The organism is Paenibacillus oleatilyticus (assembly GCF_018998565.1).
GTDB classification, from domain to species: Bacteria; Bacillota; Bacilli; order Paenibacillales; family NBRC-103111; genus Paenibacillus_G; species Paenibacillus_G oleatilyticus.
In genome coordinates this window covers 1-57,671 of the sequence record NZ_JAHNZO010000035.1, presented here as the reverse complement: position 1 = coordinate 57,671, position 57,671 = coordinate 1, and the positions used below count along the sequence as shown (strand labels likewise).

56 protein-coding genes and 1 pseudogene (1 of these 57 running past the window's edge) are annotated in these 57,671 nt (G+C 51.9%); 13 read left to right on the top strand and 44 right to left on the bottom strand.

The genetic code is table 11. From position 1 onward, the window contains the following. Together KQX66_RS31005 and KQX66_RS31000 are read right to left on the bottom strand one after the other, a co-directional pair. On the bottom strand, positions 1-338 hold the 5' end (the start) of the coding sequence (locus KQX66_RS31005; RefSeq protein WP_010496311.1) for a carbohydrate ABC transporter permease. 499 nt of this gene lie to the left of the window's left edge; the window shows 338 of its 837 coding nt (coding positions 1-338); the start codon lies at positions 336-338; the stop codon falls past the left edge of the window. Next, on the bottom strand, positions 338-1,222 hold the full coding sequence (locus tag KQX66_RS31000) for a carbohydrate ABC transporter permease (RefSeq protein WP_216797302.1): 885 nt from the start codon (positions 1,220-1,222) through the stop codon (positions 338-340). Before KQX66_RS31000 ends, KQX66_RS31005 begins: the two co-directional genes overlap by 1 nt. Positions 1,223-1,327: 105 nt before the next feature. Between KQX66_RS31000 and KQX66_RS38040 the strand changes: the two genes are divergently transcribed. Genes KQX66_RS38040 through KQX66_RS30980 form a run of 4 tightly spaced genes read left to right on the top strand, consistent with a single transcriptional unit; the run spans position 1,328 to position 6,350 of the window. After that, positions 1,328-3,178, top strand: coding sequence for a cache domain-containing sensor histidine kinase (locus KQX66_RS38040; RefSeq protein WP_216797299.1), 1,851 nt, complete (start codon positions 1,328-1,330; stop codon positions 3,176-3,178). After that, on the top strand, positions 3,175-4,806 hold the full coding sequence (locus KQX66_RS30990; protein ID WP_216797298.1) for a response regulator: 1,632 nt from the start codon (positions 3,175-3,177) through the stop codon (positions 4,804-4,806). Before KQX66_RS38040 ends, KQX66_RS30990 begins: the two co-directional genes overlap by 4 nt. Beyond that, positions 4,803-5,234 carry a PilN family protein gene (locus KQX66_RS30985; protein WP_216797297.1) on the top strand — a complete coding sequence of 144 codons (432 nt, stop codon included), beginning with the start codon at positions 4,803-4,805 and terminating at the stop codon, positions 5,232-5,234. The genes KQX66_RS30990 and KQX66_RS30985 overlap by 4 nt, the downstream gene beginning before the upstream one ends. Positions 5,235-5,270: 36 nt before the next feature. After that, positions 5,271-6,350 (top strand): phosphodiester glycosidase family protein, encoded by a 1,080-nt coding sequence (locus KQX66_RS30980; RefSeq protein WP_216797295.1) that lies wholly within the window; start codon positions 5,271-5,273, stop codon positions 6,348-6,350. 328 nt (positions 6,351-6,678) lie between these two features. On the opposite strand, the gene KQX66_RS30975 is transcribed toward KQX66_RS30980, so the two are convergent. After that, entirely contained in the window at positions 6,679-6,849 is a 171-nt protein-coding gene (locus KQX66_RS30975; RefSeq protein WP_216797293.1) for a hypothetical protein, read from the bottom strand. 248 nt (positions 6,850-7,097) lie between these two features. Between KQX66_RS30975 and KQX66_RS30970 the strand changes: the two genes are divergently transcribed. Further along, complete coding sequence (locus tag KQX66_RS30970; RefSeq protein ID WP_216797290.1) at positions 7,098-8,672, top strand: alpha/beta hydrolase; 1,575 nt, start codon at positions 7,098-7,100, stop codon at positions 8,670-8,672. Positions 8,673-8,771: 99 nt separating this feature from the next. Here KQX66_RS30970 and KQX66_RS30965 read toward each other — a convergent pair whose 3' ends face one another. Both KQX66_RS30965 and trmL read right to left on the bottom strand, forming a co-directional pair. After that, positions 8,772-9,020, bottom strand: coding sequence for an AbrB/MazE/SpoVT family DNA-binding domain-containing protein (locus KQX66_RS30965; protein ID WP_179223653.1), 249 nt, complete (start codon positions 9,018-9,020; stop codon positions 8,772-8,774). Between the two features lie 139 nt (positions 9,021-9,159). Beyond that, positions 9,160-9,624, bottom strand: coding sequence for a tRNA (uridine(34)/cytosine(34)/5-carboxymethylaminomethyluridine(34)-2'-O)-methyltransferase TrmL (trmL, locus tag KQX66_RS30960; protein ID WP_063181354.1), 465 nt, complete (start codon positions 9,622-9,624; stop codon positions 9,160-9,162). A 125-nt stretch (positions 9,625-9,749) separates the two neighbouring features. Between trmL and KQX66_RS30955 the strand changes: the two genes are divergently transcribed. After that, positions 9,750-10,466, top strand: coding sequence for a response regulator (locus KQX66_RS30955; RefSeq protein ID WP_025851217.1), 717 nt, complete (start codon positions 9,750-9,752; stop codon positions 10,464-10,466). A gap of 118 nt (positions 10,467-10,584) precedes the next feature. Here the strand turns inward: KQX66_RS30955 and serC are convergent, their stop codons facing one another. After that, entirely contained in the window at positions 10,585-11,673 is a 1,089-nt protein-coding gene (gene serC / locus KQX66_RS30950) for a 3-phosphoserine/phosphohydroxythreonine transaminase (RefSeq protein ID WP_216797289.1), read from the bottom strand. A gap of 105 nt (positions 11,674-11,778) precedes the next feature. Between serC and thpR the strand changes: the two genes are divergently transcribed. Continuing rightward, a complete protein-coding gene (gene thpR / locus KQX66_RS30945; protein ID WP_216797288.1) occupies positions 11,779-12,345 on the top strand; it encodes an RNA 2',3'-cyclic phosphodiesterase in 567 nt (188 codons plus the stop codon). A gap of 66 nt (positions 12,346-12,411) precedes the next feature. Here thpR and KQX66_RS30940 read toward each other — a convergent pair whose 3' ends face one another. Both KQX66_RS30940 and KQX66_RS30935 read right to left on the bottom strand, forming a co-directional pair. Further along, a complete protein-coding gene (locus tag KQX66_RS30940) occupies positions 12,412-12,567 on the bottom strand; it encodes a hypothetical protein (protein WP_216797287.1) in 156 nt (51 codons plus the stop codon). A gap of 171 nt (positions 12,568-12,738) precedes the next feature. Then, entirely contained in the window at positions 12,739-13,080 is a 342-nt protein-coding gene (locus tag KQX66_RS30935) for an XRE family transcriptional regulator (RefSeq protein WP_216797286.1), read from the bottom strand. A gap of 268 nt (positions 13,081-13,348) precedes the next feature. On the opposite strand from KQX66_RS30935, the gene KQX66_RS30930 reads away from it, so the two are divergent. Next, positions 13,349-13,720 (top strand): helix-turn-helix domain-containing protein, encoded by a 372-nt coding sequence (locus tag KQX66_RS30930; protein WP_010496289.1) that lies wholly within the window; start codon positions 13,349-13,351, stop codon positions 13,718-13,720. 134 nt (positions 13,721-13,854) lie between these two features. Here KQX66_RS30930 and KQX66_RS30925 read toward each other — a convergent pair whose 3' ends face one another. Further along, positions 13,855-14,028 (bottom strand): hypothetical protein, encoded by a 174-nt coding sequence (locus KQX66_RS30925; RefSeq protein ID WP_216797285.1) that lies wholly within the window; start codon positions 14,026-14,028, stop codon positions 13,855-13,857. Between the two features lie 491 nt (positions 14,029-14,519). Here KQX66_RS30925 and KQX66_RS30920 point away from each other — a divergent pair, with 491 nt between their 5' ends. After that, complete coding sequence (locus KQX66_RS30920; RefSeq protein WP_010496287.1) at positions 14,520-14,888, top strand: helix-turn-helix domain-containing protein; 369 nt, start codon at positions 14,520-14,522, stop codon at positions 14,886-14,888. Between the two features lie 58 nt (positions 14,889-14,946). Here the strand turns inward: KQX66_RS30920 and KQX66_RS30915 are convergent, their stop codons facing one another. Genes KQX66_RS30915 through galU form a run of 19 tightly spaced genes read right to left on the bottom strand, consistent with a single transcriptional unit; the run spans position 14,947 to position 34,891 of the window. After that, a complete protein-coding gene (locus tag KQX66_RS30915; protein WP_216797284.1) occupies positions 14,947-15,741 on the bottom strand; it encodes an SGNH/GDSL hydrolase family protein in 795 nt (264 codons plus the stop codon). Between the two features lie 34 nt (positions 15,742-15,775). After that, on the bottom strand, positions 15,776-16,516 hold the full coding sequence (locus tag KQX66_RS30910) for an L-type lectin family protein (RefSeq protein WP_216797282.1): 741 nt from the start codon (positions 16,514-16,516) through the stop codon (positions 15,776-15,778). Between the two features lie 36 nt (positions 16,517-16,552). Next, entirely contained in the window at positions 16,553-16,867 is a 315-nt protein-coding gene (locus KQX66_RS30905) for a hypothetical protein (RefSeq protein WP_216797280.1), read from the bottom strand. 43 nt (positions 16,868-16,910) lie between these two features. Further along, complete coding sequence (locus KQX66_RS30900) at positions 16,911-18,278, bottom strand: sugar phosphate nucleotidyltransferase (protein WP_216797278.1); 1,368 nt, start codon at positions 18,276-18,278, stop codon at positions 16,911-16,913. After that, the gene (locus KQX66_RS30895; protein ID WP_253957549.1) at positions 18,275-19,465 is read right to left on the bottom strand and encodes a glycosyltransferase family 4 protein; all 1,191 of its coding nucleotides are present in this window, start codon (positions 19,463-19,465) and stop codon (positions 18,275-18,277) included. The genes KQX66_RS30900 and KQX66_RS30895 overlap by 4 nt, the downstream gene beginning before the upstream one ends. Before the next feature lie 16 nt (positions 19,466-19,481). Further along, on the bottom strand, positions 19,482-20,261 hold the full coding sequence (locus KQX66_RS30890; protein ID WP_216797276.1) for a glycosyltransferase family 2 protein: 780 nt from the start codon (positions 20,259-20,261) through the stop codon (positions 19,482-19,484). Positions 20,262-20,283: 22 nt separating this feature from the next. Next, positions 20,284-21,660, bottom strand: coding sequence for an oligosaccharide flippase family protein (locus KQX66_RS30885; RefSeq protein ID WP_284439866.1), 1,377 nt, complete (start codon positions 21,658-21,660; stop codon positions 20,284-20,286). Positions 21,661-21,675: 15 nt separating this feature from the next. Then, entirely contained in the window at positions 21,676-23,109 is a 1,434-nt protein-coding gene (locus KQX66_RS30880) for an O-antigen ligase family protein (RefSeq protein WP_216797271.1), read from the bottom strand. A gap of 24 nt (positions 23,110-23,133) precedes the next feature. Further along, the gene (locus KQX66_RS30875) at positions 23,134-24,267 is read right to left on the bottom strand and encodes a glycosyltransferase (protein WP_216797269.1); all 1,134 of its coding nucleotides are present in this window, start codon (positions 24,265-24,267) and stop codon (positions 23,134-23,136) included. Positions 24,268-24,282: 15 nt separating this feature from the next. Continuing rightward, entirely contained in the window at positions 24,283-25,446 is a 1,164-nt protein-coding gene (locus KQX66_RS30870; protein ID WP_216797267.1) for a glycosyltransferase family 4 protein, read from the bottom strand. Positions 25,447-25,502: 56 nt separating this feature from the next. Then, complete coding sequence (locus KQX66_RS30865; RefSeq protein WP_216797265.1) at positions 25,503-26,657, bottom strand: glycosyltransferase family 4 protein; 1,155 nt, start codon at positions 26,655-26,657, stop codon at positions 25,503-25,505. Between the two features lie 48 nt (positions 26,658-26,705). Next, complete coding sequence (locus tag KQX66_RS30860) at positions 26,706-28,100, bottom strand: lipopolysaccharide biosynthesis protein (RefSeq protein ID WP_216797263.1); 1,395 nt, start codon at positions 28,098-28,100, stop codon at positions 26,706-26,708. After that, the gene (locus KQX66_RS30855) at positions 28,097-29,530 is read right to left on the bottom strand and encodes an O-antigen ligase family protein (protein WP_216797260.1); all 1,434 of its coding nucleotides are present in this window, start codon (positions 29,528-29,530) and stop codon (positions 28,097-28,099) included. The genes KQX66_RS30860 and KQX66_RS30855 overlap by 4 nt, the downstream gene beginning before the upstream one ends. Before the next feature lie 21 nt (positions 29,531-29,551). Further along, positions 29,552-30,199: a CpsD/CapB family tyrosine-protein kinase gene (locus KQX66_RS30850; protein ID WP_216797258.1), complete on the bottom strand. Its 648-nt coding sequence runs from the start codon at positions 30,197-30,199 to the stop codon at positions 29,552-29,554. Next, positions 30,183-30,911 carry a YveK family protein gene (locus KQX66_RS30845; RefSeq protein WP_216797256.1) on the bottom strand — a complete coding sequence of 243 codons (729 nt, stop codon included), beginning with the start codon at positions 30,909-30,911 and terminating at the stop codon, positions 30,183-30,185. The genes KQX66_RS30850 and KQX66_RS30845 overlap by 17 nt, the downstream gene beginning before the upstream one ends. A gap of 23 nt (positions 30,912-30,934) precedes the next feature. Beyond that, positions 30,935-32,350, bottom strand: a complete 1,416-nt coding sequence (locus KQX66_RS30840) for a UDP-glucose dehydrogenase family protein (RefSeq protein ID WP_216797255.1) — start codon at positions 32,348-32,350, stop codon at positions 30,935-30,937. Between the two features lie 11 nt (positions 32,351-32,361). Then, the gene (locus KQX66_RS30835; RefSeq protein ID WP_216797254.1) at positions 32,362-33,339 is read right to left on the bottom strand and encodes a UDP-glucuronic acid decarboxylase family protein; all 978 of its coding nucleotides are present in this window, start codon (positions 33,337-33,339) and stop codon (positions 32,362-32,364) included. 16 nt (positions 33,340-33,355) lie between these two features. Continuing rightward, positions 33,356-33,982: a sugar transferase gene (locus KQX66_RS30830; RefSeq protein WP_216797253.1), complete on the bottom strand. Its 627-nt coding sequence runs from the start codon at positions 33,980-33,982 to the stop codon at positions 33,356-33,358. Positions 33,983-34,000: 18 nt separating this feature from the next. Then, on the bottom strand, positions 34,001-34,891 hold the full coding sequence (gene galU / locus KQX66_RS30825; protein ID WP_216797252.1) for a UTP--glucose-1-phosphate uridylyltransferase GalU: 891 nt from the start codon (positions 34,889-34,891) through the stop codon (positions 34,001-34,003). Between the two features lie 283 nt (positions 34,892-35,174). Between galU and KQX66_RS30820 the strand changes: the two genes are divergently transcribed. After that, positions 35,175-35,540 carry a helix-turn-helix domain-containing protein gene (locus KQX66_RS30820; protein ID WP_216797251.1) on the top strand — a complete coding sequence of 122 codons (366 nt, stop codon included), beginning with the start codon at positions 35,175-35,177 and terminating at the stop codon, positions 35,538-35,540. Positions 35,541-35,602: 62 nt separating this feature from the next. Next, positions 35,603-36,961: a glycoside hydrolase family protein gene (locus KQX66_RS30815; protein WP_216797249.1), complete on the top strand. Its 1,359-nt coding sequence runs from the start codon at positions 35,603-35,605 to the stop codon at positions 36,959-36,961. A gap of 119 nt (positions 36,962-37,080) precedes the next feature. Here the strand turns inward: KQX66_RS30815 and KQX66_RS30810 are convergent, their stop codons facing one another. The 7 genes from KQX66_RS30810 to KQX66_RS30780 form a co-directional block, all read right to left on the bottom strand. Next, positions 37,081-38,943 carry a polysaccharide lyase family protein gene (locus KQX66_RS30810; RefSeq protein ID WP_216797247.1) on the bottom strand — a complete coding sequence of 621 codons (1,863 nt, stop codon included), beginning with the start codon at positions 38,941-38,943 and terminating at the stop codon, positions 37,081-37,083. Positions 38,944-38,972: 29 nt separating this feature from the next. Next, on the bottom strand, positions 38,973-39,407 hold the full coding sequence (locus KQX66_RS30805) for a hypothetical protein (RefSeq protein ID WP_216797245.1): 435 nt from the start codon (positions 39,405-39,407) through the stop codon (positions 38,973-38,975). Positions 39,408-39,561: 154 nt separating this feature from the next. After that, positions 39,562-40,764 (bottom strand): glycosyl hydrolase family 28-related protein, encoded by a 1,203-nt coding sequence (locus KQX66_RS30800; RefSeq protein WP_216797243.1) that lies wholly within the window; start codon positions 40,762-40,764, stop codon positions 39,562-39,564. 161 nt (positions 40,765-40,925) lie between these two features. Then, positions 40,926-44,222 (bottom strand): discoidin domain-containing protein, encoded by a 3,297-nt coding sequence (locus KQX66_RS30795; protein WP_216797241.1) that lies wholly within the window; start codon positions 44,220-44,222, stop codon positions 40,926-40,928. Between the two features lie 226 nt (positions 44,223-44,448). Then, on the bottom strand, positions 44,449-45,009 hold the full coding sequence (locus KQX66_RS30790) for an acyltransferase (protein WP_216797239.1): 561 nt from the start codon (positions 45,007-45,009) through the stop codon (positions 44,449-44,451). A 172-nt stretch (positions 45,010-45,181) separates the two neighbouring features. Beyond that, positions 45,182-46,423, bottom strand: a complete 1,242-nt coding sequence (locus tag KQX66_RS30785; RefSeq protein WP_216797237.1) for a DUF1501 domain-containing protein — start codon at positions 46,421-46,423, stop codon at positions 45,182-45,184. Between the two features lie 16 nt (positions 46,424-46,439). Next, complete coding sequence (locus KQX66_RS30780) at positions 46,440-47,756, bottom strand: DUF1800 domain-containing protein (protein WP_216797235.1); 1,317 nt, start codon at positions 47,754-47,756, stop codon at positions 46,440-46,442. A gap of 217 nt (positions 47,757-47,973) precedes the next feature. Between KQX66_RS30780 and KQX66_RS30775 the strand changes: the two genes are divergently transcribed. Then, positions 47,974-48,855, top strand: coding sequence for an AraC family transcriptional regulator (locus KQX66_RS30775; protein WP_216797233.1), 882 nt, complete (start codon positions 47,974-47,976; stop codon positions 48,853-48,855). Positions 48,856-48,880: 25 nt separating this feature from the next. Here the strand turns inward: KQX66_RS30775 and KQX66_RS30770 are convergent, their stop codons facing one another. From KQX66_RS30770 to KQX66_RS30755, 4 genes are all read right to left on the bottom strand, one after another. Beyond that, positions 48,881-49,954: a hypothetical protein gene (locus KQX66_RS30770; RefSeq protein ID WP_308647306.1), complete on the bottom strand. Its 1,074-nt coding sequence runs from the start codon at positions 49,952-49,954 to the stop codon at positions 48,881-48,883. Positions 49,955-49,965: 11 nt separating this feature from the next. Beyond that, positions 49,966-50,949 (bottom strand): Gfo/Idh/MocA family protein, encoded by a 984-nt coding sequence (locus tag KQX66_RS30765; RefSeq protein ID WP_216797231.1) that lies wholly within the window; start codon positions 50,947-50,949, stop codon positions 49,966-49,968. 24 nt (positions 50,950-50,973) lie between these two features. Then, positions 50,974-51,951, bottom strand: a complete 978-nt coding sequence (locus KQX66_RS30760) for a Gfo/Idh/MocA family protein (protein WP_216797229.1) — start codon at positions 51,949-51,951, stop codon at positions 50,974-50,976. A gap of 159 nt (positions 51,952-52,110) precedes the next feature. Then, positions 52,111-52,704 (bottom strand): TetR/AcrR family transcriptional regulator, encoded by a 594-nt coding sequence (locus tag KQX66_RS30755; RefSeq protein ID WP_216797227.1) that lies wholly within the window; start codon positions 52,702-52,704, stop codon positions 52,111-52,113. 133 nt (positions 52,705-52,837) lie between these two features. Here KQX66_RS30755 and KQX66_RS30750 point away from each other — a divergent pair, with 133 nt between their 5' ends. After that, positions 52,838-53,563: an MBL fold metallo-hydrolase gene (locus KQX66_RS30750; protein ID WP_216797224.1), complete on the top strand. Its 726-nt coding sequence runs from the start codon at positions 52,838-52,840 to the stop codon at positions 53,561-53,563. A gap of 319 nt (positions 53,564-53,882) precedes the next feature. On the opposite strand, the pseudogene KQX66_RS30745 reads toward KQX66_RS30750, so the two are convergent. From KQX66_RS30745 to KQX66_RS30725, 5 genes and pseudogenes are all read right to left on the bottom strand, one after another. Continuing rightward, positions 53,883-54,411, bottom strand: a pseudogene (locus KQX66_RS30745) (IS110 family transposase); the annotation flags it as partial. Positions 54,412-54,698: 287 nt separating this feature from the next. Further along, positions 54,699-55,601, bottom strand: a complete 903-nt coding sequence (locus KQX66_RS30740; protein WP_308647307.1) for an erythromycin esterase family protein — start codon at positions 55,599-55,601, stop codon at positions 54,699-54,701. A 114-nt stretch (positions 55,602-55,715) separates the two neighbouring features. Then, positions 55,716-56,825, bottom strand: coding sequence for an IS200/IS605 family element RNA-guided endonuclease TnpB (tnpB, locus tag KQX66_RS30735; RefSeq protein ID WP_216797218.1), 1,110 nt, complete (start codon positions 56,823-56,825; stop codon positions 55,716-55,718). Between the two features lie 88 nt (positions 56,826-56,913). Then, positions 56,914-57,123, bottom strand: a complete 210-nt coding sequence (locus KQX66_RS30730; RefSeq protein ID WP_216797217.1) for a hypothetical protein — start codon at positions 57,121-57,123, stop codon at positions 56,914-56,916. Next, complete coding sequence (locus KQX66_RS30725; protein WP_216797216.1) at positions 57,120-57,452, bottom strand: hypothetical protein; 333 nt, start codon at positions 57,450-57,452, stop codon at positions 57,120-57,122. Before KQX66_RS30725 ends, KQX66_RS30730 begins: the two co-directional genes overlap by 4 nt. Between the last annotated feature and the right edge of the window lie 219 nt (positions 57,453-57,671).

The window sequence follows — 57,671 nt, the reverse complement described above, 5'->3', positions numbered from 1 at the left end:
ACGAAGGCCAGGAACAGCAGATTGTTGAACTTCGAGGGAAACCGCACCAGCCGGTAAGCGGCCATGGAGCCGATCACCACAAGCCCCAGATTGCTGAAAACGGTAATAATCAGCGAGTTCGTAAATACTTTCGGAAATTTCATGATGCCCCATACTTTGACGTAGTTGTCGAAGTTGATCGATTTCGGCAAGTTCGCCGAATTGACCAGCAGATCCCCGAACGATTTCATCGAGTTGACGATAACGAAATAGAACGGCACCAAGAAAAGCAGGGCAAGCACAATGGCTAACAGCTCCAGGGCGAAGGTGCGCAGATTATAGCTTTTGGACGCTTCCATTAGACTTCAACCTCCTTTTTCTTCGTGAGGGACACTTGAACGAGCGTAATGAGTGCCACCACGATGAAGAAAATAAAGGCCTTCGCCGTTCCTAAGCCGTAGCGGTTGTTGCGGAACGCTTCTTCATAAATATTGAGCGCCACGGACTGCGTCGAGTTGAACGGTCCGCCCTGCGTCAACGATACGTTCAGATCGTACATTTTGAACGCCCAGGAGATCGTCAGGAACAAGCAGACGGTAACCGAAGGCATGATCATCGGGATCGTAATATGGCGCAGCGCCTGCCAGCGGGTGGCCCCGTCGATGGTCGCCGCTTCCGTCAGCTCCTTCGGCACGTTCGCCAAGCCGGCGATGTAAATGACCATCAAGTAACCGGCCGTTTGCCATACGCTTACAATAATGAGTCCCCAGAACGCCGTCGGGGCATCTCCGAGCCACGGGAGCTGGAAGAAGGCGATTTGGGTCAGCTCGCCGATGGTCGAGAACCCTTTAATGAAAATAAACTGCCAGATGAACCCGAGCAGCAGCCCGCCGATGACGTTCGGCAGGAAGAAGACCGTCCGCAGCACGTTCCGCGTTTTGAGCGCCTGGGACAGCAGCAGCGCCAGCCCGAAGCCGAGCAGGTTCGCGAGAATGACGTTCGTCACGGTGAACCGCGTCGTAAACCAGAACGCTTTATGGAAATCTTTATCCGTCGTCAGGATTTGTTTAAAGTTGTCGAGGCCGATCCATTTGACGTTCGACGTGACCCCGTTCCATTCCGTGAACGAATAATACATGCTCATGAGAAACGGAACAAGGACAATGAGGCTGAAGAACAGAAAGGCCGGGCCGACAAAGACGGTTTGCTGGAGCATGCCGGATAGCCGCTGTTTCGCTTTCATGGATTTTCCCCCTTTATTTCTTACAATTCGCAGGCCAAGCTGAAAGTATACCCCCAGTATATAAGCCTCCAAAAGTAAAGAACACGCATTCTGGTGACGTATCAGGTGGAATTTATTGACCTCAACTGGTACAATAATGGCGCCGACATTTGCGTGGAGGGAATCGCGATGATCCGTAACAGCATCCGGAATAAACTGATTATGTTTTTGCTTGCGGCCACCATACTGCCGATTTCCACTTCCATCGTCATGACGTACTATTTTACGAAGCAAAATATTACCCGGGAGACGCTCCAGACGAATTCCAACTTGATCTATCAAGGCAAGACGAACATTATCAATTATTTGAACGGCATTCATCAGGCCTCCCTCACGGTATATAACGACATTGATTTTTATGAAGCGATTGAAGCCGGGGCCGCCGACTACACGAGCCGCAACGAGATCGTCCGGGGGCTGCAGAGCATCGCCAACGCCGTGAAGGATATCCAGCAGGTATACCTGTACATCGCCGAAACGGATAAATCGTACCTGTGGACGCAAGGGAACATTTACCGCAACGAAACGACCGGGAAGAAATTCATTCCTCCCGTCAGCCGGACGTGGGATGTCACTTTGGAGCCGACGCACCCGAGCCATTTGTACGGAACGAGCGGCTTCGGTCCGGTGCCTCCGGCGCCCGCGATCAGTCTCCACCGGAAAGTTGTCAATGCCGTGACCATGAAAAACTTCGGCATTTTATCGATTGACTTTAACTTGAACATGCTCTCTTCCATCTGCGAGCAGCTTTATCAAAAAGGAGAAGAGCAGCTTTACATTTTGGACAAGCAAGGTCGGGTCGTGTACGGCCCCGGGCCGGCCGGAATGCAGATCGACGAGCCTTGGGTGACCCACCTGCTCGGCTTGTCCGAACCGAGCGGAAGCTTCGAAACGGACAGCAGCGAATTCAAAGGCATTCAAATGTACGAGCGCATGACGACGCCTTATATGGAATGGACGCTCGTTAAGCGCATTCCATACGACCGGCTGTACAGCAACGCCAGACAGCTGACCGAAATCAATACGCTGATTTTGATCGGGTTCCTTGTGGTGGTCATTTCCGCCACGCTGTACATTTCGTTCCGCTTTACCGCGCCGATCAAAAAGCTGATCGGATATATCGGAAAAATTCAATCCGGCAACATGCAGGTCGATATTCACGTCAAAGGAAACGACGAGTTCGGCATTCTCGCGAATCGCTTCCGCATCATGATGCAGACGATCAACAATTTGATCACGCAGGAGTACAAGCTGGAGCTGGCCAACAAGACGAATCAGCTGAAGGCGCTGCAGGCGCAAATTAACCCGCACTTCTTGTACAACTCGCTGCAGTCGATCGGAACGCTTGCCTTGCAGCACGATGCGCCGCGAATTTATTCGCTTCTGTCGTCGCTGGCCAAAATGATGCGCTACAGCATGAATACCAGCGTTGCCATCGTTCCGTTTGACAGCGAAGTAAAGCATGTCCGCTCCTATATGGAGCTGCAGATGCAGCGTTTTGAACATCAATTAACCGTGGAATACGACATTGACGCAGACACCCTCCAGGTCCCCGTGCCCAAGATGATCCTGCAGCCGATCGTGGAAAACTACTTTAAGCATGGCTTCGACTCGGGACAAAATGCGGGAAAACTGCTGATCGCGAGCCGCGTGGCGGAAGACGGGCGCATGGAAGTGACGGTGGCGGACAACGGGAAAGGGATGGCGGAGGAAGAGCTGCAGCGCCTGAATGCGCGACTCGGTTCGCCGTCCGAGCATCTGCAGGAAGAAGACAGCATCGGTCTGATCAATGTGGTATCGCGTCTGCGGCTCTATTACAACCATGAAGCAGACATGAGGATCGAGCATCACAAGCCTTACGGCGTCAAGGTAACGATCCTTATGCCCATGCATATGAAGGAGAACGGGGAGCTATGAAAGCCATCATCGTCGATGATGAAAAGCACGTGCGGGAAGCGATCAAGCTGCTCGTCCGATGGAGCGACTTCGGCATCGATCAGGTGCTGGAAGCCCAGGACGGGCTGGACGCCGTCCGCCAAATCGAGGAGCATCGGCCGCAGCTCATCTTTACGGACATGATGATGCCCGTCAAGAGCGGCATGGAGCTGATGGAATGGCTGCAAGGCCAATACCCGTCCGGAAAAACGATCGTCATCAGCGGGCACGACGAATTCGAGCTCGTCCGGCACGCCGTTCAATACGGGGGCGTCGATTACATCTTGAAGCCCATCGATCACGAGCAATTGGCGGCCGCGGTGGAGAAGGCGGTGTCCTCCATCCGGCGCGAAGAATCGGATCGCCGCCTGCAGCAGGCGCGAAATATCGAGATGAATCAGCTCAAGCCGGTCTATTGGGACAAAATTTTGTCCAACCTGCTGACCGAACCGAAGCTGTACTTCCAGCACGCCAAAGCGTTGGACGCGGAGTTTGGGCTCGGACCTTCGGTAAAAGAATGCCGGATCGCCATCTTGAGTCTGGATACGATGAGCCTCAGCTTCAAGGACAAGTTTATGGCCGATTACGAGCTGCTCTTTTTCTCGCTCACAAACATCTGCAACGAGCTGCTGTCCGCGCGCGCGTCCGGAGGTCCCCGGCTAGGCATTGCCTACCGGTATTGGAACAGCGACACTGAAGCGATCCTGCTGCTCTATGGCGGCCTGGACCAGACGCAAGCATTGCTCGAACGCATTCGGGAAGGGATCCGGGACACGGTCCGCAGTTGCTTCGATACGGGCGTTAGCCGGGTGCATCCGTTCCCCGAAGGACTGACAGCCGCTTATCTTGAAGCCCGGCAGGTGCTTCGCAGACGGAATCTGCTGATCCGGGAGAAGCGCACGCTGATCGCCGGACCCGCAGCGGCGGCGACAAGCAGCCGGCAGCTTTCTTTTACGGATTACGCCGAACCGATCCGGCTCTCGGTGCAGAGCGGCAGCGAGGAGCAGATCCGCCGCGCGGTTGCCGCGTGGTTCGCGGACGTGCGCAAGCTGGATTATATCGACATGGAGCAGCTCGAGCATTGGTGGCACGAATACAATGTCGTGCGCAGCCGCTGGCTGTCCGAGCTGTTCGAGGGCGACGGGCTCCGCGGCGAGGAGGAGCACAGCGCACCTTTCATCGTTCCTCTGGACGAGGAAGGCTTTCTGTCCCTCGACCGCTGGGAGCAGCAGCTCGTCCGCAGCTTGTCCGAGCTTTCGCGGCTGCTGCTGTCGCATCAGCGGCAGGACAGCAACGTTATTTTTGAAATTGCCAAGTTTATTCAAAATCATTACCATCAGGACATTACATTGCAGGAAATCGCCAACCATTTTTACTTGAGTCGTGAATATATTTCCCGTAAGTTCAAGCAGGAATTTCATGTGAATTTATCCGATTACATCAGCGGCATCCGCATCGATAAGGCTAAGCTGCTGCTTTTGAACCCGAATCTTCGCATTTCCCAGATCGCCGCCATGGTCGGCTACGACGACGAGAAATATTTCAGCAAAGTGTTCAAGAAAACGGTTGGCGTCTCCCCTAACGAGTACAGGAAGGTGAACCAACCATGAGTATGCAGATCGAGCCGGCGGGACAACCGTCCGCTCCGCGCAACGTCAAGCCGAGAAAACCGACGAGGAAAACGTATCTGATTCTGGCGCTGGTCTGGGCCGTACTTGTCGGCTCGGGCGCATGGGGCGCCAAGCTTTATACCGATCATTTGAAGCGGCAGCTCAAGGAAGAGCTCGCCGCTCAAACGAATGAGCAGCTTGCCGCCGTGCAGGAGCAATACCAGAAGCAGATCGCCGAGCTTAAAGATAACATGACCGGCGAAATGGCCAAGCTGCAGACGAAGGTCGATGCGGTGAACGAGCTGCTCGCCTTTACTAAAGACAGCGCCAGCAGCAAGACGGACAACAGCAACCAGCTCTATACGCAGCTTGCCGAAGTGAAAAACAAGCTCGAAGACTTGAAGAAGCAGCTGGATGCGCTGCAATAGATTGCACGGACGAAAGGACAGTGAACTCCGAAAGCCATGATTCCGATTCAACATATTAACCGGACGATGCTGCTGGTGTGCGCGCCGTTTATCGGTTTGCTGCTGTTTCTGCTTATCGCGGGCGTTTCGGTCGAGCTATCCCCATTCGCCGGGGCTCCCGGCGCTTCGTGGAAAGCCGGCGATGACTGGCAGAACGTCCTTGCCAAGCTGGACAAAACAAAGGCCGACGCGGCGCAAACCCGGTCGACGATCGAGAAATACTACGAGCTGTACTCCAAAAGCTCGGCCGAAGCTGCCGCAATGACACAAACGGCGGAATCGGCGGCTGCGCGCCCGGCGGCCATCTTCGATTCGCGGATCGGCGCCAAGCTCGGCGGCAAGGTCAACCGCGCCACGACAACGTCCAACGTCGATCTGAAATTATATACGTTTACGGAACCGAGGTATAAAGGCTACGCGCTCAAAGTGGATCTGAAAACGGACAAAGGCATGAAAATGGTGCTGGGAAAAGACAAGGTCGGGGGCAGCGAAACGACGATGGAAGCGGTACGCCGCTATGGCGCTGTCGCCGGGATCAATGCCGGAGGCTTCGCCGATGACAACAAAACCGGCAAGCGGTTCCCGCTGAGCACGACGGTGCTCGGAGGCAAGTATGTCTACGGCTTCGAGCCGACGTTCGAGGATCTGGCGTTCATCGGGATCAGCACCGATCGGAAGCTGATCGGCGGCAAGTTTTCGCGACAAGAAGATTTGGACAAGCTGAAGCCGTCCTTCGGGGCGACATTCGTGCCGATCCTACTCCAGGACGGGAAGAAGCAGAACATTCCGAATCAGTGGCTGACCTCCCCGGCCCGTGCGCCGCGGACGGTGGTCGGCAGCTTTAAGAACGATCAGTTGCTCTTTATGGTGACGGACGGCAACGACGAAAACGGCCATTCCGGCGCCACGCTGCCGGAGCTTCAGGACAAGCTGGTCGCACTCGGCGTCAAAGACGCCTACAATCTGGACGGGGGCGGATCGTCAAGCTTGATCTATGACGGACAGGTGATCAACCGGCCGTCCGATGCCGGAGGGCGCCTGCGGCCGCTGGCGACACACTTCTTGTTTTTCAAGTAAAATTCACATATTTAGCGTTTTCTTTTGCCAATGGGTTGGTTATAATATAGGCGGGAGGTGCTGAGTAAATGTCAGTCACATTTTGGATCGTTATCGTGGTTTTTCTTCTGTTCATTGTCTCGATGCTTACAGCCGCATACAATGATGACAAAACCAAGGGACTTTAATCATACGCTTCCCTTCGCCTGCGGGTTGAGAGATGCGGCTTCCGGATCAATCAAGGTTCGTTACAGCACCTGATTGCATTTGCGGCCGGCATCTTTCAACCCGTTTTCATACTCCGCAGATACAATTTGTATCTATCACTATAAAAAAATAGAACCATCGGCTAACGTGTGTCTTCATTCTCCGCATCGGGCTGCGAAGTCTGGTCAAGGGGGATCGGACTGCTGCCGAACTTTTGCCAATCGAGCGGATTGAGTCCAAGCTGCCTCATTACTTCACGGATCTCCAAATGTATAACGGTTTCATCTCCAGTAGTCATTTCGATTCGCTCCATCCTGACAAGTCCACCTCTATATGGTTTTAGTATGATTTTGTATGAGCTTGACCGAAGAGTGTATTCATTCCTTACTTGGCATTCTAGCACAGCGAGCGTTACAGAATGGTTACAAAACCAAAAGAATTCATAAATTTTCCCCTAGCTTTATTAAATTTTGGCTAAACATTTGATATAATATCCAAAGACCTAGTCCTATTAGACTAATTTAAATGAAAATTTGAATCCCATAGGGGGACTTTGGACTTATGTCGTTTTTCATTTCCGCCGATTCTCTGATGTATTACGAGCATTACGAATGCCCCGCCAAGGGAGCGAAAACTTTGGTTATGATCCACGGCGCCGGATTGAACTCTACCTTCTGGCAGTCCATTGTCCCGCTTCTCGAATGGCGCTATTCCGTCCTCTTGTACGATTTAAGAGGCCACGGACAAAGCAGCGAAGGACACCCGGACATTTCTTGGGAGCTGCTGACCGGAGAACTCCATGCTCTGCTGCGTTCGCTGCGATTAGACCGTGTCACCCTGCTGGGTCACGACTTCGGGGCGCACCTCGCCGTTCAGTTCGCATCGGCGTACGGCTCGATGGTTGAAAGCCTCATCCTGATCTCGCCATTTGCCCACCTTCCGCTTGCCTCGCTTCATAAAGAATACAAGCTGCGTGTTTCCCTTGCCAAGAAAGCAGCACGTCAGACGCTTGGGGAAGCGATGGCGAAGCGCATGTCCGTCAAGCACACGGATGCGGTCTTGACGCAGCGAATCGTGCAAGCCTTTGAACGGGTCCATCCCCCCACTTATGTTCAAATGGTGGAGCTGGCGATGAAGCCCCTATTTCCGAAAGATTATCTCGTCCTCCAAAAGCCTATACTGCTGCTCTCCGGCGAGCAGGACCCTGTCTTCACGCCGGCGCTGGCCGGTCTGACGCATGCGCAGCTGGAGTCGACGGGCTTCTTGGTCGTCCCCGACGCCTCGAGCCTGGTGTTCGTCGATCAGCCGATTTATGCGGCCGACTGGATCGATGCCTTTAGCCGCAAGCCGCTACCCGGGCAACGGAATAACGCCATCAACCGCGAGCTGCGGCAGCACGTGCAGCAATTGACCAAACAGGGCTACGAGCAATGGGACGGAAACCGGATACGCATCCGCTGCTTGGGCAAGTTCGAAGTCTGGCTGAACGACCGGATCGTAACGGGCGGCTGGAATACCCGGTACGCCAAAAGCCTGCTGATCTATCTGGCCTTTCATCCCACCGCTACGCGGGAGCAGCTGTGCGAAGCTCTCTTCCCGGAAGTCGAGCATCCGAATGCGATGCGGAATTTGCGCGTCTACTTGAGTCATTTCTCCAAGCTGCTGGAGACGAATGATACGGACAAGCCGTGCCTGACGATCGGAAGAGATGTCGTCAAGCTTCATTATCTTGTCGATTGCGATTTAATGGAATTTCTGAACGATCTGCAGCAGGTCGCCGCAGAGCAGGATAGCGAGGTGAAATACGGGCTGTGCGAAGATTTGCTTAGCCGGCTCAGCGGCAAGCTCATGCCGGGATGCTACGATCCTTTTGCCTTATCGTTGAAAGAAAAAGTCGAGCAGCTATGGGAAGGCATCACCTTATGGGCGGCCGATTACTGCACGCTGACCGGAAAAAGCAGCCAAGCCATTCCATTCCTGCTTAGCGGGTTGCAGCACGGCTTGGCGGACGAAACCTTGTATTATGACCGGTTGATCGCCATTTATCAGAAAAACGGCAACACCAAAGAGCTGCGCAAGTGGGTCCGTAAAAAAAGAAACAGCCTGTCCGCGCCCCCGGCGGAGGAAAAGCTTTAAACGGCTTCCAGCAGACAAAAAAGCACGGCCGGCGTCCTTTTACGGAACGATCCGACCGTGCTTTGCCATTTGCGGGCTAACCCTGCGCAGCCGCGCGAATTACCCTTTTAACTGATGCATCTCGACCAGACATTCGGCGCAGATGTGTCTTTCCTTGAAATCACTCACTTGCTCCATTGAGCCGCAAAATACGCAGCGGGGACGATACCTCTCCAGAATGATATGATCACCGCTTACCAATATTTCAACAGGATCGCCTTCGTTCATTTGGTATCTTTTGCGCAGCGATTTCGGGAGTACAATTCTGCCGAGCTGGTCGACTTTTCTTACTACTCCTGCCGGTTTCATCATCAATTCACCTCACTTTCGCACGATTACGCTTGCCCTCCATATAGTTCGACGCTGATGTTAAAATTCCTTCCCATAATTGCGAGTTTTCTCCGTTGATTTCTATGAGTGTCGCATTTTCGTAACGAATGGGCAGGTTTCAGGACAATTCTGGAAATCCGGTCTGCCGGAGCGCTTCAAACAGAACGATCGCCGCGGCATTGGACAAGTTCAGCGAACGAACAGCGTCCGTCATCGGCAGCCGCATAAGCGAATCCGGGTGCTCGGCTAAAATCTCCGGGGCAAGCCCTTTCGTCTCTTTGCCGAAGACCAGAAAATCGCCATCTTGAAATGTCAAATCCGTGTAAACTTTAGAGGCCTTGGTCGTGGCAAAAAAGAAGCGGCCGTCCTTGTATTTGTCCTTCACTTCCTGAAACGAATCGTGATACTCCAGCTTGACGGCGTGCCAATAGTCCAGTCCCGCACGCTTGAGGGTCCGGTCGTCGGTATTGAAGCCTAGCGGACGAACCAAGTGCAGCCAAGTGCCGGTCGCGGCGCACGTTCTGGAGATATTCCCCGTATTGGCCGGAATTTCCGGCTCTACCAGTACGATATGAAAAGCCATGCTGCTCCGTTTTCCTCCTGTATGCCTCATTAATTTTACATACGTTTTACCTTTTCTTAATACGAAGATGATAGTGCTCTGAGATAATGAACTTATCCAAGCGACTACAAAGGAGACTATCCGAAATGATGAAGAAGAAAATTCTTGTCGTTGACGACGAACCTTCAATTTCGATGCTCATAGAATTCAACCTGAAGCTGGTCGGCTTCGAAGTGCACTGCGTCTATGACGGTGAAGCGGTATTCCAGGCGATTCAGCATTTCCGCCCCGATCTGATCGTGCTTGACCTGATGCTGCCCAAGATGGACGGCATTCAAGTGTGCCGCAAGCTGCGCGGCCAGAACAATCTCGTGCCGATCATTATGCTGACGGCGATGCAGGACTTGTCCGACAAAATCGCCGGGCTCGATAACGGTGCCGACGATTACATGACGAAGCCTTTCAGCCCGCAAGAGCTGATCTCGCGGATTCAAGCGATCCTGCGCCGCATCCAGACCCTGCCTTCCACAAGTCCGAACACGCCGGTCTCCATCGGTCAGATCGTCATTCAGCCCGATCAGCGGGAAGTGAAGGTCAAGGGCCAGCCGATCGAGCTGACGCCCAAAGAATTCGATCTGCTGCTCTTCCTGTGCAAGCACCGCGGCAAAGTGCTCAGCCGCCAGCAGCTGCTGCACGGCGTCTGGGATTATCATTTCCTTGGCGATACGCGGATCGTCGACGTGCATATCAGCCATTTGCGCGACAAGATCGAGACCAACGCCCGTAACCCTGAATATATCGTAACCATCCGCAACGTCGGTTACAAATTGGCCGAGCCCGCCATGAAAGAATCTTACGCCTAATATCCGATACAACGAGCGCCGCGCAGCTTGCCGCGGCGTTCTTGTCATATTCGGCGCCGTACAAAAAGCAGCCTTCGCTCGGCTTCATGCCGTGGCGAAAGCTGCCGGACGGGTCCGATTACCCGTTGCGTTTTTGGAAATCAACCATAAATTCGGCCAGCGCCGCACAAGCTTCGTAAGGAACCGCATTGTAAGCGGAAGCGCGAATACCCCCTACGCTGCGGTGACCGGCCAGACCGATGAAGTTGTTCTTCTCCGATTCCTTGACGAAGGCTTTCTCCAGCTCTTCGCTCGGCAGGCGGAACGTAACGTTCATGATCGAACGGCTGTCCGGGGCAATGTTTCCGGTATAGAATCCGCCCGATGCATCGATGACATCGTAGAGCAGCTTCGTCTTGGCGACGTTCTGCTTCTCCATCGCCTCTACCCCGCCGTTCTCCTTCACCCATTTCAGCATCAGGTTAACGACATAGATCGAATGTACGGGAGGCGTGTTATACAGCGACTGATTTTTGGCATGCGTCGTATAACGCAGCATGACAGGAACATGCTTCGGTTCTTCCTGGAGCAGATCGTCGCGGATAACCGCAACGGTTACGCCGGCAGGACCAAGGTTTTTTTGCGCCCCTGCATAGATCATCGCAAATTTATGGGCATCGATCGGACGGCTCAAGATGCCGCTGGTCATATCGCCAATCAGCGGAATGTCTCCGGTTTCCGGAATATCGGACCATTGCGAGCCTTCGATCGTATTGTTCGTTGTCATATGCACGTAAGCGGAGTTCGGATCGATCCGAATATCTCCTGCTTTCGGCAGGCTTCTCCAGTTCGTTTCTTTATTGGAGGCGGCGACGACCGCTTCCCCGACAATTTTGGCATCCTGATACGCCTTCTCGGAAAAGCTGCCCGTTACGAGGTAGCTCCCGACCTTGCCAGGCTTCAGGAAGTTGAGCGGAATCATGGAAAATTGCATGCTGGCGCCACCGCCCAAAAACAACACCTGATAGCCGGACGACAAACCGAGCAGTTCAAGCATCAGCTCTTGGGTTTCACGGTTCAGCGCTTCATATTCCTTGCTGCGGTGGGAGATCTCCGTCAGCGACATGCCGATGCCGTTGTAATCGACGAACGTTTCTTGGGCTTTCTGCAGCACTTCGAGCGGGAGCGCAGCCGGGCCGGGATTGAAGTTGTACGCGCGCTTGGACATGTTTAAAACCCCTTCGCTTTTCATATGATATGGTTATGATAGCAAAGGTTGCATTGCCGCATCAAGTGTAAGTTTCATGAACATCCGAAAGGAGAGAAGTCTCGTATGGAACCGTCCGACCGCCTGTTCGTCGCCGTTCCTGCTCCGCCGTCCGTGATCTCCTCCGCCGAGTCCTGGGTCCTGCGACTAAAGGACCGGTTCAGCTTCGCCAAATGGGTCCATCCTCAGGATTTGCATCTTACTTTGCAGTTTCTGGGCGACGTCGCACGGGACCGGACCGAACGAATCGCACAGGCGATCGCACAAGCGGTTAAGGACACGGCTCCCTTTTCGCTTCATTTTCAAGGCTTGGGAGTGTTCGGCAAACCGAACGCCCCGTCAGTGCTGTGGGCCGGGGTGCAGGGAGAAGTGGAAAAATTAGGACAGCTTCAACGCCGGATCGTGGACGCGATGGAGCCGCTGGGGTTCGCTGCGGAAAACTGTCCGTATAAACCGCATTTGACGCTGGCAAGAAAATTTACAGGTCCGGCCGGAAGCCATGCCGCAATGCTGGACGTTGCGCTGCCGGACGAATGGCAGACGCCTTGGCGGGTCGAGGAAACCGTGCTTTATCGCAGCCGCTTGGGCAGACGTCCGATGTACGAGCGTGTCGCCTCTTTACCTCTCGGCTGAAAGAACGCGAACAAACGGTGGGCTTGGCAGAGGCGAGGCAGCAGAACATCGTACCCTGAGGCGGGGCTAATCGCCGGTTAAGAGAGCGGCCTCGTCCGGCGGGACTGTCCCGTCGGGCGGAAGAATGATCTCCTCAATGGTCAAAAACTCCATGGCTTTCATCGGATTCATGCCTAACTGACGCAGCATATCTCGAATATCGAGCAATATGGTTTTGTCCATAGCTACCTCTCTCTCCAATGGTTATCCTCCGGGTCTCCCTTGTTCTATTTCTGTATTGTAACGGAATGTTCCTCATTTTTGATAGTCTAAATTGGCTATTTTATCGACACTAAAGAATTTTTTAGCGGGTCTGTCAAATCACGACAATAGGCGCATTTATGGTATATTTTGTCACTGGGCCTGGTCGTAAGTCACCGTTTGTCTCATCTTCAGCTGTACGACGATTTTGCGAAGCGACTCTTTGTTCAGGCCGAGCTCGTTCAGCTCCTGAATCAATTGAACCCATTCCTGGTCCAGCGTCTCGGGCTTGTCCCCCTGATCGTGCAAAATAAGCGTTTGTACGTTTACGCCGAGTACGGGCGCGAGCTTCCGCAGAAACTGGATGGACGGATTTGATTGCAAATCCCTTTCGATTGAACTCAAATAAGACTTGGCGACGCCGGCGCGGGCTGCAAGCTCCGTAAGCGACATACGTTTTTGATGTCGAAGGGACTGAATTCGTGCCCCGATCATGATTAATTCCTCCTTAATTTTCCCGAAGGCCGAGTTTTATAGTTCTAGTTCTATATTCATACTAATTGTATCATATTTTGATACGTTTTGTATCTTTATTTAAAAAATTTTATTATTTTTTGCCTATTGACCGCCACTTTTTTTTGAAATATGGTTCTTCACAAACTTTGCTACGTAATGTATAATCTAGTCAAGCTTGAATTCAACAGATTTCGACAAAAGTGATACCGAGACTAGTACATCGGCAATGTTTTGGAGGGAAATGGAAATGGTTAGAATCGGGGATAAAATCGCTCTGCTCCGCGAAAAGCATGCGCTCACTCAGGAAGAGCTTTCCAGTAAAATCAACATTTCGCGCGCTTCGCTCTCTCATTACGAGAAAAACCGCAGGGAGCCGGACTACGAAACCGTGGTCAAAATTGCAGATTTTTTCAAGGTATCCATCGATTACTTATTGGGAAGAACCGAGGACCCAAGAGTCGTACTGGAGCCGGAAGTACGGGCTTTCGTAGATAGTCTGGAGCTGTCCGACGAAAAGATTATCGACCGATTCTCCTTAACCGTAGACGGCATGAAACTGACTTTTGACGAGGCGAAGCGGTTCATCGCCTTCGTAAGGGCCGAAAGATCGCTCAGATAACGCTGCGAGCCTCCCCTCCTGTTAAGCAAGCAGCCTAGCTCGATCCTCATTTCCATCAAATCAGGTATACATGCGCCCCGCAATGGCAATAATGGACAATTGGGCGTCCTGCACGGTTCCCGGCGGCACCTTTATCATGGTTTCGTGCGGCTGGGCGATACGGACAATTGGGCAGAGGGCTGCTCCCGGACCGGATGATTACGCTCCGGACAACCCTTAATCTCGTCCAAAAAACGGTTGATTTTATCAGGGTGAATCCCAAGCTGCTTCATAGTGATACGAATATCAAGGGCAACGTTTCTGCTCATGACTCCAAATCTCTCCTGTACAAGGTTTGGGTATGGGAGGCACCCTGCTTCAAATCATTGTATTTGGAAAATCAGGGATAAGTTGCAATGGCATCTTGTATACTTATTGTATCATAAAACAGATACGAATTGTAACCCAATTTTTCTCTTTTCTTTGTCATTTGGTAACAAAATTCACCCAAAACAAGGAAGAAGCATCCTTCACAAATGTCGATACGTAATGTATAATTTAATTACTTCCTCACACAGTCTGGGAGCTTGACCCTTCGTTACGGACGTTCTTTATAAAAAACAGGCCCCGCTGTGACAAAAGAAGCAAACGCATTCAATTGGTCTGGGAAGTTTGCTCCTGAAACGGTTTACTCCGGATTGTATTTTCGTTATCGTTTAGGTACAACGACTCATTCGCCACAAATGGAAAGACCTAGAACGAAACATTTCGTCCTATCCGGAGGACTATCGTATACTTAAGATGATCGGGGTGAGAACAGTTGGGGCAAATTGGAAACCGCATCGCTGCATTAAGGGAAAAGCAAGGATTGACTCAAGAAGAGCTTTCCTTGAAACTCGATATTTCCCGCGCCTCCCTCTCTCATTATGAGAAGAACCGCCGGGAACCCGACTACGATACCCTGGTGAAAATCGCCAATCATTTCAAAGTATCGATCGACTATTTGCTTGGCCGGACTCAGGACCCGGAGATGGTGCTGGATCAGCAGGTCAGACAATTCGTCGACAGTCTGGAGCTGTCGGACGAACGAATTTTGCAGCATTTTACGCTTACGATTGACGGAAAACAGCTCACGCCGGAGGAAGCCAAGCGGTTCATCGCCTTTGTCCGTGCAGAGCGGTCCTTTTAAGCATTTTAAATAAAGCCCCAGGCTCATGCCTGGGGCTCCGCTATGTTCCGCGAGCCTGCTATTCGTTATCCCGCTTCGGACCCTTTAAAAAATATTCGGTCACAATCCTGGCCCATATTTCATAGCCCTCATCGTTGGGATGTGTGGCATCGCTCATCACTTGGTCCAGATTCATTTTATTTTTAGCGAGAGTCTCGTTCATTTCCTTATAAATATCGATATATTCCCAGCCGTTTTTCTCGATAAACGCTTTGGTGCCTTCAATGTAATCCTCGTACGTAAGCCCCGCCTTATTCTTGACTTCTCCGTGTCTTCTGGGGTTAGGAGACAACAAAACAATTCTGCTTTCCGGCAAGCCCTGCTTTAGCTGGTTCACAATCGTTTCAATGTTTTTATTTGTCGTTTCAATCGTTATATTTTGCAGGTAATCGTTCAATAGGCTTGTCTCAAAAAGAACTACGGTCGGCTTTTGGCGAATAATACGGTCGGGAATGTTATGGTCGAGCAAATTTTGGGTGGAAAAACCGTTAATTCCCCCGTTGTTGAATTGCAAGCCGCTTAACCCCGGCTGCTTTTTCAAAGCCTGCACCAGCCGACTGACCCAATTCTTCTCTTTCTGCGAGGCTCCCATGCCCCCTGTAACGCTGCTCCCCATCGTAGATATCGACAAGGCTTTGTTATGTGCCGCTTCATATTCCAGCGTCTTGACCACGGGAGAAATTTGACGGCAGGCGGTTCGATGGGCCAAAAAATATTCAGGATTGGTGCAACCTGTGGAGTTACTCATGTCTAACGAGGATATCCCGGCAAACAATAGGATGGTTAAACTTTTAATGAAATCCAGTAGATTCATTCTGCGGCCTCCACTTCTCTTGTTGTCCCATGGATCATGATGGTTCCAGCTCTATACTAAAGTTATCGATTATATGCGAATTCGTATATTCCCCGGTGCTTGCGCTGAAACCGATAGCCCGCAATGGATCCGCTCCATCGACAGCTTCGGAAAGCACCTTCACCCGGTCCAGCAGGACGACCAGCTTTTCGCCGGTAAATTTGATTTCCACGTCATGCCAATTATAATCTTCCGTCTTCACGGTTTCAAACGAAGCCAGTTTATTGGTAATGTCTCGTTTCACCAAGGCGATATAATTGCCCGCCGGATCATTTAATTCGGGATTGTAAAAATTATCGAAAATCACGGCGTAGCCTTCCGCCGGCTCAAAACCCAAATATCCTCCGGAAGGCACCGCTTCCGACGATCCCGCTACCCACAAAAAAGCAAGACCGTCTCCTCCCGTGCCTCCCCCGGCCTTATAGCGGAAGGAGACCTTCCACCGGCCGGTCACATTCGTCTTGAGCCACGCGGCTCCCGCCGAATTCGGATTTGGGGTCGTTAAAACCATCGTCCCTTCTCCCCGGAAGGCCGTTCCCCGATAGCTCCATAACCCGCTATCTTCCTCATACGTATCCACAATCAATGGAATACGCGTGCCCGTATTCCTTGCTCCGGGCGAAGCCGGCAAATCGTCGTATTTCAAGAGCGGCACAGGGTGTCCGGACTCTTTCTGTGCAAATAATACCATCATTAAAATTGTAATCGGGAACAAAAGGATAAGTTTTCGTCTCAAGTAGGTTTGCTCCCTTCTGGTTGACGACGGCTTTGTTTATTTTTCGGCAGCCATATGCTTGCTCAAAATGTTTTCCCCGGCTTCCTCCGGAATATTTAATAGCTGCAGTAAGCGCTTGGACTCCAGATACAGTTTATGATTGTCCTTGGAAATTCGTAAGCAGGAGCAGACGAGCTCATAATCGATATTCAAATATTCCGCAAGCCGCTTGTATATTTTCACATCGTAGGTTTTACTATCCTGGCATTCCGTACAGACAAAACTGACCGCGTAATTGGTCCCTTTCCCCGATTCCTCGTCCGTTTCAAAGAAAAACACTTTCTTGATCTGATTGCCGCAGCTACAAATCATGTTCCATATCTCCTATGCACAACAATATGCATTGATTGTTTATTTAAATGCATAGCCGGACGATCTCTGTCCAGGTCGTGCACAGCTCGACTGTATTCTCTTCAAAAGCTCCGGTGCCGTTCTGGATTTCGATCAGCTCAAGATCGGTCAGCGCGCGAAGGCTGTGTCTCGTTCCGGCCGGAATCCGGATGACATCGCCTGCCTGAATCGGCTGAAGCCGCTCATCGAGGATCATTTCGCCTGTACCGGAAAGCACGGTCAGCACTTCGTCATGCGTGCGATGAACCTGATAGCTGTGATGCTTACCGGCCAAGATGCACAGCCGTCGGGTTAACGCCTTGTGGCCGTTCTCGCCAAGTACGCAATCCAAGATTCTATATTTTCCCCAAACCCTTTCCTCATACATGGGGGGCTGTTCGATCGATTTGATGATATCTTTGATCTTCGGAGTCGATTCCTTGCTCGCCACAAGAATTCCGTCCGGACTTGCGGCAACGACCACATCCGGCACATCCAGCACGGTAACGGGAATGTTCAGCTCGTTGACCAAATGCGTATTGTGACTGGCGTCCGTCATGATTCCCGTGCCGATAATCGGCGTACTCATCTCTTCCGTCAGCGTATTCCAGGTGCCCAGGTCTTTCCATACCCCATCGTACGACAGCATCGCGATATTTTTAGTTTTCTCGACAACTTCATAATCGAAGCTGATTTTGTCCATTTTCCCGTACTGCCGGGCCAATTCCTCATACTGGATGGGCAGGCCTTTTTTAATCAACAGCGTGATGATGAAGTCGAGCTTAAACGCGAAGATCCCGCAATTCCAAAGCGCGGATTGGCCAATAAGCTCAGCCGCTTTGCTTTGCGTCGGCTTTTCTTGGAAGCTGGCCACTCGCATGAACGGTTCGCTGCTGTCCGTGCTCGGCTCCGGCACGATATACCCGTATTTTTCGGACGGAAAAGTCGGCTTTACCCCCATGAGCGCCAAGTCCGCCTTTGATTCCCGCAGTACATCCTCCAGCTTCTTAATATGCTCGAAGAACGGATCTTCCACGTAAGGATCGACGGGAAGAATCGCTACGCATTCTTCAAGGCTGACGCTTTCCACGGAGTACAAATAAACGGCGGCCAGAGCGATCGCCGGAAACGTATCCCGTCTCTCCGGCTCGATGATCAGGGGTACCTGCTCGCCGATCTGGCTTTGCAAAATTTCCCGCTGCACTTTTCCCGTGGCCACGTAGGCGGACTGATCGATATCGGCGTTTTTCAGCTGCCGCCATACCCGTTCAACCATCGATTCGAGCTGCCCTTCGTCGTTGCGCAGCACCTTCAAAAATTGCTTCGACCTCGTATCGTTCGATAACGGCCACAGACGCTTGCCGGAGCCTCCGGACAATAAAATGTATTTCATGACAAGCACATCCTTTTCATGGTATCGTTTTGCTCGCCCGCGGTTCGCAGCAGCACCTCGTTCACGTGATTTGCCGCATGATTCCACGTATATTTGGACAGCACAAAGTTGCGGCAGACCTCTGAAGCAGGCCATGTCTCCCGCTCCCGGTACAGACGAACCAGCCCTTCGGCAATGGCGTCGGCGCTCGTATCCTTGAATAAAAACCGGGAGTCGAACGGCGTCAAAATTTCCTTGTTCCCTCCGATGGGCGTCGCTACCACCGGTACGCCGCTGGCGAGAGCCTCAATGGTGATCAAGCCGAAGCCTTCCAGCGCCTGGGTAGGAACAACGAACAAATCCGAGGATTGATAATACAAGGGGAGCTGATCCTCCGGCACATACCCTAGTAAACGAACATGCTGCTCAAGACCGTACTCGCGGATTTTCTCCTTCAATTCGTCGGCCAGCGGCCCCCTTCCGCCGATGAGCAGGAGACTGTTCGGCTCCTCAAGCACAACCGTTTTCCAGGCTTCCAGCAAGTTGAGCAAGCCCATCCGCTTGACCAAGCGTCTTACGGTCAATACGACAAACCGGTCGGAAGGAATGTTCAGCCCGGCTCTTGTCTTCTGCCGGTCGGAGGCCGGCTTGAAGTTATCGATATTGGTCGCTCCGGGTACAATTTCGATTTTGTCCAGCGGAATTCCATACGACTCGTGTAAAATGTCTTTAAAAAATTGGCTCAATACAATGAAGCGGTCGCCGAGCTGATATGTGCTCATCTCGATCTTCCGGGCCACCGAGTTTCTCAGCCGGTTGACCAAATCAAGCTTTTCCACGCCCAATTCGTTCGCCCACGGGCCGTGAAAGCTCATCACCACGGGAATATTCCGTTTCTTCGCTTCCAGAGCCGGACCCAGGGCATACGGCGAGAAATGCGTGTAAAGCACATCGATCGGACGGCTGTTCATAATGGCCGCCGCTTTTTTTCGGAAGGCCCATTGCCGCATCAGCATCATCTTATGGGGCTGCGTGGCCTGAATGATTTTGATTCCCTGATGCACGGGCTGTTCCGGGCTGCTCACCATGGCTTCCAGATCATGGATTTCGGAAAGCTTCTCGCATATCGAACGAAAATAAGTGTTTAATCCTCCTGGCTGATACACGGGCCATCCCATTCCCGTTGCCAATATTCGTAATATTGACATGCTGATCCCCCTACCTTTATTCGGCAACTCCGCTATTTTGAACCCTTTTTAATTCATACAGCTTGATTTGCGTCAAATATTCGTAATAAGCCCACAGGGTCGCAACCGTGAGACCGGCCAGCCCTTTCTTGAACAGCCCGTGAACAAAATATTTTTGCCCGAAGCGCAGAACCGGGCGGAACAGCAGCCGCATCAGACTGAAATTTTTGTTGGCAGAAAGAGCTTTCTGCGCTTCCAAGGCGGTGTATTTATTAAACCGGATCACATGGTCATCGATGCTGCGGTAGCCGTCATGCCACAGGATTCCCGGCATAAATCCGATCTTGCGCCCTTCCGGTTCCGGTCCTTCGTGAACCTCCGTCTCTCGAATGGAGGTGACTTTCCGGTTATACATCCGCGGAAGATGCTCCCCTTTATCGAGCCACTTCCCCATAAAATTGCCGATCCGGTAGATGTTGTAAATATCCGCGTCGGCCGTTTTCCCGGCTTTCCACTGCTTAATGGAATGTTTCAGTTCCTCGTTCGCAAATTCATCCGTATCGATGAAAAAGATCCAGTCGTGGGTCGCCTTCTCCGCGGCAAAATTGCGTTGTTTGGCAAAGCCGGGCCATGGATTGAAAAATACTTTGCAGCCTAAGCTTTCGGCGATTTCCACCGTCGCATCCTTGCTTCCCCCATCGACAACAACAATCTCATCCGCAAAATCCTGACATGAAACAACGGCTTTGGCGATTCGTTGCTCCTCGTTTTGAGCGATAATCGTCACCGATATGCGCTTGGCCTCGGAGTGGTCCATCTCCTGATTGACTCCTTTCTATTTAGGTAGCATTTGATTTGAGCCGTTGCGTGATTTTCTGCTTAAACCATAATAAATCGCCCTGTGTCGGAACAGGACGCGGCATCGGCACCTTCAAGCTGAGCGGGAATTGAAACATGATGAAGCAGAATCGGACAAAGGTTGCCGCTAATAATGCACAAGCCGCTCCCGTCAAGCCGAAGCGCGGAACCAGGATGATAAGCAGCGGAATGCTGATGGAGAGACCTATAGCTTGGAGAAGGGATACTTTGCCGGGCTTTCCCAAAGCCATGAAGGTTTGCGCCAATACCCAGACCGCACCGCTTAATGCCGTCTCAAGAAGCAAGATCCATATAATACCCGTCGCTTCCCTATATTTCTCGCCATACAACAAGATGAGCGCCGTCGGCGAAATAACCATTAGCACCAGGGCAATGATGCAGGTGCCCGTCGAAGCGATCCGGAATACTTTCATCGTGAGCGAAATGGTCTCGTCCCTGCTCATGCCTGCGGCTTTGGGCAGCAGGACAATCGCAATGGCATTTTGAAAAATGCCGACCATCCGCGCAAGGCTTAAAGCGACCAAATAGAGCCCCAGGTCGGTCGGTGTCATTAACCGCACCATCACCACCTGATCCATGAACAAAGTGAGCGTCGCCACAATATCGATCAAGTAGGAAGAAAGACCGTACGTGATCAGTCTCTTGGCCGACGAGACGATGCCTTTCAACGAAGTTTTGTACACGCGAAACAGCTGGTATACGGTATAAATCCCAACCGGTACATTGGGAAGAAAATACGATAAGGCCGAGGTAAACGGGGTTAGATGGCCCGTGAGCGCCAGCCCCAACAGCATGATCAGCGTCGCGACAACAGGCAAATATCGCCTTCGGTTAAACCCCTTAAAATCTTCGCGTCCCTGCATGACGGCGTTTAAATAGTTCGTAAAAAGTACGCTTGGCGCAAAAAACATCAAAATTTGTGCCAAATAAACCGTTTCCTGCGAATAAGAGCTCAGCCAGACCGGAACAAACCAGATGCCTGCCGCCGTAATGAATACGCTGGTTCCCAGATGAATCAGGCAAGCGGTATAAATAAAGTTTCCGGATTCCTGCGGATTTTTCTTCATGTTGTAGATCACGGAGGTTTGCAGGCCGAGCGTAAACAATTGCCCGAGCAGCGACGGCCAGAGCATGATCGCCGATTGCTCCCCTCTCCCGACGGGGCCTAAGTAACGGGCGCAAATGATCCCCGTTCCGAGGTTCAGAAGAACGATAAACATGCTGGTCATGATGGTTCTTATCGTATTGGCCGCGCTTGATTTTTTACTCAACTTGTTCTGAAGACCGGTCCATAATGGGATGAACCTTTTCAATGCTTTTTCGGGTAGTATAGACATGAGCCGCGACATCCTTTAGTCTCCTTTAGTTGATGGTTCGGAGCCATTCCAGCCCATAGCAACGCAAAACCAGATCAATACGCCTAGAATGGAATTGTAGCTGTTGGAGAAAAACAAATTGGTGAATGAAGCGGTCATGACAGCAATGCCGAATCGCGTATAGCTTCTCTCCCTTAAGCTCATCCCATGTTGGCTGCACAAGCTTTTGAACAAGCTCCAGAGCCCATAGCAAAAAGCGGCAGTTCCAATCAGACCGTAGGTCATCATAATACTGCCTATCCCGCTATCGAATACGCCGGTTTCTTGGCTAAGCTCGCCGCCGTTCTGCAATCGCGTGGCCGTCCCCAGGCCGCCCAATCCCAAACCCTGCGGATTGCCGAGAACCATCGGCAGCAGCTGGTTGGTCAAATCCATCCTTTCGTTAAACGAATGATCGTTCTCCATATCCCCAAACGTGGCGAACCGGTTCAGCAGATCCTGCCCTTGCGGCACGACCAGCAAGCATGCGTAAATGAACAGGATAAAGCCGGCGAGAATGCTAAACGATTTCAAACGGTTCATTTCTTTCGAAATCGCGATAAAGACGATTAAGGCAACCGCCGCCAATACCCATCCCGAACGCACCAAGGTCACAATCGAGCCCATGGCTACCAGCATGACGCCGGCCCATCCGAAGGCCCCCCGCCATTTTTTGACCAGCAGCATTGCGGTAAGCGCCAACGAAAGATAGCTGCCTGCGGGACCTGGAGAGTTGAGCGTCGAAAATACCCGGATTTCAAACGGGTTGGGCTTGCCGATCGACGTCATTCCCGAATAATCCATCCAAAACGCATCCCATGGCGGAACCACGACAAATTGGATCATCCCATAGCAGGCAATGAAGACGGCGAGATGGACGAAGCTTAGCATCCAGGTATCGCGCTCTTGAACCGTCGGACGGTAAGCTACGATATAAGGCAGCCACAGCAAAGGCACCAGCGTATTGGCCAGGTCAAACAAACTGGCCGATCCGTTACGCGCAAGCCCGATGAGCAGTGCATACCCCATCGCCCCAAGCAGCCACAGCAGACCCTTGCCCACTTGCCCGGGAAAATCGCCCAGCGCGCGGACGATCGGGATGACCATCAGCAGGCTGACGACGAGCGGAAGGACGCTGATCATCGACATCGAGTGGTAAGACTCCGTCAGCCAATCGTAGATTCTTCGCATTTCGGGCGCCGTGACCCAAACAAACAGATTGTAAGGAAGAAACCACAGCGAATTATGCCATGCCAGCAGCAAAGCCGGAAAGACGACGAGCATGACGACAACCAGCTGCATCATGGAATCGCCGCTTTTTAATCCGATGGCATAGCCTAAATAACCCGCGAGCAACCAAGACAGAATGATTTTTCCTATCCCATGGCCGTATAATTTGCCGCTTATTTTTAAGTATCCTGTTTTATGCAATTGGCCGTTCCTCCTACAGCGTCTTTAAGACAGCGAAACGCCAACGGACTTTCTTTGCTTCGTGCTTTCCAGAAATGCGCGATATTTCGTTTGCAAATGCTGGTCGAACTCGTTTTTAAACCGGTCGACGTTGAATTTCTCCGCGTGCGCCCGAATCAGCTCCGGGTTCCAGGTCATGCGCTCGCACTGCCTGACGGCCTCGGCCAACGAAGCCGCATTCGGCTGCTCGAAATAGACGCCGTTAAGCGGCGGACGGATCGTATCGAGCGCTCCGCCTCCCTTGTAGGCGATAACCGGCCGGCCCGCGGCGTTGACTTCAAGCGGCGTAATGCCGAAATCTTCTTCTCCGGGAAAAATAAATGCCCGGCACTGCGACATCAGCTTGGCGACTTCCTCGTCCTCCAGCCGGCCCAAAAATTGAACGTTGCTTTTGGCCATGCCGCGAAGCCGCTCCAGATCGGGCCCGCCGCCGACCACGTACAGCTTGGCGCCGAGTTGATTGAACGCCTCCACCGCCAGATCGATTCTTTTGTAAGGGATAAGACGCGAGACGATCAAATAAAAATCGTCCACCTGCTCCGAGATCCGGTAACGATCCGTTTCGACCGGGGGGAAGATGACGCTGGACTCCCTGCGGTAACAATTCTGAATTCGTTCTTTCACGATCGTGGAATTCGCGATGTACTCACTCACCCGGCCAGCCGTTTTCCGGTCCCAGTATTTCAAATATTTCACATAAAACCGCAGCCCGTTTTTGATGAGAGGCGAATAGGATTCCCGCGAGATGTACGTTTCAAAATCCCACGCAAACCTCATTGGGGTATGGCAGTAGCATAGATGGAACGTTTCTTTCGGAACCTTGATTCCTTTTACAAAAGCGAAGCTGGACGAGATGACGACATCGTATTCGCTAAAATCCATTTGCTGAAGAGCAAAGGGATAGAGCGGCAGCAGCTTCTTGAAATTGGCTTCGATCCCGGGAATTTTCTGGGCCCATGTTGTCCGGATGTCGGCGCCCTTCAAGTCGTGCATCATTTTGTCAAAATTGGCGGCTAACGTGTAGATCGGGGCTTCGGGATACATCTGATGCAGAACGGCAAGAACCCGCTCGGCTCCGCCCATCTGCGTGAGCAGATCGTGAACAAGCGCTACTTTCAATTCCGAAGGCCTCCTTTATATTTTTATTCTTCCGCTGATGACTTGAGGATAGAACGACGTAATTTTTTGAACCGTATGTTCGATCAGGAACAGCTCCTTCACCCGGTTCATGGCCTTCTCGCCCATTTCCTTGCGCTCTTCCGGATGCTCGATCATCCACTGAATGGCCTCAATTAGGCGCTCCGCCTTTCCCGGCGGTATGAGCAATCCGGTTTCTTCGTTCAGCACGATCTCCCGGGGCCCTCCCGCATTGGAAGCGATGACCGGAAGCCCGACCGCCATGCCTTCGACGATCACCTGGCCGAAAGGCTCCGGAATGACGGACGTGTGAACCAGCAAATCCGCTTGACTCATCAATTGGGAAATATCGTTCACATGTCCCAGCATCTTGACGTTAAACAAACCGTTCTCACGGATGTATTGGATGAGCTGCTGCTTGTAGACCGCATCCGCCTCGAACAGCGCATCGCCCGCGATCCAAAACTCGACATTCCGCTTGGCAAAGGACTTGGCGGCTTCCAGCAAAATGTGCTGTCCTTTCCAATCGGCCAGCCTGCCGACCAACAGCACGATAAAGCGGTCGTCCTTATCCTCAAGCTGCGGTTCGTTCTTCCGTCCGATTTGCCCGAAGTAAGAAGGGTAGGCAATGGTTTTTTTCTTGGACGTCGCTTGCGACAAATTCAAAGTAGCCATCGTTGCATTGGAGTTGGCGATGACGCCGTCCGGCAAATATTTCACCAGCAGCTTCATAAAGAAAGCGACGATTTTTCGCAAATACGGCGCCTCGATGATGTCATGAATATGCCAAATGAGCGGTATGCCGGCCGACTTGGCGGCAACGGCACCGTAGATGGCGGATTTCAGAGAATTCGTATGAACGCAGACCACTTTTTCTTCCCTAAGCACTCTACCGACGGCTTTTCCGTATAAATAAGTTTTAATCGCAGAGCTGAATACTTGGAAATTAATTGTATTGCGATTTCTGTTTCTAACCTTCTCGTCCAAATGGATAATTCGAACGTCCATTCCTTTTTCTCTTAAACGTTCTGCGAGCGGTCCGTCCTCTGCCAACACGACTAGCGGTTCTACGGTTTGATCAAGATTGGTCAGCAGATTAAACAGCGCCACTTCACCGCCGCTCCATCTGGCAGTATGATCCAAGTATGCTACGCGGTACATGCGACACATTAACCTCCCTTCTTACCTATAAAATTATAATGAAAGACGACCCCACATCACTGAACCTTCTGCTCCCGGATGACCATCGGATAAAATTCGGTAATCCGTTTGACGGTCGATTCGATCAAGAAATGTTCCCGCACACGCGTCATGCCCATTTCCCCCATGTGCCTTCGTTCCTCAGGATGATCGATCATCCATTGAATGGCCTCGCTCAGCAGCTCCGGCTGTCCCGGCTGAATGAGCAGTCCGGTGACGTGCGGCACGACGATCTCGCGCGGCCCCCCTAAATCCGAGGCGATGACCGGCAAGCCGTTCGCCATTCCTTCCACAATGACCTGCCCGAACGGCTCCGGCATAATGGAGGTGTGAACCAACAGATCGGCTTGCTGCATCAATGACTGGATATGCTCGACATGCCCAAGCATCATCACATTCGTTAAACCGTGATCCTCAATAAACTGCTGCAGCCGCTTTTTGTATCCGTCGTTGCCGAACAAGGCGTCGCCGGCCAGCCAAAACCGGACCTCCGGCTGCTGCTTGAACCGCTTCGCGGCATCGAGCAGGACATGCTGCCCTTTCCATTCGTCCAGCCGGCCTACGAGCAAAATGACAAACTGCTTCCGGTTCGAAGCTTCGAGCATCGATCCAATCGGGCCGTTGTACGACGAATAGGCAACCAGCGTTTTAACGCTTTGCGCTTCGGACAGATGCAGGGAAGACATGGTCGATTTGGAATTGGCTATAATGCCGTTCGGCAGCAGCTTTGCCATGATGCGGATAAATTTGGCGATGACAGGGCGCAGGTACGGCTCCGCAATGTTATCCCGAATGTGCCAGACGAGAGGAATCATGGCGCTTTTGGCCGCGATTGCCCCATAGATGGCCGATTTCAACGAGTTGGTGTGTACGCACGATACTTTTTCCTTTTTCAGCAATTTGCCGATTTTCAACCCGTACTGGAAAAACTCAAGAACGGAGACGAATAAATGCATGTCCAGTTTGTTCCGATTCCGGTTCCTCGTTTTGTCATTGAGCAGGATGACTCTAACGTCGATACCTTTTTCCCGCAGCTTTTCGGCCAGCGGTCCTTCCTCGGCAAGAATGACCAAAGGATGGACCGTTGAGTCCATATTCGTAAGAAGGTTGTACAGCGCGACTTCTCCTCCACTCCACTTGGCCGTATGATCCAAATAGGCAACCCGAAGCATGGCGATTTTTCCATCCTTTCTCCAGTAATACCACTCCTCTTGAGACCTTCACGCATCATTTGTTTGTTTCGTTACGTGGCTTCCCAGATTCACTTGGCGCAACAACCATTGGATATCGTCACGAGTGATGAGCAGGCGTGGAATTGTAGTTTTTAAAGTAAACTTGTATTGACTCAGTATGAATACAAAGCGAACGCAGGTTGCGGCGAGCAGCGATATTCCGGTAAAAAGCAAGCCATATCTGGGAACAAGCAGCACCATAAGCACAAGGCTCACGGAAAGACCGATCAATTGTTGGATCGAGCAAATGCCGGGTTTTCCGACAGACATAAACGCTTGCGACAAAATTAACGTGCCGCCTCCGATGACAACCTCCAGCAGCAGAATCCGGAAGATGCTGACCGCTTCGTGATACTGCGAGCCATACAACAAGTTCAATACCAAAGGTCCGATAAACATAAAAAGAAGCGCTACGATCAAGGTGACGAATACGCTGATGCGGAACACTTTTTTGACGAGCTCAATCGCTTCCTCCTTTTGGAGGCCCGACGCTTTGGGAAAGACGACCAAAGCCAACGAGGTTTGAATCACATTGACCACTTTGGCCAGACTGACCGCGACCAGATACAGCCCCAGATTGGAAGGGGACAGCAGCATGATGACGACGACCTGATCCATATACATGATCAACGTGCCCATAACATCGACGCCGGAAGACCGGAGGCTGTAGGAAACAAGATGGCGGACGGACTGATTCATCTGTTTCAAGCGAGGAAGATACCGCCACAGCAACCGCACCGTCAGCCCCAAGGTAATGGGAATGGTCGGCAGCGCATAAGCAACAGCTCCGCTGAAGGGCGTCAGCTTGTTCGTGAATATTAAGACGAGAAGGATCAGTACGGTCCCGATATGGGGTAAAATACGCAATTTATTAAAAAGTGTAAATTCCCCCCTTGCCTGCAAAACCGAGTTATTTATATATTCTAAAAGCAATACGGGCGAAGCCAACATAAACCATTGTGCGTATCGAACCACTTCCGGAGAGTAGCCGTGCAGCCAATAAGGGATACCGGCGAAGCCTATCAACAAAGCCGCGCAGCCGGTCGCCAGACATAACAGCACTCCCGCTACATACAGCCCTGGGGAATCCTCCTGGCGCTTCTTTAAATTAAACAACAGCGCGGAAGGAAGCCCCAGCATCAGCATACCGGCCAAAAAAATAAACCAGAGCGTCATCGCGGAAAGCTCGCCTTTGCCGACCGGACCGAGATATCTGGCCGTCAGGATGCCGGTGATCAAATTCAACAGAAAGATCAGCATGGTCACGGTAACCGTGCTGATCGAGCTGGCCGTACTGTCTTTTCTGGTAAACAGGCTTTTGACCAAGCCATAGACGTTGGAAATATCCAATCCCTTGCGAAACAAGGACATGAAACTGTTCATTTTCTCTCCTCAATTCGTTCGATAGCCGGAAGAGGCTTAATCCCTAAAGCGGCGACAAACCATACAATGGCTGCTCCAATCCCTGACATTCTATTTTCGAATGTTAAGTAGCATACGGCACTGATCAAGACGCAAAGCGCCAGCCGAACGTATTTTTGATCGGCTTGACCGGCTGTTTTGAGCGAGCGGAACAACTGTTTCGCATACAGCCATATGGCTCTAAAAAACACAATGGCGCCAAAAAATCCAAAGGTTAAAAACAAAGCGAAAAAGCCGTTGTCAAAGTTCCCATACTGCCCCAATTGTCCGCCATTTTCCAATTTCGTCCCTGTTCCTACGCTGCCAAGCCCCTCGCCGAACGGATTCCCAAGCAGCTTCGGAATCATATTTGCCGTGAATTCCATCCGATCGTTATACGAATAGTCGTCATTGATATTGCCGAGCGACTGGAACCGTTCGACCAGTTTGTCCCCGCCTGGAACGACCGGGATAAGACCAACGCCCAATATGGCAATCGCAGAGATCAACAATAAGCCCTGCGCGCGTCTCTTGGCATTGCTCAGTATCAGGTAGAGCAAAATCGCCACCACCATCGTCACCCAGGACGCTCTTACCAACGTAATGATCAGTCCCAAAGCCATGACAGGCACGCCTAGCCATCCCATGAAGCCCCGCCACTCTTTCTCGACCAGCATAGCCATCAAGGCGACGGACATGAACATGCCCGCCGGACCCGGCGAGTTCAGGGAAGAAAAGACGCGGATTTCGTAAGGCACAGGCAGCCCGTTTGTCGACATCTCCACTTCGTTCATCCAAAAAGCGTCCCAGGGCGGAACGACAAAAAATTGAATGATGCCGTAGACGGCCACAAGCAAAGCGATATTCACATACGATTTCATCCACAAACGGCGCTCCGCATGTCCGTGAGAGCGGAGCTCGGCATACACTAAAAACAGCAAAGGGACAATATAATTCGCAAAATCGAACAGGCTGGCAAACCCGTTCCGTATCATCCCGATCGCAAGCCCGTAAATCAAGGCGATTAAAAACAAGATCAGTACGTTTCGGATCACGGGCGTCATCTCCCAGCGTCTCCGCACAATCGGGATGATGACCGTCAAAGTGACCAGCAGCGGCAATACGCTAAACAAAGAAACCGGATGATATTCGTTGTGGTACCATTCAAACAACCTGCGTATTTCCGGGTTAACCGCCCATACGAACAAGATATAAGGAATTAACCACTTCGAATCGGTCTCCGCCATAATCAGGGCCGGAAAAAATACGGATAGGATGATCGTTAATTGAACGGCCAGCTGTTTATCAAGGATCGAGCTAAAAAAGCCGACCCCTACCGAAACAACGAAGGCGAGCCACATCCATGCCGGAACTTGCAACCATCCCGCGGTCTTTTGCAAAGGTATCTTCATACTGCTCCTTTTAAAACGTATCTACATTTCTGATTCCATAAACACAAATCCGATTAAACGAGCATTCACTTGCTCGTGGTTTTTCTTCCATTTCCGCACTTCGTCCAATTTTACGGTTTTATGCTTGGCGACGAGCACCACGCCGTCGCACTGGGCCGCCAGCATCAAGCTGTCCGTCGTCCACTCCGCAGCAGGCGAATCGATAAATACGAGGTCGAATTCGCCGGCGAGCTGACGCAAGGTCAACCCAAGCGTTTCCGAAGCCAGCAGCTCCGTCGGATGCAATCCCGTAACTTCTCCCGCCGGAATGACGCTTAGCCCTTCGATATGGGTACGCACGACGGCATTTTTTAGCGGCAGCTGTCCCGTCAAAAGGTTGGAAAGCCCCTCTTCGTTAGAGATGTGAAAATAGTGGTGCTGCACCGGTTCGCGAAGGTTCGCATCAATCAACAGGACCCGTTTGCCGGCTTGGGCGAAGGAGACGGCCAGATTAGCCGTCAACTGCGATTTCCCTTCCCTGGGCTTGATCGAAGAAATCAAGATGATGTTCTTGGTTTCATTCATGCGAAACGAATACTCCAGCTTCGTACGAATGGACTTGTAATCTTCGGAGGCTTGCGCCTTAGGATTCGTTAGCGTAATTAAAGCGGTATTAACTGAGCTTGGCATACGTCGGATCACCAACTTTTCGATTCATTGTTTTCGCTTCCCGCCGCTTCCAATCTTTCTTGGTCGTGACGGATACGTTGCCTAAGGGGATCAAGCCGAGCTCGGCTTCCAAGACAGCCGGGTTTTTGATCGTATCGTCAAGCGTTTCCCTTGCGATAATAAAACCTACCGACAGCAGCAGCGATACGACAAACGCCAACAAGACGTTAATCAGCAGCTTCGAGGTCGCTTTCGGCGCTTCGCCGTCCGCCGGCCCGTCCGGGAGAATGTAAATGTTGTGCACCTGCATAATGTTCGCAACCTGCGATTGGAACACTTTGGCGACGGCATTTACAATCTGATTGCCGTACTCGTAAGAGCTTTTCGTAATGGAAATGGTCAGCAGCTGAGAGTCCTTGGACGAGCTGACCTTCAGCTTCTTGGACAAATCCTCGGCGGACAGCTTCAGATCGGGGTATTCGGATACCGTTTTGTTAAGCACGGTCGGAGATTTAATCAATTCCTTGAACGTGTTAATTAACAAGATGTTGGTATTGACCGCACCCAAGTCCAGCTTGTCTCCGCTGTTGACGATGAGCCTGACGGACGACTCGTAAGAGGGGGGAAGAACTTTATATGTGACATAAAATGAAGTCAAGCAGGCAATAAGCACAAATGAGACAATCCACAGCAGTTTTCTTCTCACTACCCGGATATAATATACAAAATCCATACCCTACCTCCGAATGTTAGCTCTTATATGACCTCGGACAAGGCTCGGTACTGACGGTGCTCTTGGGAATTTCCGATACCGATGCCCTCGTAATGATAACCTAGCTGGGTCATCATTCCGGCCGACAGGAAGTTTCTGGTATCGAGTACGTATTTATGATTCATACGGCTGCCCATATCGCTCCAATTCAGCAGGGCGTAATCTTCCCAATGCGTCAGCAGCACAATGGCATCCGATTGGTCCGCCACTTCTTCCGCCGCATGGCAGTACGTTACCGCCAAGTTCGGATTGAAGATATGGAACATCTCCATTCCTTGCGGATCATGCACCTTGACGCTCGCCCCTTGGTTGATCATGCCTCTGATGATGAAGCTTGCTTGCGTATGGCGCGTATCGTCCGTGTTGGGCTTGAACGTAAGGCCCAGAACGCCGATCGTCTTGCCGTAAAGCGTCCCTAATTTTTTCTTCACTTTTTCCACAATATACGCGTGCATTTCCAAGTTCGATTCCATGGCGGCTTTCACTACATTAAGCTCGCGACCGTGTTTCCGGCTGGCAGCCAAAAATTCCGCCGTATCTTTCGGGAAGCAGCTTCCGCTCCAACCGCTGGATACCTGCAAAAATTTGTTGCCGATCCGCGAATCCAAGCCCATGCCTTTGGATACCTCCAGCACGTTGGCTTGCATGGCCTCGCATAAACGGGCGACTTCGTTGATATAGCTGATTTTGACGGCCAAAAAAGCATTGGACGCGTATTTGATCATCTCGGCGCTGCGGGTATCCGTCTCGAAATAAACGGGCAGACCGCTCTCACGCTGCGGGTTGAAGCCGAGCTGGCGAATAATTTCGTAAGGCTGCTCCATATCGACGAGCTTGCTGTACAACTCTCTCATGATCGTTCTTGCCCGTTCGTTCAAAGTCCCGATCACGATCCGGTCCGGCAAAAATACGTCTTCTACCGCATAGCCTTCTCTTAAAAATTCCGGATTGCTGATGACGCTGAAGTGGACGTTGCTTTTCAGCCCCGAATGCTCTTCGACGATGGCGCTGACATGCTCGGCCGTTCCGACGGGAACAGTCGATTTATTGACAATGACCGTATAACCGTCAGGCTTTATAGTTTTGGCAATGTTGACAGCCGCTCCTTCGATATATTTCAGATCAGCGCTCCCGTCCGGTCTTGACGGCGTACCTACGCCGATAAACACGACATCGGCTTCCGCTACCGCATCGTACTCGACCGAAGCGTTTAGCGTCACCCCGGCATACGTTTTAGTCAGGGTGTCCAATCCGGGCTCGAAGATCGGGCTCTTGCCTTCGTTAATCGCCTGCACCTTGGATTGATCGATATCAATGACGGTCGTCTGATAACCGAGCGCAGCAAAAGCCGCTCCGGTAACGCTGCCGACATAACCTGCTCCTATGCAAACAACTCTCATGGTTTGCCTCCTTATACGACGTTTTGTTTCATGTCAGCTTCATGTTTCGCCCGATAAGCGTCAATCGTTCGTAATAACCCCTCTTCCAATTCAATGATCGGTTCCCAGTTCAGCAAGCGCTTGGCTTTCTCGATATTGGGACGGCGAACCTTCGGATCGTCTACGGGTAGCTGGTGGAACGTAATGTTACTGTCGGTGTTGGCCAATTTTTTGATCAACTGGGCCACTTCGATAATTTGATACTCTTTCGGATTGCCGATGTTAATAATTTCGCCTGTGGCCAGATCGCTCTCCATCATCATTTGCAGGCCGCGAATATTGTCGTCTACATAACAAAAAGACCGGGTCTGTGTTCCATCGCCATATACGGTCAGGTCTTCCCCGCGAATGGCCTGGGATACGAAATTCGAAATAACTCTTCCGTCATCGTTCCGCAAACCGGCGGAATACGTATTGAAAATTCTCGCAACCTTCACTTCTACGCCATAGCGTTTATGGTATTCGTAGCAGTAAACCTCGCCGAGTCTCTTCGCTTCGTCGTAGCAAGCGCGGGGGCCCCAAGTGTTCACATTGCCCCGGTATTCCTCGGGCTGAGGGTGCACCTCCGGATCGCCGTAGGCTTCGCTGGTGCTCGTGTACAGCATTTTCGCTTTCTTGGCCTTGGCCAGCTCCAGCATATTTTGCGTTCCCAGCGTATTCACTCGCATCGTGCCAATAGGATCGTTTTGGTAGAATTTAGGAGAAGCAGGGGAGGCTAAATGATAAATTTCGTCGACATGTCCGATTTTCTCAAGCTCTTCCGAGACGTCGTTCGAAATGTCCATTAGCAAAAACTCGAAATTCGGATGGGTCAATTCCTGGTGCAAATTCGAGATTAATCCGGTAGACAATACATCGATGCCGATGACGTGGTGGTTTTGCTCAAGCAATCTCCGAGTAAGATGAGAGCCGAGAAAGCCGGCCGCCCCGGTGATGACAATTCTTTTCATGACAATTCTCCTATTCTTAATGAGTATTGCTCTTGATCATGACACGCAGCGTGCCGAAAATAATTTTGATATCCAACCAAAACGAAGCGCGTTTAATATAATACAGGTCATGGTGCAAATTTTCGTGAATCGGCTTTTTGCGGTCCTCGCTAATTTGCCAGAGCCCCGTAATCCCCGGTTTGATGGAGAAACGCCCGTTTTCTGTGTCGGTATAGTATTGTTCGACGATTGACTTCTGCTCGGGACGCGGACCGATAAAGCTCATGTCCCCTTTTAAAATATTAAACAGCTGCGGCAGCTCGTCGAGACTGGTTTTGCGGATGAATCTTCCGACCTTGGTGATCCGGGGATCCTGATCGTTCTCGGGGGACCTTCCTTCGCGGGCAACATGCGTATACATGGAGCGAAACTTGTAAATGACAAACGGCTTGCCGCCTTTTCCGATGCGGTGCTGCTTGAAAACGACCGGGCCCTCCGACTCTAATTTGATGAGAATGGCAACCATGATCAAGACCGGGAGCAGGAGTAGAATTAATGCAATGCTCAAAATCAGATCGATCGCTGTCTTTACATACTTCACATACACATCGGACGATTTGGTTATATCGTCTTCCATCGAGTCTTGATAAGTCGCGGAGTCCAAGTAAAATGCCCTCCTCACTTAAACAACAATCTTTTCAATTTTTAAATCTTTGGCGATGTCCTGTAAGTACATCCCGAACTCTTCCGCCAGCTCCTGATTTCTTAGCGCGTATTCCACGGTAGCCTTCAGGAAACCAAGCTTGCTTCCCACGTCGTAAAGCGTTCCTTCATATATATAGCTGTAAATGGATTCCCGGGCAGTCAACTCTCTTAAAGCGTCTGTAAGTTGGATTTCCCCGCCAACGCCAGGCGCTGTATGTTCCAAGATATCAAAAATGGCCGGACTTAAAATATATCTTCCCGAAATCGCCAGATTCGATGGCGGATCCTGCTTCGGCTTCTCGACAAGATTATGAACCAAATGCACGCGGTCCTCGATGCGTTCCGAGACGACGACCCCGTAATTGTGCACTTCGCTCCAAGGCACCGGTTCGACGGCAATGACCGAACCGCCCGTTTTATCATACACATCTATCATTTGTTTCAAGCAAGGCACTTTATGATCGATGATCATATCGCCGAGCAGCACTGCAAAAGGTTCATCCGCAATAAACTTTCTTGCGCTCCAGATCGCATGGCCAAGACCTAAAGCTTCTTTTTGCCTCACATAGTGAATATCTACCATATTCGTGATTTCTTTCACGATATGAAGCAGATCGTTCTTTTGTTTGCCTTCGAGAGTGATTTCAAGTTCAAAGTTTTTGTCAAAATGATCCTCGATCGACTTTTTGCTGCGTCCGGTTACGATGATGATATCTTCAATTCCCGACTGGATCGCTTCTTCCACGATATATTGAATGGTTGGTTTGTCGACGATAGGCAGCATTTCCTTGGGCATGGCTTTCGTTGCCGGTAAAAAACGGGTACCCAGGCCGGCAGCCGGAATAACAGCCTTTCTAACTTTTTTCATGAAATCCACTCCATTATTTTTATATTGAAAAAATGTTGCCCGAGGCATCTAACCTCTCCTCACGTCACACTCTCGACGATATACGTCTAAGGTTTAACCAACCCACAGCATGACCGAGTACCTCCGTTGATAACGGTAAGGAGATATCACCGAAAATGAAAGCGTTGAAAATATTGATACGTATTGTAACATTTATGGTTCTAATTTATAATACATTTTGTATCAAGTCAATTGTTATTTTTTCACCATTTTCATGTTTTTATTTTGTTGAGGAGTGATTTCGATGCAATACGACACCAGGATTGCGGCTTTGCGGGATAAGAGCGGCTTCACGCAAGAGGAGCTGGCGGATCTGCTTGGAATATCGCGGGCGTCCCTGTCACACTATGAAAAAAACCGCAGAAAACCGGACTTTCAAACCTTGACAAGACTAGCGGATTTTTTTAAAGTAACAATAGATTACTTAATTGGGCGACCGCCCCAGTGGTTTTTTCAAACCGAAATTCGGGAATTTGTCGATTTGGATCAGCTTGATAACGAAAAGATGTTTCGCTTGTTCGATCTGCGTTGGGATGGCCATCTTTTAACCGAAGCCGAGACCAAAAAAATGATAGACCTCGCGCTCCAATCGCGAGTCTTGAAGCAATGATACCGGCCATTCTGCTACACTTGTCGTCCAAGTCCAACTCCATAAAAAAAAGGACGGGGAATATGTATCTACTAGCTGCTAAGACAATGATTCCGTTCTTGTTGCTCACTGGTCTGGTTACGAATTCTGAATTAAACTCTCCATCGATTATCGACAAGCCGGCGCCCGAGCGAAAGGTCGCGTCCCTCCTGGGGGGCGGCAATTTCACCAACGAGGCGGCGCATTCGACGAACGATCTGACTTATATGCGCAAATTAAACATAAGCTGGGCACGGCTTAATCTATATCCTCAGTACTATTACAGCAAGCAGACCCCCAAGACCGACTCGATCGAGAAAGTCATGTCAGACATGTACAGCCATAAGATTACGCCTATGATTTTGTTCGAGTATTACGGAAGCTATGAGAAAAAAGGCATTCCCATCGGGGATTATTCGAAATGGTTTTCCATTGGACAAGCCTATGCGGAAACGTACCGGCCGGGGGGAACGTGGGCTGCTGAGCGTGGCATCAAAGATTGGGGAGTTACGGTATTTTCTGCTTTTAACGAACCCGATGTCGAAAGAACCATTCCCTTTGAGAAATACTATCAGGCTTTAAAGGGATTAGCCGACGGCGTGCATTCCGTCGATCCCAAGCTCAAGGTCATTCCGGGCGGGTTCAGCTCTCAGAACGCCTTCGCCGACTGGTCCTTGAAAGGCTATGGTCCTGCCATCGCCGAGCTATTGAATAACGGGACCTTGGACGGACTCGACCTGCATACGTACTATGACGATAAATACGCTCCGATTCTGGGAACTTACAAGAACTCGGCGCAGAACAATTTTGACCAAATCAAAAAAAGGCTGGGCCTGACCCGGGATATTCATTTTTATTCGACGGAGTTCAATGTCAAGCAAAGCAAGCCGCCGCACAGCGCGCAAACGGAAGAATATTTGGCCAAGCAGTTTTTAACCGCCATTTGGGACAACCTTGGGGTTGTGAAGAACGACGGCCATACGCCCGCCACTCAATTCGCCATGCCGTGGAGTCTGCTGCAGACCGGACAAGAAGACAAGCTCTACGGGATGCGGACGGAGCACGAAGGGAGCGCTTCTCAGACCGTTTCCCGGACGAAGGTGTTGCAACTGGTGACGGAAGTGACGGCAGACGCCTCGTTTGAATATCTCGATCCGAAGAAAAAAGGAGAGTATATTCTGACGAGCCCGGGCAGGAAAATATGGGTCTGGCAAAACGTTCAAGGCTGGAGCAACCGTACGGGACATTCATATCAAATCGATAATATCCCCAGCGGAGCCAAAGAACTGGCCGTCTACCGCTGGAACGGGTTGAACGAAGTCATCCCTCTTGATGCAAGCAAGCGCACGGTCACGTTGAACAATTTGAACCAAGACGAAACGTATATGTTTGTTGCGCGATAACCGCTTCACGAATAAGAATTCAATCAGCTCCGCTGATAACTTATCAATTCTATATCTAAAAAACAGACGTCCTGAAAATCGCTTTCATCATTTCAGAACGTCTGTTTTTTACTTTTCACTCAACCGCCCGGCTTCCGGCTCAAAATATATTGCACCGAGTCTCCAGCAGGTAAATTCACCTGAAATTCGGCCCAAGGCGAGGCTTTAATGTTCACCTGCTGAACGGCGTCGCGGTACGACTCTCCCGGACCGATCCGTTCTCCGTGATAGTCGCCTTTTAAGGGCATTTTCACCCGGACGCGCACCGATTGCGGCGAATCTTCGAAGTTGACGAAATTGACAAGAAGCTTGTCGGAGGTTGCTCCGGAACCGGGAAGCGGCGCCAAATAGCTGGTATTTACCGCACGTACATACACTTTTTTATCATTGGTTTCCGAACGGTTCATGATTTCAAAGCTGAGCGGCTTACCGTGCGTCGCATAAGCCAAAGCCAATCGTCTGAAAATCTTGACCCTGCTGTCCTGATTGCCGGGAAACGAATAGCTGCGCGTAGTTGCCGGGTCGTGTGACTTGAAGTCAAAATCATGACGGAACAGTTCATAGTTCTTATAGAATGCGGCGTGCTGGATAAAAATATCGCTGAAGCCGATATGGGCTCTTAAAATGCGGTCGAAGACAGCCGCTTGCTTCTGGCTGGCGCCGTAGCCGGGAGGATCCAAATGGGTGTTGGTCGTTCCGACTTCCGTATTGAGCATTTTTTTCGGAAGGCCGTCCTCATCCGAACCTAGCGTCCGCAGGTTTTCAACAAAGCTTCCTCCTTCGTTATCCGCATAAGACGTCCCGTACGCATGACCGTTCGTAAGATCGGTAAGATCCTCCAGCTCTTTTCTTTGCAGGGAATCCCGCTCCCAGCCGAACGGTTCGCCTCCCGTAGACTTGTAAGACCATCCCGGGGAAACAATCTGCAGATGCGGGCTGTAGATCGCCCGGTGTTCGGACAGCCATTGGGCCACGGCGACATTGACGGCTTTGGAACGCTCAAACAGGCCGGGCTCATTATCTACTTCGTAATATTGGATGTACTGGCCATATTGCTTGAGAAAGTCTGTCAGCTTCGCTCTGGCGTCAGCCGGTAAGCCTCCGTCCGGATCGAGCGTTATATTTTTGGTGTAAAGATACAGCGCAACGGCACCTGTGTTGTACTCCTTTAACGCAGCATAGTAATTTTTCATGTCCGAACAAGAATTTCCGACATTCGAAAAACATCCTGCGCGAACGATGTTTCCACTATATGCGATGCCGAGCCATTTTAGAACATAAGGCAAGTGCCGCGTAGCCGCCGTATCGAAGTAATAATCGTTCGAAGCGACCCCGGTACCCATTTGGATATAGCGTCCGTGCACCGGTTCATTGGCAGGCTCCGTCAGCGACTCCAGCTCCAAATAGTCCCAGGACCAATATAAGTGAGGGTTTTCTTTATCGGAGCAATAGAGACAACGCTCGGCCCCCAGCTTGAGCTCATTAGGCCCCTGCTTCAGCTGTTCCTTCGGAATATACAGCTCATAGAGCTTTTTATACTTATAGGGACTATTCTCGCCGATTCCGGCAATCTGAATCATACCGGACAACGTCCCGTTCGAGAAAACCGACATTTGAGGCACGGCTTTGGAGGCGGACAGAACCCGGACTTTGAAATTTACGCCATGCTCGGGAACTTTGCTTAACGAATAACGAATGGATAAATGGCGTGTGATCGAGGCGTCCAACCCTGCAGGAAAATCGCTCCATACCGCTTGTGATGTTCCTTGTTTCACTTGGTACTGAAGCTTATCCGCGGTTAGATTGACCGCGAACTCCTGCCTCGAGTCGTCTTCCACCCCGATTCTCCAAATGCGGGGGTCTTGCTCGGGCAATTGCAGCGTAAATCCGGACAGTAGCAGCAATCCTGCAAGGATAAGCATGATGCCTGCTTTTTTTAACATGAATCCCTCCGTACTGGTCCAAATTCGGTTTATAACTGAATATCAATATGCGCCGAGCCCATCGGGGCTTCGAACAGATGATAGCTCTCGCGAACTTTCCGGCAGTCTGCCACATGTTTGATCAGCCATTTCCATACGGATTCGGTCTCGGGCTCCAGATGAAGCTCCACATTGTAGACAAGCTCCGAATCGTTCATCCGGTTCACCCCATACACGCGGCCTTCCAAAGCAATCACGTGATCCGATGTCGAAAGCTCTATTCCAATTACCAGCTCCGTTTGGAGAGGCAGCAGCAAGGTCGAAGCGAACGAAATTTGGTATTCCTCCATCACAATAATTCGAATAGGAGCAAACTTTGTGACAACCGGCGTGCGGTTCAATTGTTTAATGGTCATTAAAGCGTGGCCGGCAAATGACGGATCCATTTCAACAGCAGGATCGGCAAGTTCATAATTGGTAATCAATTCGGGCCCTCCTTCGCTTCTTCGTGTTCAACTGATACAATTCGGACGAAATTTCCAGGTAAAGTTTATATACTTAAATTTATGTTACAATATGTATCGTTGTCAAGTTGATTATGAAAAAAGCCGCCGAAGAGTTTCCCCGGCAGCTTCCAGCCTATAACGTTTGCACGACTTTCCAGGTTTTTCCCCAGTCCGTTGAAATTTGCAATTGATTGTTCAGCGAACGAAGCAATACATTTCCCAGTACAATTTTTGAAGCGTAATTGGATCGGCCGATGCCGGTCCCCAGCTTGATTTGAGACACCTCCAGCATGGTCAAGCCGGTATCCAGGGACGGATAATTTAAGAACGAGGCGCGGTTCATTTCGGTTCCCAGCTCGTAGATGGAAAAAGCGCTGTATTCTCCTTCAATAACGATCGGCGGCCCGGAATGGGGCCCGCGGACGGTATTATTTTCGAATGTAAATTGACTGGACTGGGCTCTTTGCTGCTTCAAGATCCCAAGCGCATCCGTGCCTGAATTGGCAAGAAACGAACAGCCTCTGACCGCCATGTTCGTTTTATCGAAGGCCCGGAGTGCCCACACATGTTTATAGCCCTCAAAGTCGATTCCATCGAAGATGATGTTCGCCGTCCCGCCGATGGCGCCGGTTACCAGATCTTTACCTATAACCACGATTCCCAAGTTGTCGTCGGGCGCGTTCAACCCGAAGCCGGCCGATAATTGTCCGCCCCAAAAGTGGAACCCGCCCGAAGCCGGAGAAATATGCACCGCCGCTTTCGTTCCGCCTAACCAGCAGTTATAGAATTGAAGATCGTTGCCGCTTTGAAAACCCGATCTCAAATTCAAAGCAACGGTGTTCCAGTTATACTGCGCCCGCAGATTGAAAAAGACCGAGCCAAAGCAGTTGTTGATCAAATCAAAAGCAATGGGAAATCCGTCTGATTGCACGTTGCGCACCTCAAATTGACGGATCCCGTTTAGTTTCACGCCGGCGGTTACCCCCTGCGGCTGCTTTACAGGCCCCAGAAAATAGATGTCCCGGAGAAAACCTCCCAAACTTTGGTTATTCATATTGGCTCCGGGTCCGATTAGAATGCAGTCGTAATCCGTGCTTAACGTTTTAATGACGGTATTGGTCCCCCCGGCTCCATAGATCATGACGTTGCTTCCCTTTGCAACCAGCGGTCCCGAGGTCTGATAAGTTCCCGGAGGAACATAGCAGGGTAGCTTTTTCCGGATGGCTGCCGCAAACGCCGCATTGAGCGCGTTGGTCGAATCGTAGTTCGCATTTTCTTCTATCGGAATTGCACCATAATCTCTCGCATTCACGATCATTGTCGTTAAATCGCCCACCGTATGTTCCACTCCTTTTTTTCTGTTATTTTCATTCCCGTTCATTTTATTCCCGCTCTGGTCTTTTGGCTTGGACGATGCACTAGACTTGGCCGTATCCAACGACAAAAAGGGGCTGATCCAAAGTCTTTGCAGACCTTGAGGAACAGCCCCCGGGGTGGTTACTTATAAACATTGAACTCATGGATCGACCAGAAAACGCCGGCTTGCCCGGTTTGAACGATTCTCACATATCTCGCGGTCTGCGGCGGGAAGCGCACGGTCGTCATGACGCCGCCTGTACCGGAGGCTATAGGCGCCCCCCACCGTTCTCCGTCATTGGACACGTACACCTGGTAGCCTCTGGGGTAGTCAAGCACGGAGTTTCCGGCATCCATAACGATTCTGGAAAATGTTTTCCGGGCTCCCATATCCACTTGAAAACGTTCGCCGCCCGCCTGACGCGCTCCCGTATCCCAACGGGTGAACATCTTATTGTCGATCGCAAAAGGATGATTCGTGCCGGTTCCCGAGCTCTTCCAGCCATCCTTATCCAGCGAATCGCAAAATACGTAAAGCTCGTCGACACTCCACGGACTTCCGCCCGTATTGACGATTTTGATGTACCTGGCCTTTTGTTGAGGCATCGTAATGGTCGTGATCGGGCCTCCTGTGCCCGATTGAACAGGATTCCCCCAAGCCGCGCCATCTGTTGAAACGTACAAGCTGTACTTTTGCGGGTGAGCATTCTGCCCACGGGAAGCGTCCAGCATGATTCGGTCAAACTTTTGCAGCTCTCCCATGTCTGCCACAACCGCTTGCGTTCCGGCGAATTCCAGGCTGTTGCTTTGCTCATGCAAGCCGGCCAACGACCTTCGTCCGGCATTTACCCCCGAGATGGTCCAGCCCGTTCGGTCTAACGAACTGCTGTACACATTCAATTCGTGCACGGACCAGAACGTGGGACCTCTGCCGGTTTGGGCGATTTTCAGATATCTGGCTGTCTGCGGAAAAGGAAGCTCCATCGTTGTTACAACGCTTCCCTCCCCTTGGGATACGGCTTTCCCCCAATTCCTGCCATCGGTCGAAACATACATTTCGTATTGGCGCGGGTAATCATGAGGCGAAGCTTCGGTGTCCAGCACCACTTTATCGAATGTCCGGTTCGACTGCATATCGATAATGAAGTATTGTCCCTCTTCCTGAGGAGCTCCCGTATCAAACCGCGTCGCAGGCGAGCCGTCCAGCATCTCCTGTCCGGCTGGCTTTCCTGTCGAAGTCGTAACCGTCCAGCCGCTCCGGTCCAAAGCCACCGAAGACGAAGGAATGATTTCCATAGGCTGAGGGCGTCCGCCGGCCCCGTTCGTTCCGACAGCTTGAATGGCGTAATAATACACGGTATCGTTTTTCACCGTTGTATCCTTGAAGGAATTGGCAGCCAGCCGGGCTGCGACAGTATCATAAGGCCCTTCCGGGGCTGTCGAACGAAGTACGTTGTAAGAAACGGCCCTTTCCGACTCCAGCCAGGTTAGCTCGACGCTTTTGTAGCCGACCGATTGGTTTAAAATCACGGGAGCCTCAGGAAGCTTGCTTCCTTTTTCCTCCAATATATATTGCACCGATTCGCCGGGACCTAAATTAACCGATAAGCTTATGGCCGGGTTCGCAGCTAAGCCGGTGACATAAGTTCTGGCTGCTTCATATGTATCTCCGGCGCCGATGCGCTCACCCTCGTATACGGTTTGCTTGGGCATCACAATTCGCGCGCTGACGGTCTGCGGCGACGATTCGAAGTTTACAAAATTAATCAATATTTTGTTTGATGTTGCGTTGCTTCCCGGGAGCGGTTTTAACGTTGACGTATCGACTGCCCGGACATACACCTTTTTTCCTTTGAGCGACTCGCGGTTGTTGAGCGTATAGGACAGCGGCTTTCCGTGCGTAGCGTAGGCGAGCGCGATTCTCCGCATCGTTTTCACACGGGAATCCTGCCCCTCGTCGTGGTAAAAAATTTCCGTCTTCGCCGGATTATGCGTCTTCATGCTCGAAAAGTCCGTTTTGAACAAGGAGTAATCCTGAAAAAACGCCGCATGCTGCGTGAAATAGTCGGCGAACCCAACATGGGCTCTCGCATTGCGGTCAAACACGGCGGCTTTGCTGGACGCTCCCTCTCCGACCACAGGGTCGGTCAAATCGTCCTTCGTGCCAAATTCGGTAGCGAACATCGGCTTCGCAAGACCGCTGGCTCCGACGCCCACCGATTTGATATTTTCCACGAGACTGCCGCCCATGTTATTGGCATAAGAAGTCCCATAGGCATGGCCGTTCGTGAAGTCCGTCAAGTCTTCGACGGCCTTTCTTTGCTTCGGGTCCCGCTCCCATCCGGCGGGAATGCCGCGTTTATCGTCGTAGGCCCATCCGGGAGACACGATTTTCAGATGCGGGGCGAGCGCAGCGCGATGATTTTTCAACCACCGGGCAATTGCGATATCGACATCTCTGGAGCGATTGAACAACCCCGGCTCGTTGTCGACCTCGTAAAACTGGATTTTCGAGCCGTAGCTTTGGAGATAATCGGACAGGATGTTTTGCGCCTCCGACGGAAGACTGCCGTCCGGATTAAGCGTAATATTGCCGGTATAGAGATGCAGCGCAATTGCGCCGGTATTCAATTGGCGAAGCTTGTCCAAGTAGTCGGACATGGCCGAACAGGAATTGCCGACATTCGAGGCGCATACCGTTCGAACGTAGTTGCCGCTATAAGCGATACCCAGCCATTTGAGAATATAAGGCAGGTGATTGACCGCGCCCTGATCGTAATAAGCCTGATTATTTTTCAGATTCGTACCGAGATGAACGTATGAGCCGTGAATCGGCTCCGCAGCCGGCGCTTCCAGCGCTTCCAGCTTCATGTAATCCCATACCCACCACAAATAAGGATCTTCGTTGGCCGAGCAGTACAGACACCGGCTGGCCTCCAAGGTAATCGTATTTTGCCCGGGCTGAAGCATCTCCTTCGGGATATACAATTCATAGACTTTATTGTAGGAGACCGCGCTCGTCGTCCCTCCTACCCCGGCAATTTGAATCATTCCGGCAAACATTTGATTGGAGTAAACAGCCAACTGCGGAACATATTTATGGGCATCCAAAATTTTAAAGGAAAATGTAACGCCGTTGGGAGGAATTTGGGCCAGCGGATAGGCCAGCGTCATGACGGGGTTTTGGCTGCGGTTCAAGCCTTTCGGTATGGCGCTCCAATCCGTTCTGCTCCGCCAGTCTTCCGGAACCGGAACTTCCTTGGCGCTGCCCGCTTGGTAGCCGGCAAATTCGGCACTGGATTGATCCGCCTTTCCAATCATCCATAAGACTGAGTCAGCCGCACGTGCGACACCGACACCGCTTTCACGGGGCCCGAGGTACCACAAAAACAGTGCAACAAACAACAGGATCGGGAGCTTAATACGGTAAAAGTCCACCCCAAATTACCTCATTCCGATGTCATATTTTGTCGGTTTTTGCCTCCAATGGTTTCCATTTTACCATGTAGTTGGCAGCTGACGACATCCGACAAAATGCATAGGAACAAGCTAAGAATGCGTGACTTTACTCCTATCCGATTGTTTACAAAATGCAACTTTTAGCATATAAACGTCGATAAAAAAATCCTCGGATTCTCCAAGTCCGGAAAATCCGAGGAAGGGATTACAAATGCCAATCGACATCGGTTTTAATGACTTTTGCCGGTACACCGGCGACAACTGAGCGCGGAGGCACATCATGAGCCACGACGGAACCGGCGGCTATAATCGCGCCGTCGCCGATCGTAACGCCTTTCAAGATCGTGGCTTTGCAGCCGATCCATACGTGATCGCCGATGATGACCGGCTTCGTATTCGGCCGCCCGTCCATAATCGTGTGGTAATCCGTGTCCATGATCGAAACGTCCCAGGAGATGGCGCAATAACTGCCGACACGGATGTGTTGTTTGCACATGAATTCGGTTCTCCGGTTGATAAACGTTTTGTCGCCAATTTCAACCGTCGCTCCGGGCGCATCCAGATAAAAGCCGACTCCCGCATGCAGCAGCACATGATTGCCTATGACGAGATTCGTATTTTTTAACTCCGAGCGGTGCACCTTTCCGCATACCCTGAACATTTTCCCGCATTTTTGCACATGTCTGCGAAACAATAATCCTAGAAAAAGTCTGTAAGCATATCGTACATACTCATAAAATGCCCGTTTTTGATTGACGTTCCCCATCGAATCAGTTCCCCGTATTTTAAAATTTGTTTTGCTGCATAATGATACTTTTTGTATATTATATTATATTTTTGTTCCAAATTGTAGAGTTAATTTCGCCACATTTTGGCAGCACAAAAAGGACCAGCTACGTTCGTAGCGGTCCCTTGTTCCTATCCTATGTCGAGCCAGGTTACACAAACCCGAGCCGTTCGTACGTTTTCCCGAGCACGCCCGCCGCATCGCCTTGGAGCCATTGGTCAATGACGGTGTAGTATACGGAGCGGAAATCGACCTGATATTTCAGATCGCCGTTATCGAGATTTGTCAAACTCGGCATCACGCCGTACAATCCTCCCTTGATTTTGCCGCCGAGGACAAAGACCGGAGCGGCGGTTCCGTGGTCCGTGCCTCCGTTGCCGTTCTCTTTCACCCGCCGGCCGAATTCCGAAAAAGCCATCGTCGCGACGCGATTCTCAAGACCTTGCGCCTCCAGGTCCTCATAGAAGGCGCCGAGCGCTTCGTCCAGCTGCTTCAGCAGCCGCGCATGCAGCTCTTTCTCCTGGACGTGATCGTCGAAGCCGCCGAGCTGCAAATAAAAGACGCGCGTGCCGGACTTGCCTGCGAGCATTTTGACGACAAGCTGAAGGTCTCTGGCTATGGCCGTCTTCGGATACTCCACCTTCGTCTGGTAGCCGCCCCCCAGCTGATGGACCGCTTCGACGCTGTCATAAGCGTCCCGGCCGCGCTCGCAGGTTACGCGGATGACGGTACCTTGCCGCTTCGGGTCATACATATCGAGGAACGCCTTGGCGAGCCGATTTTGCTCGGTCTTCGGCATTTTCGGGTCCAGGAAGGAGTACGTCTCCAGCGACTGGATGACCGGCACATTGACCGTTTCCGCTTGAAACGCCAGCCCGCCGGCGGCGCTGCCGATTTGCAGCGCCTTCAGCGGATTGACGTTCCGGTTTAGCGACGCTGCCGCATACCGGCCGAGCCAGCCGGTGCGTCCCATCTTCTCCGGCTCCGCGGTCTGCCATATTTCCATCGAGCGGAAATGGGAACGGTCCGGCTTCGGATAGCCGACGCCTTGAACGATCGCCAGCTTGCCTCTTTGATACAAGGCGTGCAGCCGGGTCAGACTCGGATGCAGTCCGACCTGGTTGTCGATAGCCAACACTTCGCTCTGCGTCAATCTCAGCGTCGGCCGAGCGTCGAAATAGCCGCCCATCCCGTAGGGGATGAGCGTGTTGAGCCCGTCGTTGCCGCCCGACAGCTGAATGACGACGAGCGCGGACGAATCGGAGCCGCCGTCATCCGTCTCTTGCGACCGGAGCGGCGAACCGTTCTCGGCGAAGATCATCGGTCCCCCGAGTCCGAGCGTCGCCAGGAGGGCCGTGCCCTTGATTAGAAAGTCTCTTCTCGTCAGTTTCATCGGCGTCTGCCACCTCCTATTTCATCTGCGCTTCCGGACTGATCAGCACAAGCTGGAGCAGGCCGCGCATCCCGTTCGTCTTCTGGGCGGCATGGATGAACGTTTCATCCGCATAATTCGCCAGCACCGCAGACGTCTGCTCTCCCAGCTCCCGGACCCCGACGTTCAGCCCGAACTGTTTCCCCCATTGCTGCGGAGACGCGGAAGCCTCCTGCATGTAGTCCTTCGCGCTAAAGTGGCCCTGGTTCAGCCGCTTGACGGCCGATTCCGCAAACTGGCAGCGCGCCAGCAGGTTCGCGGTCGTCAGCCAGGCCGTCCCGCCGCGCCAGCCGGCGACATTGGGCGGAAGGTACAGCTCCTGCCCCATCTTGCGCATCGCCTGCGCGTAGCCTCGGGAGACCGGCAGCTCCAGCGCTTTGGCGATGCCGGCAACGTATTCTGCCGGCGACTTGACCAGGCTCCCCCGCAGCTCCGGCGCGTAGAAGGCGTCGGAGAGAAATAGCGACCGGAGCGTGTCGCCGATGTGGAAGCTTTTCGCGAACACCGCCGCCAGCCCATTCACCCACTCGTCCGACGGCTCGGCCGTCGCGAACCAAGTGAGCAGCTTTCGCGCCACCCAACGCGGGAGCGCATCCTGTCGGAACAACACCTCAACAAAGCCGTCTGCATCGAGCGGGCCGGTATGTCCAAGCACCGTCTTGTTGCCGCCATCAAACTGCTTGGCGTTGAACTTGACTTGATCCGTCTTTTTATCGTAGCCCCATCCGGTCAGCGCCCGCGCCGCTTCCTTGACGTCCTCTTCTGTGTAGTTTCCGATCCCGAGTGTGAACAGCTCCATCGCCTCTCGGGCGTAGTTTTCGTTCGGCTTGCCCTTGCGGCTGTAATTCGTATCCAAATACACCATCATCGCCGGATCTTTGCCAATCTCCCGAACCAGATCGCGAAAGCTGCCAAGCGCATGACTGCGCAGCAGCTCGTTCTGCCGCACAATTAACGGCATCTCGCTGACCTTCTGGTACGAGGTGGTAAAATGACCGTGCCAGAACAGTGTCATTTTTTCAATTAGTGGAGCCTCGGTGTTGACCATCCGGTACAGCCAATAGGTCTGCTGATCGACGATCGGCTCTTTATTCAGCGCTTTGCCGTCGGCGGTGATCCGCTCGATCGGCTCCGGCGAGAACGTCCGGCCTGTCAACGAATCTCCAGCGACGAGCCGCCGCACGGTCTCCTCCTTCCCGAGCCGAAGCGCCGCATTTACTTCCTCTCTCCCGGGAAAAAACGTCGCCCGGCTGAGCAAATGCGCCGCTTCCTTTTCCGTCCATTCTGCACTCATCCGCAGCACCGCCCTGCATGTCTTTATTCCTAATATATTGTTATTATATAGGACAAATGTTACAAAAGTATTTGGCTGATCGTTCCAATTGAAAAAAACGCAAACAAAAAAACGCTTCAAATCGAAGCGTCCGTTCGGTACAATATAATGAAGTTTCGAATCCGCTTCGACTTCAAAGCAACTCGTCGGATTCGGCCGCAGCCAAGAGGTGATTCGCATGCGCTCTGATCTGATCATACGGGAACTCCCGATTGTCAAACAAGTGTTCCCGTATAAAGTACTGCCGCAAAAAAGTCCTTCCCAGTTTTATTCCCACTATCACGATGACGTATTCGAAATTCTTCTGGTGCAGCAGGGGGGCGCCGAATTCCGCATAGGCGGGCAGCGGCTGACGGCCGTGCCCGGCGATATTTTCCTGATCAACGAAGGAGAAATTCACGAAGGCGGTACGCTGGACGACGAGGCGGAATACTGCGCGTTTCTGTTCGACCGGACCCGGATCGTTCATTCGCACGTCGCCCATTCGGATTACGCCGCCTCCTTAACCGAGCCGTTGTCCATACCGGTGCATCTGCGCCCCGCCGACGAGCATTACGAATCCGTCGCGGCCCTGCTTCGCCGCATTGCGGACGAGTACGACCGCAAGGAGACCGGCTTCGAGGTCGTCATCCAATCGTACATCACCGTGCTGATCACCGTGCTGACCCGTCTCTACGCAAGCCCCGGCCGCAGCGGTCAAGGAGAGGCCGCAGGCAAACGCAAGCTGGAAAAGCTGAAGGAAGTGCTTACCTTCGTCGAAACGCATTACCGGGAAAAATTAACAATTGAACGCGCCGCGCAGGTGGCCAACATGAGCAGCCATCACTTCTGCCGCGTGTTCCGCGCAGCCGTCGGGAGAACGTTCATGGAATATGTCCACCTGCTGCGCATTAACAAAGCGGAAGAGCTCATCCGCGATACGGACTGGTCCATGACGACGATCGCCGAAGAAGTCGGCATTTGCGATGTGAATTATTTCGGGCGGCTATTTCGTAAATACAAACGCTGCAGTCCGGCCCAGCTCCGCAAAAACCGTTACGCCGGTCAGCCGCCGGGTTAACCGGACGGCGCTTTCCAGCCGTTTGTCACGATAAACGAAACTGCTCCAAGCCAGCGATATAGGTGGGAATTCGCTCCTCCACCGCAGCTTGGTCGCCATAGCGCAGCACCGCTTCCTCCGTCATCTCGCGCTCCAGCAGCCCGATATGGTCGCAGGTCAGGTCCAGCAGCATCAGAAATTGTTCCACGCGCACCGCGTAGACCAGCTCGGGATCGCCTTGCGCATACCCTTCGAGAAATCCGTCGGCGAATGCCCGGAGCAAAGGCCGGTACCGGTCGAACTGGTGACGCTCGTACCGCGGAGAGCGGTGAAACGACGGAAACAACGTGTTGAAATTGTTCAACACGTTGCCGGCAAACGCGAGACCGTCATACAGGATCGGCACCGGATCGATCAAGCGGACCCCCACTTCGCAGATAATGAGATTTTCCGGCGATACGTCCCGGTTCGTCAAGCTTAATCCAGGCGTACGCCGCAAGCGGAACGGGACGATTTCGTCCAGCATTCGCTTCACAACCGCGGCTTCGCTGTCATATCCCGCACGCTCCAGCCGTTCCCACGAGTTCAGGTATCCCTCCGTATCGTCTGCCCAATACACATGAAAATCCTGTTGATGATCGCCGAGAAGTTTTCCGTCCTTCCAATCCAGAAATCCGAACCCTTCCAGCTCGACGCTCGTCCGGTCCATCTGCCGGAAAAATCGTCCGCACTGCGCTCCCCACCGGGCTGATTCGACTTCGTCCGCTGCCGCAAGCGACATGACGGGCCCGCTGTAGGTTTCAATCGTAAAGCTAAGCTCCGGACTGACGTAATATGTATAATACGGAGGGCAGATGCCTTCGCTCACCCCGTTCGCCAGCCGGTAATACAATCCTCGGCCGCCATATTCGGCCTTCAGCTCCCGTTCGTTATACACAAACGGCTTCCCGTAAGAAAAAGGCTTAGGAAACCGCACCACTAATGGCCCGGTTTCCGTCGTAGAGATCAGGTAAGCTTCATGCCATGCGCCTTCCGCCAAATATGAGACCTGCAGCCCGTTTTTCCCGAGCCCGGCTACCTCAAGCGCGACTTCGATTTTTGCCTTGATTCCCGCCTTCACTACAGCGCTCCTTACAACCGGACCGGCTGTCCTTGCGCTGCGGATTCGTAGGCAGCAAGGGCAACGGCCGCGGCTTTCATCCCGTCTTCGCCCGTAATCGGGACCGACGTGCCGTGGAGCAGCGCCTCGACGAACGATCGGACCAAATATTCGTCCATATTGTCCCCCCAATAGCTCCACTCCCCTTTGCCCGCCTGAACGGTGTACACATCGTTCTTCTGGGCAAAGGCATCGACGGAGAGCACTCCGCGCGTGCCGACGATTTCCATCGTCACATCCCCCCAGGTCGGGAAGCTCCGGTTGCGCGACCAGCTCGGGTCCAGGACGGCGAAAACGCCGTTATCGAACTTGACGTGAACCATACCGGCATCGTCGATATCCTGCTCCTGAAACACCGTCGCCGCATAGGCGTATACTTCCTGCACGTCCGCACCGAGAAACCAATGCATCAAGTCCATCACATGCACCGTATGGTCCAGCACTGCACCACCGCCGGACAGCGCCTTGTCGGCGAACCATCCGCCCGGAAAGCTGCCGCGGTTCGTGCCTTTGATCGCCACGATCTCGCCGATCTCGCCGCGCTCGACCGCTTGCTTCGCTTGCACGACCGCAGGCAGATAGCGGCATGGAAAAGCGGTCATCAACTGCACGCCGTTTTCTTTGCAGGCTGCGATCATCTCTTCCATCTCCCGCTTGGAGACGCCAAGCGGCTTCTCGCACAGGACGTGCTTCCCCGCTTGCGCCGCCGCGATGGCCAGCTCCGCATGCCGGACATTCTCCGAGCAGATGACGACGGCATCGATCTCCTTCAAAAGCAGCTCCCGGTAATCTTCAAAATAAGGGATGCCGTGCTTCTCCGTCACAGCCTCCACGCGGGATTTCACTTCGTCTGCGATTCCTGCTACTTCAACCTCGGGCATGGCAACGAGCGAGTTCAAGTAGCTGAACGCATGACCATGCGCGAAGCTGATCATTCCTATTTTTAATTTGTTCATCGTAGCGTTCCTCCTCACGTGGAATTAGAGATGCACGGCAGAGCCCGTTTTGGCCGATGCAATGGCGGCAAGCGCAATTTCAACCGCTTTGTACGCATCGTTCGGCGTCACGATCGACTCGCGGTTTTCGCGGATACACCGGACAAAATGGCGCAGCTCGTAATAATACGGATCGTGATAGCCCGGGCTGCCCGGCACTTCCACGGCGGCAGGGCCGTCCTGGCCCTCGGATACCCGGACCAATTGCAGCGACTGCGCCTCCAGGCTGCTGTTGCGCACGATGCCATCCGACCCGGCGATTTCCGCCTTCGTATGGAACGGTCCAGGATACCCCCAGAAGGCTTCCAGATTGGCGACGGCCCCTTGCTCGAACACAAGCGTCGCCAGCGCATAATCCATCTCTTGATCGCGCCGGTTAAGCGCATACACCGATTTCACTTCGCCGAGCGCCCAGCGCATAAAGTCGATATCGTGAACCATCAGGTCGAGGATCACGCCACCGCTTTGCTCGAAATTGCCGAACCATTCTTTCACCTTCGCCGGATGGCTGCCGGACCGTTTCGCGTGCGCTACTCCGAGCTTGCCCAATTCCCCGGCCTCGACCTTCCGTTTGATATCGGCATACTCCGGGAAGAAGCGGACGACGTGGCCGACGAACAAACGAACGCCCGCCTGCTCGCAAGCGCGGATCATCTCCGCCGCATCCTCCAGCGTCAGAGCCATCGGCTTCTCGCACACGACGTGCGCGCCAATCGCCGCTGTCTTCACCGTGTATTCTTTATGTAAATAAGTAGGCAGCGCAATGCTGACCAGATCAGGCTTGACGGCGGACATCATTTCTTCATAGGAAGCAAAAGCGCGGCAATTCGTTTCATCCGCCAGCCGCTCGGCCAAATGAACCTCGATATCGCATACTCCGACCAGCTCAACTTCAGGCATGGACGCATAATGGATAGCGTGAATCCGCCCCATTCCCCCGCAACCAACGACGACGACTTTCATGAGTAACCCTCCTTGACGGTATTCCGAAGCTGTTCGGATGCTTCCGATTATAACCTACGGGAAGCGTGCCGTCTCGGCATGGAATTGCTCATTTTTAGCACGATATTGATCGTTTCTCTCAAAACAGCTCGTTCAGAGATCATGAAGTCCGCTTCTCTTTTATATTTTTTGATAAGTCGAAATGACGAGCTTGATCTGCTGAATCACGAACCCGATGTGCTCGTTGTTCCGAGTTAACCGGCTTGCCATGACCCCGCCTTCTAACGAAGAAACGACAAATGAAGCGAAGGCTTCCGTATTAAGAGCTGAGGACAGCTCCCCAGTAGAGACCCCCTCGTTTAATATGCTTTGAATAAACGCAGTGAATTTACCATGCGCAGCTACCGCTTTCTCTCTGAGCGGGAGGTATCCATCATCCGCCTCCACCGCAGCGTTAAGCAAGGGACAGCCACCCTCGATCGGAGGATGGTTGACAGGATCTTCGTAAACCGAGCATACCGCCATGACCTTGTCGATCGCCGTCTCCGCCTTTTCGGTAGCCTTCAAGAATTTCTCAATCAGAATCCGCGAGGCATAATCGAACGCTTCAAGCGCGATTTCGTCTTTCCCGGAAAATGTCCGATACACGCCGCCTTTGGTCAATCCGGTGACTTGTATGATGTCTTGTATCGAAGAGCCGGCGTACCCTTTTCGATTAAACAGCCCGGCTGATTTTTCAATAATATGCTGGCGTGTCTTTTCGCCCTTGCGCATGAAAGCAGCCCTCCATAAACGGTAGAATAATTGTATTTCATTTTAACATTTCTCTCGCATATTCGAGAAATATTTGTTATCCTATAAAAAAACCGAACCGTTCGGTATTTTTTATATAAGGGGTGACTCGCTTATGAAGAAAGTTAAAATTATCCGCATTCCCATTCTTCCGATGCACATGGTGAACGCCCATTTGCTGCTTGGACCGGACGGTTGCGTCTTGGTCGATGCCGGTATACCGGGATCCGAGCGGAAAATAGGAAGAGCTCTCGCGAAAGAGAAGCTGACCTTCAAGGACATCAAGCTCATCATCATCACCCATGCGCATGTCGATCATGCCGGCAGTGCGGCAAGATTGAGGGAACTTACGGGAGCTCCTATACTCGCCCATGAGGGCGACGCCAAGCATTACAGCAGGGAGGAGGAGATGACGTTCTGCCCGACGGGACGGTTTGCCCGTCTGTTCTTCAGAACGGGCTTCATACTTCAGCCTTATGAGGGATTTACACCGGATTTGTTGGTATCCGGAAAACAGGCCATCGATTTGCGGAGTTTTGGCGTACCTGGCACGGTTACCCATACGCCTGGGCATACATCGGGATCTATTTCGGTTGAACTGGAGTCAAAAGATGCTATGGTGGGTGATCTTTTGGCCTCGGGTATTCTGCTCGGCGGCATCATGAGGAAAAACCACGCCATTCGACCGCCTTTCGAAGACGATCCACATCAGGTAGCCGAGGAGCTTCTGCGTTTAATCTCATCCGGCCATCGCACATTTTATTTGGGTCACGGCGGCCCGCTGGGGGTGAATGAAGTTCGCCGCCATGCCGAATATCTGAAAGGTCTACCGGCCGTTTAACCAAAAAGGCTGAGCATCAGAGCCCCTATCTCTGAGCTCAATACAACAGCAACAGTCTATCTTGAAAATATTTCTCGATGGAAGACCTGAAAAAGACAATACGAAACTGACCCTTGGACCGACAAAAAACGGCCAGGGTGATCAGCAGTGTACTGCCAAAAAACAGCGACAATCAGGAGGCAGCCGCATAAACGGTGACCGAAACGCCTAATGACTCCAGCTTCCTTATGGACTGTCTGATGATCACTTCGCGTTTTCGTTTTCCGGCGCTTTCGTTCTGATCTGGACACAGCCCCGCCCAAGAACATAAGTGGGGGGCGATCATCGCCTCGATCATCGCGCTCCCCGATTTCCCGAGCACATTACTGGCGACGGAGGACAGCTTAATGTTGGCGACTTCCAATACTTTTTGAATGCGACTCACTTCCCGGGCGTGCTCTTCAATGAGGCTGCGGCGATACCGGATCAATTCTCTAAGTTCGCGTTGATCTCGATTAGGAATGGAGCTGCCTTTTAGTAGGCCATGTCGAAGTAGACCAGCAATCCATTCCGCATCCTTGACGTCGGTCTTGCGACCCGGAACATTCTTGATATGCTGAGCATTCACAACGAGCACTTCAATATCCTCAAGCTTCAACAGATTGTAAATGGGTTTCCAGAAAGATCCGGTGCTCTCCATCGCTGCGTGAGTACAACCTTTGACCTTTGATCCAGTCGACGAGCAGAATGAGATCATCGATCATGGTGCTGAACGTTCGGATCTCTCCTTGCCTTCGGGTGTGATCGGCAAGAGACGATGTTCTTTATTGTGAACGTCAAGCCCATACACGGCTGTAAACGACGTCCATTTGTAGAACTCTCCTTACGGCATGCAAGATTGAAGGGCTGGTGCAACAACCACCGAATGGTTATTCTATCTTGCGTGCTTCCATAACGGAGCAACAATCTGTAATGCACCTGGTCGTTGGGGTCTGTCTAAGACTCGGGCTCGAAGCATCATTGACCGCCGACCTCCCTTCGCCAGCCGTAAGTCAATTATATTGCAATCCACCCATTTTCATCATCTGCTAGTGCCGCGTCAGCGGCATGGGGGTCTATTACTTTATTCACTGAACAGAAAGAACGGGTCAAAAGCTTAAGGCTTCGTTCTTATATACGTCGGCGGGTGAACCTTGTCGATCATCAGCAGGCCGTCGAATTGTTCCCGCGGAATCATGCTTTCCGGCAACATCCCCCAATCGAGCGAGATGCGGGGCTGGAACATCCACGAGGTGCCCTTCTTGTTCTTCCAATATTTCAAATCGACGTACGTATACGGATGTCCGGCTTGCTTCAAAATGTGTTCCATGCTGCCGGGCTCGTGCGTACCGATCTTGTACGTTTGTGCCATATTGTTGCCTGCCTCGCCTTCATACATGTACAGGCCGATCGCATAGCTTTGCTTCTTCAGCCTGTCAGGCATGAGCTCGCCCATCAGCTTCACTCCGGAGTACGGAGAGTTCATGACCTGCGAATTGTTTTTGCGGATGTGGTCGTTATGGCCCCAGACGATGATTTTCTTGTTCGGATATATATGATCTGCGAGCCAAGTCAAGTTGTCTGCCAGCATTTCGTCGCGAATGCGCATCGTTTGCAGAAAAGGCTCGTAATCCCCTTGCTCCGTAGCGGTGTTGCTGCGAATGACAACCTCCGTGTACTCCTTCACGACACGAATCCGGTCGTCCATGACCCGCTGCGTCATTTCGAGCAAATGACTGTTTTTCGGATACTGCGCCTGCAGCTCGGTTGCATGGGTCCCCAGAAAAACTCTCATGTCTTCGTAGGTTTTGAGCAGTTTAGGCTTCGCCTGAGCGTAAGCGGCGGCATCCTTGCTCTCGCTCCAGTCGGCCAGTTCTTCCTCGGCCTTGACAAACGCATCGGCCAGCCCGGCATCCTTCGTTCCGATCCATTCCTTCATAAACGAAGCGTAAGGGAACTGAATCTGCATATCAAAGCCGCTGACCGCAAGCGGACGCTCCGTACCCGCGCTTTGCTTGATATAGTCGATTGAACACTCCCACCACCTGCGCTAATGGCGCTGAGGTGGGGGATTCTTGCGAACAGAGAAGCATCCTTCTCTTCTTGAGCAAGCGATCCCTGCGGTTCCCGCAGTTCAGCCCAACTTCGCCAACAAACGCAGTCCTTCTTGCAAGATGTTCATGCTGGCATTGTGGTCACGGTCATGGTGCGTCCCGCATCCTGAACAGGTCCACGCTCGCAAGTTTAGATTTTTCACTTCGGGGTTGCGCGATTGGCATACATGACAAAGCTGACTGCTTGGATAATTTTTGGCGACCATGCTGATCGTGCGACCATACCACGCTGCTTTATATTCCAGCATCGTGCGAAGGGTTGACCAACTTGCTTCGGCAATGGACTTTGCTAACTTGTGATTTTTCATTAGATTTAGAACCTGCAAATCTTCCAGACAGATCGTTTGGTTTTCACGGATCCACTTGGTTGAGAACTGATGCAGAAAGTCTTGCCGAGCGTTAGCGATTCGCTCATGTATGCGAGCGACTTTTTGCTTCGCTTTTAGATAGCCCGATCCACCTTTCAGTCGACGAGACAAACGTCGCTGCCAAAACGCAAGTTGCTTTTCGTAGGTGCGCAGGTGCTTGGGATTCGGAACGTTTTCTCCGCTGCTGCAAACGGCAAACGACTTGATGCCGAGGTCTATGCCGATGGCGGTATCCACGTGAGGAAGCGGCAGGATGTCTACTTCACACAGGATCGAAACGAAGTACTTGCCTGTGCCGTTTCGACGCACCGTAGCAGACAAGATCCGTCCTTCGATTTCACGGGACTTGGCAAAGCGCACCCATCCCAGCTTCGGAAGTTTCAGCAGATCGCAGACAACGGCAATATTGCCGTTCGTAAACTTCGTGGTGTAGCTTTGGATGGGATTGCGTTTGCTCTTGAAACGAGGCGGATCGTTTTGCTTTCGAAAGAAGCGATCAAACGCATCTGCCAGGCTGCGAACGGCGGATTGCAAAGCAATGCTGTCCACGTCCTTGAGCCAAGGCCATTCCTTTTTCAACGCTGGCAGCCCAGTTGCACAGGTCTGGTAAGACAAGCCTCTGCCTGTTTCTTGGAAGGTGTCGTTCCACCTCGCAAGAAAGTGGTTAAAGACAAAGCGAGCGCATCCAAACATCTGGTGGATCAGCGTCGTTTGCTCCTCCGTAGGGTAAATGCGAAAGCGAAAAGCTTTATGATGCAACATGCGGGAATTTACCTCTTTTGGTGAATTTATGACAATTATAGCACGTGCGTTCGTATTCGTATACAAGATATGCTGATTCATCTCCCCCTTATCGAAGAGGGCGTCTGCTCAGCCTTAACGATAAAGGCAGCGTCTCCTTGCTCCACCATACCCCAAAGATCGCATCCTTCATCAGTTCTTCCGGCGTACGGGACTCGACGCGGGCATAGGCGCCTGCCGCATTCCCCATCCCCGATTCAAAGGCGATCACATCAAAGCCGAGCTCCTCGTGCAAATATTGAATCAGCCGGGTTTTCACCTGATTGTACTCCGCGACGCCGTGGGAATTTTCCCTAAATAGACGATCCGCTTATCCATCAAAAGCGGCTTTAGAAAGGATAAATCTTTAAATTTCCCCTTCTCAATCGAACCGTTCGATACCGTTTCCGGCTCAATCGATTCGAGCGCATACGCATGGGACTTCATCCAGTTCCCCCATGCGAGATTATAGTCTTCTACCGAGCCCTTAAGCGGAGCTTTCGCTTCCGTCGCTTCCTTGACTTCGGCATACGCCGCCTGAGGAATCAAGCAGGTCGCCGCCACCGCCGCAATAACGGCTTGCGTCACTGTCCATTTCAGCTTGTACATCATTCGTTCTCCTTTTGTCCGGTACGTTGGTGTAGAAACCGCCATTCGTCCTATGCGGTCACTCGGCTTCCATCCTATCAACCACAGGTTAAATTCGGAGAACGATTTTGTTTAAATTTTATTTAAAAAACCTACGCATCCTAATCGGATAGGAGGCTATCCATGAGTGGGATAGCCGACCTTCCACACCACCGTACGTACCGTTCGGTATACGGCGGT

What these genes read in the sequence shown, in the direction of transcription:
- KQX66_RS30930 (WP_010496289.1), top strand. Translation starts at nt 13,349, where the DNA reads ATGGTTAGAATCGGGGATAAAATCGCTCTGCTCCGCGAAAAGCATGCG.
- KQX66_RS30980 (WP_216797295.1), top strand. Translation starts at nt 5,271, where the DNA reads ATGATTCCGATTCAACATATTAACCGGACGATGCTGCTGGTGTGCGCG.
- serC (WP_216797289.1), bottom strand. Translation starts at nt 11,673, where the DNA reads ATGTCCAAGCGCGCGTACAACTTCAATCCCGGCCCGGCTGCGCTCCCG.
- KQX66_RS30725 (WP_216797216.1), bottom strand. Translation starts at nt 57,452, where the DNA reads ATGTACAAGCTGAAATGGACAGTGACGCAAGCCGTTATTGCGGCGGTG.
- KQX66_RS30810 (WP_216797247.1), bottom strand. Translation starts at nt 38,943, where the DNA reads ATGTTAAAAAAAGCAGGCATCATGCTTATCCTTGCAGGATTGCTGCTA.
- tnpB (WP_216797218.1), bottom strand. Translation starts at nt 56,825, where the DNA reads ATGTTGCATCATAAAGCTTTTCGCTTTCGCATTTACCCTACGGAGGAG.
- KQX66_RS30790 (WP_216797239.1), bottom strand. Translation starts at nt 45,009, where the DNA reads ATGGGGAACGTCAATCAAAAACGGGCATTTTATGAGTATGTACGATAT.
- KQX66_RS30755 (WP_216797227.1), bottom strand. Translation starts at nt 52,704, where the DNA reads ATGCGCAAGGGCGAAAAGACACGCCAGCATATTATTGAAAAATCAGCC.
- KQX66_RS30885 (WP_284439866.1), bottom strand. Translation starts at nt 21,660, where the DNA reads ATGTCTATACTACCCGAAAAAGCATTGAAAAGGTTCATCCCATTATGG.
- KQX66_RS30850 (WP_216797258.1), bottom strand. Translation starts at nt 30,199, where the DNA reads ATGCCAAGCTCAGTTAATACCGCTTTAATTACGCTAACGAATCCTAAG.
- thpR (WP_216797288.1), top strand. Translation starts at nt 11,779, where the DNA reads ATGGAACCGTCCGACCGCCTGTTCGTCGCCGTTCCTGCTCCGCCGTCC.
- KQX66_RS30870 (WP_216797267.1), bottom strand. Translation starts at nt 25,446, where the DNA reads ATGTACCGCGTAGCATACTTGGATCATACTGCCAGATGGAGCGGCGGT.
- KQX66_RS30860 (WP_216797263.1), bottom strand. Translation starts at nt 28,100, where the DNA reads ATGAACAGTTTCATGTCCTTGTTTCGCAAGGGATTGGATATTTCCAAC.
- KQX66_RS30865 (WP_216797265.1), bottom strand. Translation starts at nt 26,657, where the DNA reads ATGCTTCGGGTTGCCTATTTGGATCATACGGCCAAGTGGAGTGGAGGA.
- KQX66_RS30750 (WP_216797224.1), top strand. Translation starts at nt 52,838, where the DNA reads ATGAAGAAAGTTAAAATTATCCGCATTCCCATTCTTCCGATGCACATG.
- KQX66_RS30975 (WP_216797293.1), bottom strand. Translation starts at nt 6,849, where the DNA reads ATGGAGCGAATCGAAATGACTACTGGAGATGAAACCGTTATACATTTG.
- KQX66_RS30925 (WP_216797285.1), bottom strand. Translation starts at nt 14,028, where the DNA reads ATGAGCAGAAACGTTGCCCTTGATATTCGTATCACTATGAAGCAGCTT.
- KQX66_RS30820 (WP_216797251.1), top strand. Translation starts at nt 35,175, where the DNA reads ATGCAATACGACACCAGGATTGCGGCTTTGCGGGATAAGAGCGGCTTC.
- KQX66_RS30940 (WP_216797287.1), bottom strand. Translation starts at nt 12,567, where the DNA reads ATGGACAAAACCATATTGCTCGATATTCGAGATATGCTGCGTCAGTTA.
- KQX66_RS30895 (WP_253957549.1), bottom strand. Translation starts at nt 19,465, where the DNA reads ATGTCAATATTACGAATATTGGCAACGGGAATGGGATGGCCCGTGTAT.
- KQX66_RS30760 (WP_216797229.1), bottom strand. Translation starts at nt 51,951, where the DNA reads ATGAAAGTCGTCGTCGTTGGTTGCGGGGGAATGGGGCGGATTCACGCT.
- KQX66_RS30840 (WP_216797255.1), bottom strand. Translation starts at nt 32,350, where the DNA reads ATGAGAGTTGTTTGCATAGGAGCAGGTTATGTCGGCAGCGTTACCGGA.
- KQX66_RS30915 (WP_216797284.1), bottom strand. Translation starts at nt 15,741, where the DNA reads ATGAATCTACTGGATTTCATTAAAAGTTTAACCATCCTATTGTTTGCC.
- KQX66_RS30765 (WP_216797231.1), bottom strand. Translation starts at nt 50,949, where the DNA reads ATGAACAAATTAAAAATAGGAATGATCAGCTTCGCGCATGGTCATGCG.
- KQX66_RS30815 (WP_216797249.1), top strand. Translation starts at nt 35,603, where the DNA reads ATGTATCTACTAGCTGCTAAGACAATGATTCCGTTCTTGTTGCTCACT.
- KQX66_RS30785 (WP_216797237.1), bottom strand. Translation starts at nt 46,423, where the DNA reads ATGAAACTGACGAGAAGAGACTTTCTAATCAAGGGCACGGCCCTCCTG.
- KQX66_RS30990 (WP_216797298.1), top strand. Translation starts at nt 3,175, where the DNA reads ATGAAAGCCATCATCGTCGATGATGAAAAGCACGTGCGGGAAGCGATC.
- KQX66_RS31000 (WP_216797302.1), bottom strand. Translation starts at nt 1,222, where the DNA reads ATGAAAGCGAAACAGCGGCTATCCGGCATGCTCCAGCAAACCGTCTTT.
- trmL (WP_063181354.1), bottom strand. Translation starts at nt 9,624, where the DNA reads ATGGCTTTTCATATCGTACTGGTAGAGCCGGAAATTCCGGCCAATACG.
- KQX66_RS30970 (WP_216797290.1), top strand. Translation starts at nt 7,098, where the DNA reads ATGTCGTTTTTCATTTCCGCCGATTCTCTGATGTATTACGAGCATTAC.
- KQX66_RS30845 (WP_216797256.1), bottom strand. Translation starts at nt 30,911, where the DNA reads ATGGATTTTGTATATTATATCCGGGTAGTGAGAAGAAAACTGCTGTGG.
- KQX66_RS30935 (WP_216797286.1), bottom strand. Translation starts at nt 13,080, where the DNA reads ATGATCGGGGCACGAATTCAGTCCCTTCGACATCAAAAACGTATGTCG.
- galU (WP_216797252.1), bottom strand. Translation starts at nt 34,891, where the DNA reads ATGAAAAAAGTTAGAAAGGCTGTTATTCCGGCTGCCGGCCTGGGTACC.
- KQX66_RS30775 (WP_216797233.1), top strand. Translation starts at nt 47,974, where the DNA reads ATGCGCTCTGATCTGATCATACGGGAACTCCCGATTGTCAAACAAGTG.
- KQX66_RS30985 (WP_216797297.1), top strand. Translation starts at nt 4,803, where the DNA reads ATGAGTATGCAGATCGAGCCGGCGGGACAACCGTCCGCTCCGCGCAAC.
- KQX66_RS30890 (WP_216797276.1), bottom strand. Translation starts at nt 20,261, where the DNA reads ATGGACCACTCCGAGGCCAAGCGCATATCGGTGACGATTATCGCTCAA.
- KQX66_RS30965 (WP_179223653.1), bottom strand. Translation starts at nt 9,020, where the DNA reads ATGAAACCGGCAGGAGTAGTAAGAAAAGTCGACCAGCTCGGCAGAATT.
- KQX66_RS30905 (WP_216797280.1), bottom strand. Translation starts at nt 16,867, where the DNA reads ATGATTTGTAGCTGCGGCAATCAGATCAAGAAAGTGTTTTTCTTTGAA.
- KQX66_RS30955 (WP_025851217.1), top strand. Translation starts at nt 9,750, where the DNA reads ATGATGAAGAAGAAAATTCTTGTCGTTGACGACGAACCTTCAATTTCG.
- KQX66_RS30780 (WP_216797235.1), bottom strand. Translation starts at nt 47,756, where the DNA reads ATGAGTGCAGAATGGACGGAAAAGGAAGCGGCGCATTTGCTCAGCCGG.
- KQX66_RS30900 (WP_216797278.1), bottom strand. Translation starts at nt 18,278, where the DNA reads ATGAAATACATTTTATTGTCCGGAGGCTCCGGCAAGCGTCTGTGGCCG.
- KQX66_RS30855 (WP_216797260.1), bottom strand. Translation starts at nt 29,530, where the DNA reads ATGAAGATACCTTTGCAAAAGACCGCGGGATGGTTGCAAGTTCCGGCA.
- KQX66_RS30835 (WP_216797254.1), bottom strand. Translation starts at nt 33,339, where the DNA reads ATGAAAAGAATTGTCATCACCGGGGCGGCCGGCTTTCTCGGCTCTCAT.